Annotated in this window: 50 protein-coding genes, 1 tRNA gene and 1 pseudogene; 25 read left to right on the plus strand and 27 right to left on the minus strand. The window is 61.8% G+C overall.

Annotated features, from left to right (window positions below):
* Positions 1–108: pseudogene (locus HV711_RS27670) on the minus strand (carotenoid 1,2-hydratase); the annotation flags it as partial.
* A 215-nt stretch (positions 109–323) separates the two neighbouring features.
* On the opposite strand from HV711_RS27670, the gene imuA reads away from it, so the two are divergent.
* The 3 genes from imuA to HV711_RS27685 are packed head-to-tail and all read left to right on the plus strand — an operon-like array spanning position 324 to position 6,443.
* Positions 324–1,163 (plus strand): translesion DNA synthesis-associated protein ImuA, encoded by an 840-nt coding sequence (gene imuA / locus HV711_RS27675; RefSeq protein WP_028362322.1) that lies wholly within the window; start codon positions 324–326, stop codon positions 1,161–1,163.
* Positions 1,063–2,862, plus strand: a complete 1,800-nt coding sequence (locus HV711_RS27680; RefSeq protein WP_035486193.1) for a Y-family DNA polymerase — start codon at positions 1,063–1,065, stop codon at positions 2,860–2,862. The genes imuA and HV711_RS27680 overlap by 101 nt, the downstream gene beginning before the upstream one ends.
* A 5-nt stretch (positions 2,863–2,867) precedes the next feature.
* Positions 2,868–6,443, plus strand: coding sequence for an error-prone DNA polymerase (locus tag HV711_RS27685; RefSeq protein WP_028362320.1), 3,576 nt, complete (start codon positions 2,868–2,870; stop codon positions 6,441–6,443).
* 51 nt (positions 6,444–6,494) lie between these two features.
* On the opposite strand, the gene HV711_RS27690 is transcribed toward HV711_RS27685, so the two are convergent.
* Together HV711_RS27690 and HV711_RS27695 are read right to left on the minus strand one after the other, a co-directional pair.
* The gene (locus HV711_RS27690; protein ID WP_175145391.1) at positions 6,495–7,415 is read right to left on the minus strand and encodes a dTDP-4-dehydrorhamnose reductase family protein; all 921 of its coding nucleotides are present in this window, start codon (positions 7,413–7,415) and stop codon (positions 6,495–6,497) included.
* Positions 7,416–7,427: 12 nt separating this feature from the next.
* Positions 7,428–7,670: a heavy-metal-associated domain-containing protein gene (locus HV711_RS27695; protein WP_013587813.1), complete on the minus strand. Its 243-nt coding sequence runs from the start codon at positions 7,668–7,670 to the stop codon at positions 7,428–7,430.
* Between the two features lie 120 nt (positions 7,671–7,790).
* On the opposite strand from HV711_RS27695, the gene cueR reads away from it, so the two are divergent.
* The 4 genes from cueR to HV711_RS27715 all read left to right on the plus strand — a co-directional run bounded on the left by cueR (position 7,791) and on the right by HV711_RS27715 (position 10,468).
* A complete protein-coding gene (gene cueR / locus HV711_RS27700) occupies positions 7,791–8,225 on the plus strand; it encodes a Cu(I)-responsive transcriptional regulator (protein WP_013587814.1) in 435 nt (144 codons plus the stop codon).
* A 293-nt stretch (positions 8,226–8,518) separates the two neighbouring features.
* Complete coding sequence (locus HV711_RS27705) at positions 8,519–8,665, plus strand: DUF3563 family protein (RefSeq protein WP_006053111.1); 147 nt, start codon at positions 8,519–8,521, stop codon at positions 8,663–8,665.
* 230 nt (positions 8,666–8,895) lie between these two features.
* Positions 8,896–9,237 (plus strand): hypothetical protein, encoded by a 342-nt coding sequence (locus tag HV711_RS27710; protein WP_035479701.1) that lies wholly within the window; start codon positions 8,896–8,898, stop codon positions 9,235–9,237.
* A gap of 190 nt (positions 9,238–9,427) precedes the next feature.
* On the plus strand, positions 9,428–10,468 hold the full coding sequence (locus tag HV711_RS27715; RefSeq protein WP_035479699.1) for an ABC transporter substrate-binding protein: 1,041 nt from the start codon (positions 9,428–9,430) through the stop codon (positions 10,466–10,468).
* A 48-nt stretch (positions 10,469–10,516) separates the two neighbouring features.
* Here the strand turns inward: HV711_RS27715 and HV711_RS27720 are convergent, their stop codons facing one another.
* Both HV711_RS27720 and HV711_RS27725 read right to left on the minus strand, forming a co-directional pair.
* Positions 10,517–11,365: a 23S rRNA (adenine(2030)-N(6))-methyltransferase RlmJ gene (locus HV711_RS27720; protein ID WP_035479698.1), complete on the minus strand. Its 849-nt coding sequence runs from the start codon at positions 11,363–11,365 to the stop codon at positions 10,517–10,519.
* A 284-nt stretch (positions 11,366–11,649) separates the two neighbouring features.
* Positions 11,650–12,621 (minus strand): potassium channel beta subunit family protein, encoded by a 972-nt coding sequence (locus HV711_RS27725; protein ID WP_035479696.1) that lies wholly within the window; start codon positions 12,619–12,621, stop codon positions 11,650–11,652.
* 243 nt (positions 12,622–12,864) lie between these two features.
* Between HV711_RS27725 and HV711_RS27730 the strand changes: the two genes are divergently transcribed.
* Both HV711_RS27730 and HV711_RS27735 read left to right on the plus strand, forming a co-directional pair.
* Positions 12,865–13,662: a 3-hydroxybutyrate dehydrogenase gene (locus HV711_RS27730; protein ID WP_015002192.1), complete on the plus strand. Its 798-nt coding sequence runs from the start codon at positions 12,865–12,867 to the stop codon at positions 13,660–13,662.
* A gap of 10 nt (positions 13,663–13,672) precedes the next feature.
* On the plus strand, positions 13,673–14,911 hold the full coding sequence (locus tag HV711_RS27735; protein WP_013587821.1) for a DUF3734 domain-containing protein: 1,239 nt from the start codon (positions 13,673–13,675) through the stop codon (positions 14,909–14,911).
* Between the two features lie 108 nt (positions 14,912–15,019).
* Here HV711_RS27735 and HV711_RS27740 read toward each other — a convergent pair whose 3' ends face one another.
* On the minus strand, positions 15,020–16,219 hold the full coding sequence (locus HV711_RS27740) for an amino acid aminotransferase (RefSeq protein WP_013587822.1): 1,200 nt from the start codon (positions 16,217–16,219) through the stop codon (positions 15,020–15,022).
* Between the two features lie 347 nt (positions 16,220–16,566).
* Here HV711_RS27740 and uvrB point away from each other — a divergent pair, with 347 nt between their 5' ends.
* The 5 genes from uvrB (at position 16,567) to HV711_RS27765 (ending at position 22,292) form a co-directional block, all read left to right on the plus strand.
* Positions 16,567–18,660, plus strand: a complete 2,094-nt coding sequence (gene uvrB / locus HV711_RS27745) for an excinuclease ABC subunit UvrB (protein WP_013587823.1) — start codon at positions 16,567–16,569, stop codon at positions 18,658–18,660.
* 323 nt (positions 18,661–18,983) lie between these two features.
* Positions 18,984–19,532: an iron transporter gene (locus HV711_RS27750; RefSeq protein ID WP_013587824.1), complete on the plus strand. Its 549-nt coding sequence runs from the start codon at positions 18,984–18,986 to the stop codon at positions 19,530–19,532.
* A 100-nt stretch (positions 19,533–19,632) separates the two neighbouring features.
* Positions 19,633–19,965, plus strand: a complete 333-nt coding sequence (locus HV711_RS27755) for a cupredoxin domain-containing protein (RefSeq protein ID WP_013587825.1) — start codon at positions 19,633–19,635, stop codon at positions 19,963–19,965.
* Between the two features lie 78 nt (positions 19,966–20,043).
* Entirely contained in the window at positions 20,044–20,889 is an 846-nt protein-coding gene (locus HV711_RS27760; protein WP_035479693.1) for an FTR1 family iron permease, read from the plus strand.
* Positions 20,886–22,292, plus strand: coding sequence for a 4Fe-4S binding protein (locus HV711_RS27765; RefSeq protein WP_035479690.1), 1,407 nt, complete (start codon positions 20,886–20,888; stop codon positions 22,290–22,292). The genes HV711_RS27760 and HV711_RS27765 overlap by 4 nt, the downstream gene beginning before the upstream one ends.
* Positions 22,293–22,566: 274 nt before the next feature.
* Here the strand turns inward: HV711_RS27765 and hemP are convergent, their stop codons facing one another.
* The 4 genes from hemP to HV711_RS27785 form a co-directional block, all read right to left on the minus strand.
* A complete protein-coding gene (gene hemP, locus HV711_RS27770) occupies positions 22,567–22,830 on the minus strand; it encodes a hemin uptake protein HemP (protein WP_035479687.1) in 264 nt (87 codons plus the stop codon).
* A 243-nt stretch (positions 22,831–23,073) separates the two neighbouring features.
* On the minus strand, positions 23,074–23,556 hold the full coding sequence (locus tag HV711_RS27775; protein ID WP_015002198.1) for an SRPBCC family protein: 483 nt from the start codon (positions 23,554–23,556) through the stop codon (positions 23,074–23,076).
* 89 nt (positions 23,557–23,645) lie between these two features.
* Entirely contained in the window at positions 23,646–24,044 is a 399-nt protein-coding gene (locus HV711_RS27780) for an OsmC family protein (protein ID WP_013587830.1), read from the minus strand.
* A 275-nt stretch (positions 24,045–24,319) separates the two neighbouring features.
* Positions 24,320–25,198 (minus strand): pirin family protein, encoded by an 879-nt coding sequence (locus HV711_RS27785; RefSeq protein WP_035479685.1) that lies wholly within the window; start codon positions 25,196–25,198, stop codon positions 24,320–24,322.
* Between the two features lie 120 nt (positions 25,199–25,318).
* Here HV711_RS27785 and HV711_RS27790 point away from each other — a divergent pair, with 120 nt between their 5' ends.
* On the plus strand, positions 25,319–26,305 hold the full coding sequence (locus tag HV711_RS27790) for a LysR family transcriptional regulator (protein ID WP_015002201.1): 987 nt from the start codon (positions 25,319–25,321) through the stop codon (positions 26,303–26,305).
* 394 nt (positions 26,306–26,699) lie between these two features.
* On the opposite strand, the gene HV711_RS27795 is transcribed toward HV711_RS27790, so the two are convergent.
* From HV711_RS27795 to HV711_RS27830, 8 genes are all read right to left on the minus strand, one after another.
* Entirely contained in the window at positions 26,700–27,119 is a 420-nt protein-coding gene (locus HV711_RS27795) for an ExbD/TolR family protein (protein ID WP_035479683.1), read from the minus strand.
* A 28-nt stretch (positions 27,120–27,147) separates the two neighbouring features.
* A complete protein-coding gene (locus HV711_RS27800) occupies positions 27,148–27,876 on the minus strand; it encodes a MotA/TolQ/ExbB proton channel family protein (RefSeq protein WP_035479680.1) in 729 nt (242 codons plus the stop codon).
* Positions 27,877–27,903: 27 nt separating this feature from the next.
* Positions 27,904–28,638, minus strand: coding sequence for an energy transducer TonB (locus tag HV711_RS27805; RefSeq protein WP_035479679.1), 735 nt, complete (start codon positions 28,636–28,638; stop codon positions 27,904–27,906).
* Between the two features lie 271 nt (positions 28,639–28,909).
* A complete protein-coding gene (locus tag HV711_RS27810; protein WP_013587836.1) occupies positions 28,910–29,152 on the minus strand; it encodes a (2Fe-2S)-binding protein in 243 nt (80 codons plus the stop codon).
* 217 nt (positions 29,153–29,369) lie between these two features.
* A complete protein-coding gene (gene murI / locus HV711_RS27815; protein ID WP_035479677.1) occupies positions 29,370–30,257 on the minus strand; it encodes a glutamate racemase in 888 nt (295 codons plus the stop codon).
* Positions 30,258–30,466: 209 nt separating this feature from the next.
* The gene (gene bfr / locus HV711_RS27820) at positions 30,467–30,946 is read right to left on the minus strand and encodes a bacterioferritin (protein WP_013587838.1); all 480 of its coding nucleotides are present in this window, start codon (positions 30,944–30,946) and stop codon (positions 30,467–30,469) included.
* 183 nt (positions 30,947–31,129) lie between these two features.
* Positions 31,130–32,665 carry a fumarate hydratase gene (locus HV711_RS27825; RefSeq protein ID WP_013587839.1) on the minus strand — a complete coding sequence of 512 codons (1,536 nt, stop codon included), beginning with the start codon at positions 32,663–32,665 and terminating at the stop codon, positions 31,130–31,132.
* Between the two features lie 52 nt (positions 32,666–32,717).
* Positions 32,718–33,284: a TIGR00645 family protein gene (locus HV711_RS27830; RefSeq protein ID WP_035479675.1), complete on the minus strand. Its 567-nt coding sequence runs from the start codon at positions 33,282–33,284 to the stop codon at positions 32,718–32,720.
* 786 nt (positions 33,285–34,070) lie between these two features.
* Here HV711_RS27830 and acs point away from each other — a divergent pair.
* The 7 genes from acs to HV711_RS27865 all read left to right on the plus strand — a co-directional run bounded on the left by acs (position 34,071) and on the right by HV711_RS27865 (position 40,699).
* Positions 34,071–36,053, plus strand: coding sequence for an acetate--CoA ligase (gene acs / locus HV711_RS27835; protein ID WP_028362301.1), 1,983 nt, complete (start codon positions 34,071–34,073; stop codon positions 36,051–36,053).
* 134 nt (positions 36,054–36,187) lie between these two features.
* Positions 36,188–36,760 carry a DUF4212 domain-containing protein gene (locus tag HV711_RS34110; RefSeq protein WP_035479673.1) on the plus strand — a complete coding sequence of 191 codons (573 nt, stop codon included), beginning with the start codon at positions 36,188–36,190 and terminating at the stop codon, positions 36,758–36,760.
* Positions 36,761–36,764: 4 nt separating this feature from the next.
* Positions 36,765–38,783, plus strand: a complete 2,019-nt coding sequence (locus tag HV711_RS27845) for a sodium:solute symporter family protein (protein ID WP_028362299.1) — start codon at positions 36,765–36,767, stop codon at positions 38,781–38,783.
* 60 nt (positions 38,784–38,843) lie between these two features.
* A tRNA-Ser gene (locus tag HV711_RS27850) sits at positions 38,844–38,934 on the plus strand.
* A gap of 419 nt (positions 38,935–39,353) precedes the next feature.
* A complete protein-coding gene (locus HV711_RS27855) occupies positions 39,354–39,575 on the plus strand; it encodes a hypothetical protein (protein ID WP_035479670.1) in 222 nt (73 codons plus the stop codon).
* A 156-nt stretch (positions 39,576–39,731) separates the two neighbouring features.
* On the plus strand, positions 39,732–40,088 hold the full coding sequence (locus tag HV711_RS34010; RefSeq protein ID WP_082201429.1) for a phage protein NinX family protein: 357 nt from the start codon (positions 39,732–39,734) through the stop codon (positions 40,086–40,088).
* A 404-nt stretch (positions 40,089–40,492) separates the two neighbouring features.
* Entirely contained in the window at positions 40,493–40,699 is a 207-nt protein-coding gene (locus HV711_RS27865) for a hypothetical protein (protein ID WP_035479668.1), read from the plus strand.
* Here HV711_RS27865 and HV711_RS27870 read toward each other — a convergent pair.
* The 9 genes from HV711_RS27870 to HV711_RS27910 form a co-directional block, all read right to left on the minus strand.
* A complete protein-coding gene (locus HV711_RS27870) occupies positions 40,691–41,272 on the minus strand; it encodes a lipase family protein (RefSeq protein WP_035479667.1) in 582 nt (193 codons plus the stop codon). The two genes, HV711_RS27865 and HV711_RS27870, sit on opposite strands and share 9 nt — an antisense overlap.
* Positions 41,272–41,703, minus strand: a complete 432-nt coding sequence (locus HV711_RS27875; RefSeq protein WP_035479666.1) for a hypothetical protein — start codon at positions 41,701–41,703, stop codon at positions 41,272–41,274. The genes HV711_RS27870 and HV711_RS27875 overlap by 1 nt, the downstream gene beginning before the upstream one ends.
* 34 nt (positions 41,704–41,737) lie before the next feature.
* On the minus strand, positions 41,738–41,944 hold the full coding sequence (locus tag HV711_RS27880; RefSeq protein WP_035479665.1) for a hypothetical protein: 207 nt from the start codon (positions 41,942–41,944) through the stop codon (positions 41,738–41,740).
* Positions 41,945–41,946: 2 nt separating this feature from the next.
* Complete coding sequence (locus HV711_RS27885) at positions 41,947–42,507, minus strand: hypothetical protein (protein WP_035479664.1); 561 nt, start codon at positions 42,505–42,507, stop codon at positions 41,947–41,949.
* 48 nt (positions 42,508–42,555) lie between these two features.
* Positions 42,556–43,905, minus strand: a complete 1,350-nt coding sequence (locus HV711_RS27890) for an SGNH/GDSL hydrolase family protein (protein WP_082201428.1) — start codon at positions 43,903–43,905, stop codon at positions 42,556–42,558.
* An 8-nt stretch (positions 43,906–43,913) separates the two neighbouring features.
* The gene (locus HV711_RS27895) at positions 43,914–44,378 is read right to left on the minus strand and encodes a hypothetical protein (protein WP_035479662.1); all 465 of its coding nucleotides are present in this window, start codon (positions 44,376–44,378) and stop codon (positions 43,914–43,916) included.
* Complete coding sequence (locus HV711_RS27900; RefSeq protein ID WP_035479661.1) at positions 44,375–44,794, minus strand: hypothetical protein; 420 nt, start codon at positions 44,792–44,794, stop codon at positions 44,375–44,377. Before HV711_RS27900 ends, HV711_RS27895 begins: the two co-directional genes overlap by 4 nt.
* Before the next feature lie 84 nt (positions 44,795–44,878).
* On the minus strand, positions 44,879–45,328 hold the full coding sequence (locus tag HV711_RS27905; RefSeq protein WP_035479660.1) for a glycoside hydrolase family 73 protein: 450 nt from the start codon (positions 45,326–45,328) through the stop codon (positions 44,879–44,881).
* A 36-nt stretch (positions 45,329–45,364) separates the two neighbouring features.
* On the minus strand, positions 45,365–45,670 hold the full coding sequence (locus HV711_RS27910; protein ID WP_175145395.1) for a hypothetical protein: 306 nt from the start codon (positions 45,668–45,670) through the stop codon (positions 45,365–45,367).
* Positions 45,671–45,864: 194 nt separating this feature from the next.
* On the opposite strand from HV711_RS27910, the gene HV711_RS27915 reads away from it, so the two are divergent.
* From HV711_RS27915 to HV711_RS27925, 3 genes are all read left to right on the plus strand, one after another.
* Positions 45,865–46,161 (plus strand): hypothetical protein, encoded by a 297-nt coding sequence (locus tag HV711_RS27915; protein WP_035479658.1) that lies wholly within the window; start codon positions 45,865–45,867, stop codon positions 46,159–46,161.
* A gap of 140 nt (positions 46,162–46,301) precedes the next feature.
* Positions 46,302–46,961 (plus strand): SGNH/GDSL hydrolase family protein, encoded by a 660-nt coding sequence (locus HV711_RS27920; protein ID WP_244142750.1) that lies wholly within the window; start codon positions 46,302–46,304, stop codon positions 46,959–46,961.
* Positions 46,962–47,035: 74 nt separating this feature from the next.
* Positions 47,036–49,114: a glycosyltransferase gene (locus HV711_RS27925; protein ID WP_035479656.1), complete on the plus strand. Its 2,079-nt coding sequence runs from the start codon at positions 47,036–47,038 to the stop codon at positions 49,112–49,114.
* Positions 49,115–49,193: the final 79 nt, after the last annotated feature.

Here is a 49,193-nt window from a genome sequence, read left to right on the forward strand (position 1 = left end):
CGAGTCGAGCTCCTGATCGTCCATCAGCGGATCGAGCTTCCAGGTCAGCGGGCCGGCCCTGACCGTCATCGCGACCGGATACGCGGTGTTCGTGCGCGGTGAGCGCCACGTCTGTGCCATCCGCTTGAATCAAGCCGGTTACTGACACTAAAACTCAACGTCGGTTCTCACTTATCCGAACCATTCACTGCTGCTGCCTCTTCTCGCATTCCTCCTGCTTAACATCACCCTCAAAATACTGTATAAATATACAGTGAAACTTGTCGTCCTCGGTTGCTCGTGGTTGAGCAGGGCGGAACGTTCTCAATTGAACGAGTGTGTCTATGGCAGCAGCGATTCAGCTTGTGACAACTCCGCTGTCGTCGCAATTGCGGCGTCAAATGTGGCAGGGCAACGAACTTGCCGAGGTGGATACGCGTGTGGTGCCGAGCGGCTACACCGCGCTGGATCAGGTATTGCCCGGAAAAGGCTGGCCGGCGGGTAGTCTGACGGAGTTGCTGGTCGAACATTGGGGGGCGGGCGAGCTGCGTTTGCTGGCTCGCGCGCTTTGTCATCTGACGAAGCAAGCCGGACGGCATGTAATGCTCGTGGCGCCTCCTTATCAGCCATGCGCCGCGGCATTGAAGGCTTGGGGCGTCGACGTGGAACGGGTCCTCTGGGTGCGCTCGGACGAAGATAAGGCGCTTTGGGCCGCCACTCAGGCATTGAAGCAGGATGGCATCGGCGCGGTGTTGGTGTGGTTATCGAATGCGCGCGCCGATAAAGTCAGGCGCTTGCAGGTCGCGGCTCAGGAATCCACTGCACTAGCATTTCTGATGCGGCCCGTAGCGGCCGCCGCGCAATCGTCGCCAGCTCCATTGCGCATGATCTGTGAGCCGCTTTTGCCGGCTAATGCCGAGACGATCAACCGTCGTCAGTGGTTGCAGGACATTGGCTTGTCGATCGACATCTTCAAGCGCCGCGGGCCGCCACTCGCCGAGCCGCTTCGTCTCGTTCTGCCTGTGCAGGACGCTTTATTACCGGCGAACGGGGCAGAGAGCGGTCAAGGATTAGAGACTCAACATGTTGTGGATCGCCGTCGCATTGCCTCTCTTGTCGCTGGAAGCGGTAAAGCCGCTGACCTCGCTTCCGGATGGTTCGTCCGCGAAGCCGAATCGGTGTGAGCCGCCTCGCGACGCAAACCCGTCGTGCGATGCTGGAAACATCGCCGACGCGCACTGCTATGCGCTCGCCGACCACGCACACATTCTGCTGCCGGACGTCGATGCCTTGCGTGCCGGCGTGCAACCCGGCCACTCGCGTTCCTATGCACTGGCATTGGCGCCGGAGCTCAAGCTGCTGACTGCCGACGCCGGCCGCGAGATTCAGGCCTTCGAAGCCATCGCACTTGCGCTCCTGACGTACACGCCGAAGCTCTCGCTGGCCGACACGCACACCTTGCTGCTGGAAGTCGGCTCGGGCTTGAGGTTGTTCGGTGGCTTGCGAACCTTGTTGGCGCGCGTGTCGGCCACGGTTGCCGAATTTGGCTATACCGCGCGCGTCGCCTGCGCGCCGACGGCATGGGGCGCCTGGCTATTGGCGCAGGCACGTGCCAACCGGCAAGGGCGTCGCTGGCATGTGGTGAAAGAAGATTCGCTCGCGCGTGTACTCGACCGTTTGCCCGTGTCGCTGCTGCCGGTTGCGCCCACTTATCGCGATGCTTTCGCGCATCTCGGATGCGCGACCCTTGCCGAATTGCGGCAATTGCCCCGCGCGGGCGTAGTCCGGCGGTTTGGTAGCGGCATTCTGGATCTGCTGGCCCAGGCGTATGGCACGCGCCCCGATCCGCGCGAATCGTTTCGTGCGCCTGCGTCGTTTCATGCGCAGCTGGAATTGCCGTCGCGCGTCGATAACGCGGATGCACTCCTGTTCGCCGCACGCCGGCTGATCGTGCAACTGGCCGGTTGGCTGAGCGCGCATCATGCGGCGCTGAGCGGTTATACGTTGCTGCTCGAGCATGAGCTGGCGTCCCGCCATTCGCCGAAGACCTCTAGCCTGAAGGTCGCGTGGGCCGTACCGTCGCGTGATGCCGAGCATCTTATCTGGCTGCTGCGCGAGAAATTGAATCAGACGGTTCTCGCGGCGCCCGTCATCGAATTGAAGCTTGTCGCGGATCAGATCGCCGAGTATGCAGGCCAGTCGGACACCTTGTTTCCCATGCCGGAGTCGGACGGTGAGTCGATCGCACGGCTGCTCGAACGCCTGAGCGCTCGCTTGGGGCCGGAAAACGTATTGCAGATGTCGGTGCAGGACGATCATCGACCGGAACGTGCAATGCGTGTCGAGGCGTACCAGGCTCAGGCATTTTCGCGCAAGAAGCGTTCGCGGGCGTTGGCGCGGCCCAGAATCAAAGCGGATAAAACCTGGCTAACTGATGAATTGCGCAACGCAGCGGGCGAGGGCGCGTCGCCCGCCAGCGCGACCGACACGGAAGCGGACGCTGAGGCTCCGACCCAAGCCCAAGCCACCCCGAGCCCATTCACCTCGGCCGACGCAGAAACCACCACTACGTCCACCCTGCAACACGCACATCAACGACCCCAAGAAGCATCGCCAGATTTCCCCGACAGCATCTTGCCTTCACAGCCGCGTCCTGTCTGGATGCTCGACAAACCCCTGCGCCTGATGATGCGCGACCAGCGACCAATCTATCGCCGGCCGCTGAAAATGCTGACGCGTACCGAGCGGATCGAGGCCGGCTGGTGGGACGGCGATCTCGTCGAGCGCGATTACTACGTGGCCGCCGACGATCGCGGCCATATGTTCTGGGTTTATCGCGAGCGCATGACCGGCGAGTGGTATTTGCAGGGTCTGTTCGGTTGAACATCATGACGGCATCCGCATCAGGACTTTCTCCGCCGCAGCCGCCCGCCAGGAACCTACCGGCGTATGCGGAGTTGCATTGCCTGACTAATTTTTCGTTTCTGCGCGGCGCCTCGCATCCGCATGAACTCGTTGAACGGGCCATGCTGCACGGCTACAGCGCACTTGCCATTACCGACGAGTGTTCGCTGGCGGGCGTCGTGCGCGCTCATACGGCGCTCAAGGAAATGGAGGCAGAGCAGGATCGTTTGCGCAAGGAAATCGAGGAAAAGCTGAAGGCGGCCGAGGGGAGCGAAGCCGGCCGGCTCCCGCAAGAAGCGTTGGACGCAGCGCTGCAGCAGGAGGCGCTCGAAAACTGGATGTTGAAACCGCTGCCGCAACTGATCATCGGTAGCGAACTGAATCTCACGAGTGCAGATGGCGAGCCCTTCTGCACGCTGGTTGCGCTTGCAACGAATCGCAACGGTTACGGCAATCTTTCGGAACTCATCACGCTCGGCCGCTCGCGCGCGGAGAAGGGCAGCTACCGGCTCGGTCCGGCGGATTTCACCGATTCGTTGCCGCATCTGGAGCATCTGCGAAGCCTGCCTGATTGTGTGCTGATGCTCGTGCCGCAGCGCACGGCCACGCTGTCGCATACGCTGCATTGCGCACATTGGCTCGCCGCGTTTGCCGGAACCCGGGCGTGGATCGCGCTCGAGCTCTGGCAAACCGGCAGCGACGATCTTCAGATCGACGCCTTGCGGATGATTTCACAAGCGAGCGGTCTGCCGCTCGTCGCGGCGGGCGGCGTTCTGATGCACACGCGATCGCGCAAGCCTTTGCAGGACACCATGACGGCCATTGGCCTGAACACGCCGCTGCCGGCATGCGGCCACGCGCTCGAGGCGAATGCCGAACGGCATCTGCGCACGCGGGTGCGGTTGAGCAAGCTCTACCCGCGCGATACGCTCGAAGAAACGCTCAAGATTGCCGCACGGTGCCGCTTCTCGCTCGACGAACTCAAGTATGAGTATCCTGAGGAGCTGGTGCCCGCGGGCGAGTCGCCGTCGAGTTACCTGCGTAAGCTTGTCATGGCGGGCGCGGCGGAGCGCTGGCCGAACGGCATGGACCTGAAGCGCATCGATCAGATCGAAAAGGAACTGCATCTTATCGCCGATTTGAAATACGAAAAGTACTTTCTGACGGTGCACGATATCGTGCGCTTCGCGCGCTCGAAAAACATTCTTTGCCAGGGCCGCGGCTCGGCGGCCAATTCGATCGTCTGCTACTGCCTGCATGTGACGGAAATCGACCCTGTGCACATGAACATGCTGATCGAGCGCTTCATCTCTCGCGCGCGCAACGAACCGCCCGATATCGACGTCGACTTCGAGCATCAGCGCCGCGAGGAGGTGATCCAGTACATCTACGCGAAGTACGGACGCCATCGCGCGGCGCTGACCGCATCGCTCATTACCTATCATGTGCGCAGTGCATTGAAGGACGTCGGCAAGGCGCTCGGTCTCGAAGCGTCGCTGATCGAGCGCATCAGCAAATCGCAGCAATGGTGGGACGGCCCGGAGGCGGTGGCCGGATATCTGAAGGAAGCGGGCTTCGACGCCAACTCTCACATCACGAAGAATCTGATCCGTCTCACGAAGGAACTGCGTCTTTTTCCGCGTCACCTGTCGCAGCATGTCGGCGGCTTTGTGATCGCGAGGGACAAGCTCTCGCGGCTCGTGCCGATTGAAAACGCGACCATGAAAGACCGCAGCGTGATCGAATGGGACAAAGACGATATCGACGCGCTCAAGCTGCTGAAAGTGGACGTGCTGGCGCTCGGCATGTTGTCGGCCATTCGGCGCGCGCTGGAATTCGTCGCGCTAAGACGCGGTTTTCCGCGGTTCCGCGTGCAGGACATTCCGCGCGAAGACCGCGCCGTCTACGAAATGTGCGGCCATGCCGATACGGTCGGCGTGTTTCAGATCGAATCGCGAGCGCAGCAAAGCATGCTGCCGCGCCTCAAGCCGAACAAGTATTACGACCTCGTGATCGAAGTGGCGATCGTGCGGCCGGGGCCGATTCAGGGCGGCATGGTGCATCCGTATTTGCGTCGCAAGCAGGGCCTCGAGCCGATCGACTATGCGAAAGACGAGTTGCGGCCCGTGCTTGAGCGCACCCTCGGCGTGCCGATTTTCCAGGAACAGGTCATGCATCTGGCCATGGTCGCGGCGAAGTACACCGGCGAGCAGGCCGATCAGTTGCGACGTGCCATGGCGGCCTGGCGGCGCACCGGCAACCTCGCGAAGTACCAGAAGGATTTGAGCGACCGCATGTCGGCGCGCGGCTATGAGCCCGAATTTATCGAACGGATCTGCCAGCAGATCGAAGGTTTCGGCGAGTACGGTTTCCCGGAGAGCCACGCGGCGAGCTTTGCGCTGCTCGTCTATTTGAGCGCGTGGTTAAAGCGCTATGAGCCGGCGGCCTTTCTTGCCGGGTTGCTCAACAGCCAGCCCTTGGGTTTCTATTCGCCGTCGCAACTCGTGCAGGATGCAAAGCGCCACGGCGTCAAGGTCTTGCCGCCCGACGTGACACTGAGCGACTGGGAATCGACTTTCGAGAAGCGCGATCGCGAAGGGGAGCGCGTTCTGGCAAGCGAGACCTGCTTGCATCGTCAGCAGGCCGTCGTGTCCGCGCAGCAGTTGCGCGATCTGTCGCTGCGTCGCCTGAGCGTGAGCAGGACGATCCGGCGCGCCGCCCGGCGGTTGAGCGCGCGCGTGTTTCAACCGCCCGGCACCTATGGCGCGCGCGGTCCCGCCGTGCGCATCGGCATGCATCTCATCAAGGGACTCGCGCAGGCGGCTGCCGAGCGCATCGTGGCCGCGCGCCGCGATGCACCGTTCAGCAATGTCGACGATCTCGCGCGCCGCGCGGCGCTGACGCGGCGCGATCTCGAAGCGCTCGCGGCGGCGAATGCACTGGCGAGTATCGCGGGTCATCGGCGGGAAGCGTGGTGGGCTGTGACCGCGCAGCACATCGTTCCCAAACTGCTGCGCGACGCGCCGATTGCCGAAGCGCCGCTCCTGCTGCCGCAGGCCGACGAGGCGCGTGAAATCATCGACGATTACGCGAGTCTCGGGCTCACGTTCAATCGCCATCCGCTCGCGCTGTTGCGCGCGCGTCTTGCCAGGCAGCGTTTTCGCACGGCAGCGGACCTAGCGGCGTGTCAGCACGGCACGCTCGCGCGGGCATGCGGCATCGTCACCGTGCGGCAACGGCCGGGCACCGCGAACGGCACCATCTTTGTTTCCATCGAAGACGAAACCGGCTCGATCAATGTGATCGTCTGGCCGTCTCTGGTGGAAAAGCAGCGCAAGGCGCTGCTCGGTTCCTCGCTGCTCGCGGTCTACGGCGTCTTGCAGCGCGACGACGGCGTCGCGACCGGCGGCCATCCAGGCGAAGAGAGCGCGCTCGCGAATCAGTACGGCAAGACGAGACGAAAAAACAAGGGCGAGGTGGTGCATCTGGTGGCACACCGTCTGGAAGATCTCAGCGAGTGGCTCGGCGACCTGGCCACCGCGAGCCGCGATTTCCATTGATGCCCGCTCGGCCTTCGCTTGCGGCTCTTCACAACCTCGCTCTGTGCGCCGTCATGCCGGCGCCCCCCCGCGCCACGGAAAGGCGGCCAGCACCTCGCGGATCGCCGTGTCGAACGGCGTGCGCCGGCCGATGCCGAATTGCTCGAGCCGGTCCGACGCAAGGTGGCAATTATGCGGGCGGGGCGTCGCATCGGTCGGCGTATGTTGCGGGGTGAGCCGCGCGTCGAGTTGCAGCGCTTCGCCGAGGCGCACGGCGATTTCGTACTTGGTCATCGGCTCGTCGCCCGACCAATGCACGATGCCGGAGATCGCATTGCCCTTGGCGTGACGCTCGAGCATTTGCCGGATCACGAATGCAACGTCCGGCGTGAAGGTGGGATAGCGGATCGCCCACGCGTCCATGGGAGCCGCTTTGCCCCCGGCCGCGGCGGAGGCGGCAATCGCCGGCACGAGGCTCGTCACGGCGGATTCCGCCCAATCGACGATAGGCCCGTACAGCAGCGGCAAGCGCAGCACGCAGCCGAAGTCGGTTGCCGCGGCCAGCGCGCGCTCGCCGTCCAGCTTGCTGCGCCCGTACGCGTTGAGGGGCGCGGGCTCCGAATCCGGCCGATAGGGCGGACGCGTGCCGTCGAAAACGTAATCGGTGGAAATCGAGAGCGTCCACGCGCCGCGCCGATGTGCGGCGGCGGCGATTGCGCGCACCGCGTCGACATTGAGCGCGCGGGCCAGTTCCGGATGACGCTCGCACACGTCGGGGCGGCGCTCGGCGGCGGCGATCAGCAGCGCATCGGGTGCTTCCCGGTCGATAAACTGCTCGATTGCCCGCGCCTCGCGAACATCCAGCACCACAGTGTTCGGCGTCGGGCGGCTGAACGCGGTGCCGACGACCTGCCAGTCAGGCTGCCCGGCCAGTTCGTCGACAATAGCGCGGCCGAGCAGGCCCGACGCTCCCATCACGGCGACCTTGAACATGACCGACTCCGCCTAGCGCGGGGCGCCGTTGCTTATGCCGCGTGCAGCATCCGGCAAGACGCCTTTGACTGTGTAGCCGGCGTCATCGATGGCGGTCTTCAGGGCCTCGACAGATTGCGTCGATTCGACGACGACTCGGCCCGCCGCGAGGTCCACCTGCACCTGCGCCGCGTCGTCGTGCTCGCGGATAGCGTTCGTGACCGCGGCCACGCAATGCTGGCAGCTCATGCCTTCAACCTCGAATTCGGTTTTCATCGGAATTGCCCTGGGAAATGACGTTGCGACAGTTGAATTATGCCTGTCGGAGCGGATTTAAGTGGCTGACCTTCCCATCATGGGAAGGTGTACGATCTGCCCAATCAATCGGGAAACATGATGAACATTGGCGAAGCGGCCCGCGCGTCGGGCGTCACGGCGAAGATGATTCGCTACTACGAAAGTGTCGGTCTGCTGGCGGCAAAAGCTCGCACGAGCGCGGGCTATCGGGTTTACGGCCCGCAGGAAGTGCACTCGCTGCGGTTTATTCGGCAGGCGCGCCGGCTCGGTTTCCTGGTGGAGGATATTCGGCGGCTCCTCGCGCTGTGGCACGACCGCACGCGCGCGAGCGCGGAAGTCAAGGCGATCGCGCTCGATCATGTGGCGGAGCTTGATCGGCGCATCGCGGAACTCACGGAGATGCGCGACACTCTGGCGCATCTCGCCCACCACTGCCACGGCGACGACCGGCCGGATTGTCCGATTATCGAGAGACTCGCGCACGCGGACAGCGTTTCTGAAGCCGAGAGCGGGAACTGCGGGAGGCATGCGTAGGAGGCGGAGACTGGCTGGCAGGCAACGGAAGGTGCAACCACGCGCGATGCACTTTTATTGTGCACAATCCCGCGACGTGTACTTGTGCCTCTCGATGAAATATCGAAACAACGGAATGAAAACAAAGACTTGATTGCACCAGGATGGTGCGTCATTCCAAAATGGAATGCCCACCATGCGAGCATTTCACTGGCGCGGTTGCACCATCAGCCTATAATCCGGGTTAACCCTTTTACGGGAAATCCCTGATGCCCAATCCACCGGGGATTCATTTCTGATCCTTGGAGAACATCATGTTTGCATACATCCTCGAAAAGCTGAGCACCTGGTTTGAAACCGCTGAACGCGACCGCCGTGAAGCCTATCTGGCCTCGTCGTCGGACATCGTCCAGCTGGAACAGCGTATCCGCTCGCTGGAAACCAACGGCTACTCGCTGTGAGTTTCACCGGCTGCGCAGACCTCGCGGTCTGCGCAGCCAGGTTGCAGTACCGCGTAGTTCAGTGTCGAGCCCCGTTGTCGCGGGGCTTTGTCACATCTGGCGTCCTGAATTGTCCGCCGGCCTACCCGCCACTCGACATGGCGAATATCGACTAGCCTCTGCGCGCGCGTCGCGGTAAGGTAAGACGTTTTCCGCGCAATCCGGCCTCGCCGACTTAAACCGGTCCGCCCATGTCTTCAATCCACTCGTTCAAATCCGCGGCAGCGCTCATCGTCGTTTCATTGGCCATGGCCTGTGCCGGGTCGAACGTGTTCGCCGCTTCGAGCAATACCCGCAAGCCCGTGATTCTGGATACGCAGAGCGGGATCAGCGACGGCCAGAGCGGCACGGTCTTGCAGACAGCGCCGCTTTCGCGGCAGCCTATCGTCGAAGCGCAACCCATTGCGACACCTGTCGAACTGGCGCCGAACCCGTCGTTGCCGATCGTCGTCGCGCCTTATATCCAACTCCCAGTGGGTGGAACGCCGGCGCAGCCCCAAGGCCAGCCGGTGCTGGCGCCGCGCCATCAATAGCGCAGAGCGGCCTCGCCGTCGCCCGGTTGCATGCCGGCGCGCGCCGCGGCGCCGTCATTCGGGTTTGGGCGCATGGCGCGCCCCGCGGCGGGCGACGACAATCTTCAGGCGGTCCCTCTCATCCACCGTCCGGCCTGCACGGTAGCCGGTAGGCCACCGCATCGAACGACAATACAAAAGGAGACGACAAATGCCCTCTCACTGGATGCGGCGCGCCGCTGGCGTCTGTGCCGCGATTGTTGCCGTGGCCGCGCTGCATGGCGAAGCCTTTGCGAAAGACACTCCTGAAAAACCGACATTGACGATGGCCGTGGGCGGCCTGCCCGGTCTTTACTATTTGCCCGTGCTGACGGCGCAGCAACTGGGTTATTTCAAGGACGAAGGCCTCGAGGTCACGCTCGAAGATTTCGCGGGCGGCTCGAAAGCGCTCGAAGCGGTGGTAGGCGGCAGCGCGGATGTCGGCGCCGGTGCCTTCGAGCACACACTCTTCATGCAGGCCAAGGGTCAACGCTACCGGGCCTTCGTATTGATGGGCCGCGCGCCGCAGATCGTCGTCGCGGTATTGACTTCGAAGGCGGACAAGATCAAGACACTCTCAGACTTCAAGGGGGCGAAGGTGGGCGTGAGCGCGCCGGGTTCGTCGACCGATCTGGTGCTGACGGTCGCCTTGCGCAAGGCCGGCGTGCAGCGCAGCGACATTGCGGCGATCGGCGTGGGCAGCGGTGCAACGGTATTGGCGGCGGTCAGCAACGGACAGATCGACGCACTTTCCAATGTCGATCCGATGATGACGAAGCTCACGCGTAGCGGCGCAATCAAGGTGCTCGTCGACACGCGCACCGTGAAGGGAACGCAGGAGGTATTCGGCGGGACGATGCCCGCCGCCACGCTTTATGCGCCGGAAAGTTTCATCCAGAAATATCCGAAGACGACGCAGGCGCTCGCCAATGCAATCGTGCGCGCCGATCGTTGGCTGCAGACCGCAAGCGACGCCGACCTGCTGAAAATGGTCCCGCCCGCGTATCTGCTCAACGACTCCGCGCTATACGTGGAGGCCTTTCACAACGTGCGCGACGCCTATTCGCCCGACGGCCTGATGCCCGCCGACGGCCCGGCGACTTCGCTGCGCGCGCTGGCGTCGTTCGACAGCCGGCTCGATCCGAAGAAGATCGACCTCAACGCGACCTACACCAACGACTTCGCGCGCAAGGCCGCTGCAGAGCTGAAGTAAGTGCGCGGGTAAGTGTGCGCGGCCGGCCGCGCGTGCCCTCGGCGCGACTCAGTCGCCTCGGTACTCCACCTTGAACTGTGCAGCCTTGTCCTCGCCGAGCGTCTTCACGAGCCAGGGCATCTGCTCCTTCAGCATTTTTGGCAGCGTGTATGGTGGATTGAGAATGAACATGCCGCTGCCGAACAGGCCGAAGCCGTCTGCTGCCGGCGGATTGCTGACGGTCAGGCTGACATGCAGCCAGTTACGGTCCTGCAGCTTTTTCAGCTGTTCAGGAAAGCGCTGCGACTCCGGCCGCTTCACCTGCGGATACCACACCGCGTAGGTGCCGGTCGGAAACCGCTTCAGACTTTCTTCGACGCAGCGAAGCGTGCGCGCGTAGTCGCGCTTGTCCTCGTACGACGGATCGAGCAGCACCAGCGCCCGGCGCGGCGCCGGGGGGAGCAAAGCGAGAATGCCGTCGAAACCGTCGCCCGCGTACAGCATTGCGCGACGGCCCGCATCGCGGAAATTGTGGCGCAGCACATCGATCTCCGTGCTGTGCAGCTCGAAAAGACGCAGCCGGTCCTGCTCGCGCAACTGCCGCCAGGCGATATACGGCGAACCGGGGTAGAAGCGCAACCGGCCGTCGGGATTCAGTGCGGCGACTTCGTCGACATACTCGGCGAAGAGGGGAGGCAGGTCGTTGCGCTCCCACAGCTTTGCGATGCCGGTCTGGAATTCGCCCGTCTTCACTGCGTAGCCTTCCTTCAGCGAATACACGCCCGCACCGGCATGCGTGTCGATATACCAGTAGGCTTTGTCCTTCTGGCCGAGGTAGCGCAATAGCTGCAATACGACCGCGTGTTTGAGGACGTCGGCGTGATTGCCTGCATGAAAGGCGTGGCGGTAGCTGAGCATATGAGAAGACGCTGAAAGAGGGCGTGCCGTTCGGGCCCGAACCGGCGATGCGGATGCAACGCCGCTGCACGGCGGCACGAGCGCCGCAGCGAAGCGCGGTCGCGTATTGTACGCGACGTATACCGCGCGGGCGGCTGCCGCGTGCCATGACTTGCCACGCGGCGGCCTTCGCGCCGGCTCGTTGCGTCGTGCCGTGATCCGCCACGCGGAAGCCTTCGCGCCATGTTCATGCGCCACGCGAGCGCGATTCCGACGCGGTCCCGCCGCAGTGCACTGCAGCCCGGTCAGTCGTACGTGTCGCCGATCATGCCTTCGATCTTCTCCTTGATCGCCGGCGTGATCCGCTCGGCAACCTCGGCAGATTTCATGTTCTCGCCGATCTGCTCGACGCGCGACGCGCCCGTAATCACCGTGCTGACGTGCGGGTTCTTCAGAATCCATGCAATTGCAAGCTGGCCCACCGTGCAGCCGAGTTCGTCGGCCACTTCGCCGAGCTTGCCGACCACGTTGTTTTTGCTTTCGTCGGTGACGTGCTTGCGCAGCCAGTCATAGCCTTGCAACTGCGCGCGGCTGCCCGCCGGCACGCCGTTGCGATATTTGCCGGTCAGGAGGCCCGATGCGAGCGGACTCCACGTGGTCAGCCCGAGACCGATATCCTCGTAGAGGCGCCGGTATTCCTGCTCCACGCGCTTGCGATGAAACAGGTTGTATTGCGGCTGCTCCATGACCGGCTTGTGCAGATGGTGGCGCTCTGCGATCTCGTAAGCCGCTCGGATTTCGTCAGCGCTCCATTCGGACGTGCCCCAGTACAGCGCCTTGCCGCGCGCGATCATGTCGCTCATGGCCCATACCGTTTCCTCGACGGGCGTGTTCGGGTCCGGACGATGACAGAACACCAGATCGACATAATCGAGCTGCAGACGTTTGAGCGATGAGTCGATTGCGTTCAGCAGATATTTGCGGTTCAGCGTGTGGTATTGATTGGGCGCCTCCTCGAGTCCCCAGAAAAACTTGGTGGACACGACGTAGCTCACGCGCGGCCACGCGAGTTCCTTGAGCGCCTGACCCATGATTTCTTCGGATTTGCCGCCAGCATAGACTTCCGCGTTGTCGAAGAAGTTGACGCCCGCGTCGCGCGCGGCCGCGAGCGATTCGCGCGCCGCGCGATGATCGACCTGATTGCCGTACGTCACCCACGAGCCGATGGACAATTCACTGACCTGCAGGCCGGAGCGGCCTAGACGCCGATATTTCATGCAATTCTCCTGATAGTGAAGCGACCGGAACCCTGTCAGAACGCCTAGTTTAAATAGATAAGCCCTAGCGTGCTTTTTACCGATCCAACCCACACGGTTCATGCACAATAGCAGCATTGGCGGCAGTGCAACATTCGGCCGAACGGTATAGGACAGCGCCTAAGAGTGCCTATGTCATTCGGCCGACTTCACGCTGCGCGCGGCTCGTGGTCTCATTGCTCATCAACTGCATGGAGGTTCTGGATGTCGTCACTGAACACAAATCTGAATGGCAAGGTCGCGGTGGTTACCGGCGCCGCAAGCGGCATCGGCAAGCAGATTGCGTTGACCCTTTCAGCTGCGGGCGCGGCTGTCGCGATTGCCGACCTAAACCAGGGCGGGGCGAACGCCGTCGCTGAAGAAATCACGAAGGGCGGCGGCAAGGCGATCGGCATCGCAATGGACGTCACCAACGAAGACGCGGTCAATCAGGGCATTGACAAAGTGGCAGCGGAGCTCGGTTCGGTCGACATTCTCATTTCCAATGCCGGCATTCAGATCGTCAATCCAATCGAAAACTATTCGTTTTCCGACTGGAAGAAGATGCAGGCGATTCACGTGGACGGCGCCTTCCTGACGACCAAGGCGGCGCTCAAGCACATGTACAAGGACGACCGCGGCGGCATCGTCATCTACATGGGCTCGGTTCACTCGCATGAGGCGTCGCCGCTCAAGTCGGCCTACGTGACGGCCAAGCATGCGCTGCTCGGGCTCGCGCGCGTGCTCGCGAAGGAAGGCGCGAAACACAATGTGCGTTCACATGTCGTCTGTCCCGGCTTCGTACGGACGCCGCTTGTCGACAAGCAGATTCCCGAGCAGGCGAAGGAACTGAACATCAGCGAAGAAGAAGTGGTCAAGCGGGTCATGCTGGGCGGCACCGTAGACGGCATTTTCACCACCGTGGAGGACGTCGCGCAAACGGTGCTGTTCCTGTCCACCTTCCCGACGGCGGCACTGACCGGCCAATCCTTCATTGTCAGTCACGGCTGGTACATGCAATAAGGAGGCGCGCATGGCGCAACGCAATCTCAAGCAGGCGCGCCTCGGTGCGCCGGGCAATGAGGAGGGCGCGGGCGCTGGCGCGACGCCCGCCACGGCGGCTGGCAGGCGGGTTCAATTGCCGGACTACGAAACGATCGCGCTCACGCTGCAGGGCGGCGGCGCGCTTGGCGCCTACCAGGCTGGCGTTTTTCAGGGGCTCCACGAGGCCGGCATCGAGCCGAACTGGCTGGCGGGCATTTCTATTGGCGCTCTGAATACAGCGATCATCGCGGGTAATCCGCCGGAACAGCGGGTAGAGCGGCTGCTGCAATTCTGGGAGACTATCTGTCAGCCGGCGTTCGGTCCGCCCTTGCCGGCGTTTATCGAGCACGCGTTCTTCAACTCCAGCGACGCCGTGCGCAAAGCTTTCACTGCGACCCAGGCGATCGGCGCGCTTGTCGAGGGGCAAAAGGGCTTCTTTGTGCCGCGCTTTCCGCCACCTTTGCCGACCGTATCGGGGCCGCCGCAAGCCGCCAGTTACTACGACACGGCACCGCTCAAAGCGACGTTGGAAAGGTTATGCGACTTCGACCGCATCAACTCGCGGGAGATGCGCGTATCGGTAGGCGCGGTCAATTGCGGCACGGGCAATTTCGCGTACTTCGACAATACGCATACCGCACTGAGGCCCGAGCACTTCATGGCCTCCGGCGCATTGCCGCCGGGCTTTGCGGCGGTCGAAATCGACGGTCAGTATTACTGGGACGGCGGCTTGATGTCGAACACGCCGCTCTACGAGGTCGTGCAGACTACGCCGCGGCGCGATACGCTCGCGTTCCAGGTCGACCTGTGGAGCGCGATCGGGCCGGTGCCCGACAACATCACCGACGTGCAGGGGCGGATGAAAGATATTCAGTATTCAAGCCGCACGCGTCTCGTGACCGACATGCTGCAACGCTCGCAACGTTTTCGGCACGTATTGCGCGAGGTATTGGACCGCGTATCGCCGGATGAGCGCGACGACCCTTGGTGCCGGCTCGCCGAAGACCTGTCGTGCTCGAAGCGCTACAACGTGATTCATCTTATCTACCGGCAGAAGGAGTACGAAGGGCACTATAAAGACTTCCAGTTCGGCCTGTCGACCATGCGCGAGCATTGGCAAAGCGGCCTGGATGACATTCGCCATTCGCTTGCCCAGCCCGATTGGCTTGCCATGCCGGACAACGACGCTGGCTTCGTCACACACGACATTCACCGCGACTCGCGCTGACAGCCGCCTGAGCGAATTCCGAGCCGCAAAGAGAAACGGCGCCCTCGAAGGGGCGCCGTTTCTCCATCCAGCCTAAGTAAAGCGCGCGTGAACGCTTTGCAAAACGCTTTACTTCAACACATGTGCAATCGCGCTCGCGACCGCGTCGAGGTTGCGCGTGTTCAGCGCAGCCACGCAGATGCGGCCGGTGCTGACGGCATAAATGCCGAATTCTTCACGCAGACGGTCGACTTGCGGCGCCGTCAGGCCCGAGTACGAGAACATGCCGCGTTGTGCATTGACGAAGCTGAAGTCGCGGTCCACGCCGCTTGCCTTGAGGCGTTCAACGAGACCGTTGCGCATTGCGCGGATGCGGTCGCGCATTTCGCCCAGTTCCGTTTCCCACGTGGCGCGCAGTTCCGGCGAAGCGAGCACCGCGGCGACCACCGAGCCGCCATGCGTCGGCGGGTTGGAGTAGTTCGTGCGGATCACGCGCTTGAGTTGCGACAGCACGCGGGTCGCTTCTTCCTTGCTGCCGGTGATGATGGACAGCGCGCCGATACGCTCGCCGTACAACGAGAAGGACTTCGAGAACGACGACGAAACGAACACGTTCAGTTCCGAAGCGGCGAAGAGACGCACGGCTGCGGCGTCTGCGTCAATGTTGTCGCCGAAACCCTGGTAAGCGATGTCGAGGAACGGCACCAGATTGCGCGCCTTGACGACTTCGACGATCTGCTTCCATTGGTCGACGCTGAGGTCCACGCCCGTCGGGTTGTGGCAGCACGCGTGCAGCACGACGATCGTGCCCGCTGCGTAGCTGTTGAGCGCGCTCAGCATGCCGTCGAAATTCACGCCGTGCGTCGACGCGTCATAGTACGGGTACGAGACCACCTCGAAGCCCGCGGCCTCGAACAGCGCACGGTGGTTTTCCCAGCTCGGGTCGCTGATGGCGACCTTGGCGTTCGGCTCCAGGCGCTTCAGGAAGTCGGCGCCGATCTTCAGCGCGCCCGTACCGCCCAGTGCCTGCGCCGTCACGACGCGGCCCGCGGCGATCAGCGGCGAATCGTTGCCAAGCAGCAGCTTTTGCACGGCCGCATCATAGGCGGCGATCCCTTCGATCGGCAGATAGCCGCGCGGCAGCGCCGCTTCGACACGCGCCTTTTCCGCGTCGCGCACGGCGCGCAGCAGCGGAATCTTGCCTTCTTCATTGAAATATACGCCAACGCCGAGATTGACCTTGGTGGGACGCGTGTCGGCGTTGAAGGCTTCGTTCAGGCCCAGAATCGGGTCGCGGGGAGCAAGTTCGACGGCGGAGAACAGAGACATGGTGGGTGGCCAGCAGTAGTAAAAAGAGGGCGGCTACGAGCTTGCGCGACCGTGCCGGCTGCGTTTATGCAAAACGCAAGCGCCGGATGACGCAAAACGCGGAAGACTGCAAGCGAGCGCAACGTCGCATTGTAACGAATCTGCGACCGTTTTTAGGACGATAACGTCCATTCGGGGGACTTATTTGCTTGAAAAAGAGGCAGCGCGTCGCTAAATGGCTAAGGACCGGCGTATGGGACCGGCGTGTGCGCCGCTGCGATCCTACGCGGATCCGTTCAGTCCGTCCCCCGATCCGACTTTGCCCAACCCGTTAGAATAGTTTTTTGCCCAAGGCCGCTGCCGCCCCCATGTCCGAACAACATCTGACAGAAGCCGAAGATACGCTCGACGAATCCAAATTCGTCCGCTTCGAAGGCTCGCCGTTCCAGCTTTATCAGCCGTATCCGCCCGCCGGCGACCAGCCGACGGCGATCGAAACGCTCGTCGAAGGCGTCGAGGACGGTCTCTCGTTCCAGACGCTCCTCGGCGTCACCGGTTCGGGCAAGACCTTCACGATGGCCAACACCATCGCGCGGCTCGGCCGCCCGGCTATCGTGTTTGCGCCGAACAAGACGCTCGCGGCGCAGCTCTACTCGGAGTTCCGCGAATTCTTTCCGCGCAACGCGGTCGAGTACTTCGTTTCGTACTACGACTACTATCAGCCGGAAGCGTATGTGCCGCAGCGCGACCTTTTCATCGAGAAGGACTCGTCGATCAACGAGCACATCGAGCAGATGCGTCTGTCGGCCACCAAAAGCCTGATGGAGCGGCGCGACGTGGTGATCGTCGCGACCGTGTCGGCCATTTACGGTATCGGCAACCCGTCCGAATACCACCAGATGATCCTGACCCTGCGCACCGGCGACAAGCTCGGCCAGCGGGACATCATCGCGCGGCTGATCGCGATGCAGTACAACCGCAACGAAGCGGACTTCCAGCGCGGCTCGTTCCGCGTGCGCGGCGACACGATCGACATTTTTCCCGCCGAGCATGCGGAAATGGCGGTACGCGTCGAATTGTTCGACGACGAAGTCGAAACCCTGCAACTTTTCGACCCGCTCACCGGACGCGTGCGTCAGAAAATTCCGCGTTTCACGGTCTATCCGTCATCGCATTACGTGACGCCGCGCGACACCGTCGTGCGGGCGGTCGAAACCATCAAGGCCGAGTTGCGCGAGCGGCTGGAGTTCTTCTACAGCGAGGGCAAGCTGGTCGAGGCGCAGCGGCTCGAGCAGCGCACGCGTTTCGATCTGGAGATGCTGCAGGAACTCGGTTTCTGCAAAGGCATTGAAAACTACTCGCGGCACTTTTCCGGCGCGGCGCCCGGCGAGCCGCCGCCTACGCTCGTCGACTATTTGCCGTCCGACGCGATCATGCTGCTCGACGAGTCGCACGTGCTGATCGGCCAGCTGAACGGCATGTACAACGGCGACCGCGCGCGCAAGGAAAATCTGGTCGACTACGGCTTCCGTCTCCCGTCCGCGCTGGACAACCGGCCGCTGAAGTTCAACGAGTTCGAGCGGAAGATGCGTCAGGTCGTGTTCGTGTCGGCCACGCCGGCGGACTACGAAAAGAAGACCTCGGGGCAGGTGGCCGAGCAGCTCGTGCGTCCCACCGGACTCGTCGATCCGGAAATCGAGGTGCGCCCCGCGCGCACCCAGGTGGACGACGTGCTCGCCGAGATCAACGAGCGCGTCGCGGCAGGCGACCGCGTGCTGGTTACCGTGCTGACGAAGCGCATGGCAGAGCAATTGACGGAGTTTCTGGCCGACCACGGCATCAAGGTGCGCTACCTGCATAGCGACATCGATACGGTGGAGCGCGTCGAGATCATCCGCGACCTGCGGCTCGGCACATTTGACGTGCTCGTCGGGATCAATCTGCTGCGTGAGGGGCTTGATATTCCCGAAGTGTCGCTTGTCGCCATTCTCGATGCGGACAAGGAAGGCTTCCTGCGCGCCGAGCGCTCGCTGATCCAGACCATCGGCCGGGCGGCGCGTAACGTGAACGGCAAGGCGATTCTGTATGCGGACAAGGTGACGGATTCGATGCGCCGTGCCATCGACGAAACCGAGCGGCGGCGCGCGAAGCAGATCGCCTTCAACCTCGAACACGGCATCACGCCGCGCGGGGTGGTCAAGCGCATCCGCGACATTATCGACGGCGTGTACAACGTCGACGACGCGCGCGCCGAGTTGAAGGAGCAACAAACGCGCGCGAAATTCGAGGACATGTCCGAAAAGCAGCTTGCCAAGGAGCTGAAGCGTCTCGAAAAGCAGATGATGGAGCACGCGAAGAACCTCGAATTCGAGAAGGCCGCCCAGACGCGCGACCAGCTCGCGTTGCTGCGCCAGCGCGTGTTCGGGGCGAACGTCGGCGATCATGTGTCGGGCGTTGAATAGGCGCCCAGAGGGCGCGGCAATCCGCCGCGCCTTCCTGGCCCTTTATTTCTGAGCGCCCCAACAGCCGCCGCAACACCCGCCCCAACAGCCCCCACGTCACCCCGTTCCTCACCCACACCCCGTTCCTTAAGACACCCTTAAGACCCTGTTGCCATAAGGCCTGGCATGCGTTCGTATTTGTTCCGGCCGACGAACAATGATAAACTCGCCCAATATTGAGAATGGTTCGCATTAACGTTCAACTATGCGATCTGCTTCGGCTTGTCGCCTGGCACACTGTTCCAATCGAACCGAATCGAGTCAGATAAAAACAAGGAGTTTCAATGCGGATTTCTTCATTCGTGCGTGGCGGCGTCGCCGCGGCGGCTGCGGTTGCGGCGCTCTCGGCAACGGCCGCGGAATACCCGATCGGCAAGCAGCAGATTCAGGGCGGCATGGAAATCGGCGCGGTGTATCTGCAGCCGATCACGATGGAGCCGGAAGGCATGATGCGCAAGGCGTCGGACTCGGACATCCATCTGGAAGCGGACATCCACGCAGTCAAGAACAATCCCACCGGTTTCGCGGAAGGCGACTGGATGCCGTATCTGCAAGTGCGCTACGAGCTGACGAAAGCCGGTTCGAAAGACGCGCAAAAGGGCGACCTGATGGCGATGGTCGCGAACGACGGTCCGCACTATGGCGACAACGTCAAGCTGCAAGGCCCGGGCAAGTATCACCTGAAGCTGATCGTCGAACCGCCGATGCAAACCGGCCACATGGCCTTCGGCCGTCACGTCGACAAGGAAACCGGCGTGGGTCCGTGGTTCAAGCCGATCACGCTCGAATACGACTTCACGTTTGCCGGCATCGGCAAGAAGGGCGGGTACTGATCTCCGCGACTGCGCCGCGACCCGCGGCAGAGGAGCGACTGAGTGAATGAATCAGGCGGCGCGAACTTCATCCTTCGCGCCGCGTTTTCCGGAAACGCCAATGAGAATCAACCGAAAGATCGTGGCCCTCGCGTCGTCGATTGTGCTGGCGGGCGCGGCGCATGCAGCCGATCTGCCGACGTTCAAGCTAGAAATGAACGACGGCAAGCTGACGCCGACGCGCATCGAAGTGCCGGCCGGGCAGCGCATCAAGATTGAGGTGCGCAACACCGGCAAGGGCGCGGCCGAGTTTGAAAGCGTGCAGTTGCGCAAGGAAAAAGTTCTTGCGCCGGGCGCGGACTCGTTCGTGGTGATCGCTCCGCTTTCGCCGGGCGAATACAAGTTCTTCGACGATTTCCACCAGCAGGCGCAAGGCGTGATCGTCGCGAAATAGCAGGTATGCGAGGCGGCGCGGGGCCTCGAGCCCGCCGGCGCTGCGCGGCAGCAGTAGCAGAGCAGAAGGGAGTGCTTGATGGGTCAGATTCTATTCATCGTGTGGCGGGAAAGTGTCGAGGCGTTGCTGGTCGTCGGCATCCTGTACGCATGGCTGAAAAATGGCGACGACGATGCGCGCCGCGGTTTGCCATATCTGTGGAGCGGCGTCGCCGCCGGCCTGATCGCGGCGGTGGCGCTCGGCGCGGCGCTCGTCGGCTTCACGGAAGTGCTCTCCGGCGACGCGCAAGATTACTTCCAGACCGCGATGGTGCTGGTGGCCTGCGTGCTGATCGTGCAAATGGTGCTGTGGATGAAGCAGCACGGCCGCTCGCTCAAACGCGACATGGAACGCTCGCTGCAGCAAAGCCAGCGCGACTCGAACTGGTGGGGCGTGGCGCTGCTCGTCGCACTCGCCATCGCGCGCGAAGGCAGCGAGACGGTGATCTTCCTGTACGGCCTCGGGTTCGGCCAGTCGGGACACGTGGACAGCGCCCAGATGCTTGCCGTCGTGATCGGCCTCGCGCTCGCGCTCCTCACGTTCTACGTGCTGCAGCTCGGCGGCAAGTTCTTCTCGTGGCGGCTCTTTTTCCGCATCACCGAAATCATGCTGCTGTTCCTCGGCGCGGGTCTGTTCCAGACCGGCGTCGACAAGCTGATCGACAAGGAATTCCTGCCGACCCTCGTCGATCAGCTGTGGAATACGTCGGCGATCCTCGACGATTCGAGCACGTTCGGCTCGCTCGTCGCGACGCTCACCGGCTACCGCGCGCATCCCGCGCTGATGAACCTGCTGGCCTACGCGGTGTATTGGGTGGTCGTCTATCTGCTGCTGCGGCGCGCGAACCGCAAGCCGGCGCAACAGGCGGCAGGGCGCGCAGCATGAGTACAGTGATGACCCGTCCGGGGCGTCTCGCCGCGGCCGGGCAGTGGATGCAGCGTCACGGTTCGGTGATCCGCGGCATCCAGTGGGTCGTGGTCGCGGTGTACGCGCTGCTGATTATCGTGCCGGCGGTGATGCCGCTGCCGGACGACAGCGCGCATTTGTGGAACAACCTGACGCTTGCCGCGCAGTTCGTGTTCTGGGGCATCTGGTGGCCGTTCGTGCTGCTCTCGATGGTGATGCTCGGCCGCGTCTGGTGCGGCGTCCTGTGTCCCGAAGGCGCGCTCGCCGAATTCGCCAGCAAGCACGGCCGCGGCAAGGCGATCCCGCACTGGATGCGCTGGGGCGGCTGGCCGTTCGTCGCGTTCGGCATCACGACGATCTACGGTCAGATGGTGAGCGTGTACCAGTATCCGAAAGCGGTACTGCTTGTGCTCGGCGGCTCGACCGTGGCGGCGATCGTGATCGGTCTGCTTTACGGACGCGAGAAGCGCGTCTGGTGCAAGTACCTCTGCCCCGTGAACGGGGTGTTTTCGCTTCTGGCGCGCCTCGCGCCGTTCCACTACAAAGTCGACGAAGACGCGTGGCGCCGTTCGTACAAGAACGGCGAGCACGGCCATCGCGTCATTCCGATCAATTGCGCGCCGCTCGTGCCCTTGCGCAACATGAAAGGCGCCTCCGACTGCCATATGTGCGGCCGTTGCAGCGGCCACCGCGACGCAATTGCCCTGACGTGGCGCGCGCCGTCGTCAGAAGTCGTGGAGCTCGGCGACAAGCACGCGAGCGCATGGGACACCGCGCTCATCCTGTACGGCCTGCTCGGCATTGCGATCGGCGCGTTCCATTGGACCGCATCGCGCTGGTTCATCGACCTGAAGATGTTCTTCGCGACGTGGCTGGTCGACCACGACATCACCTGGCCGCTACAGACCAATGCGCCGTGGTTCCTGTTCACGCACTACCCGGAACAGAACGACGTGTTCTCGTGGCTCGACGGCACCATGGTGATCGGCTACATCCTCGCGACGGCACTCGTCTACGGCACTGCGCTGCTCCTGCTGCTGATGGGCGCGACGCGCATGCTGGGGCGGTTGAGCAGCGTGCGCCTGCATCATCTGACGCAAGCGCTGATTCCGCTTGCCGGCGCGGGCGTGTTCCTCGGCTTGTCGGCGACCACGCTGTCGCTGCTGCGGGCGGAGCATGTGCCGTTGTGGTGGGCGTCGGACGTGCGCATCGGCATTCTGGCAATCGCGAATCTGTGGAGCGCATGGCTTCTCTGGCTCGTCACGCGACGCTACAGCCAGCGCTTCGTGCGACGCGGCCTCGCAATGCTGTGGTTCGCCGCGGCGCTCGCGGTGGTCGACAGCGCATGGTGGCTGATGTTCTGGGGCTGGGCGTCGAAGTAAGAAAGGCGCGAATCCATTCGACGCAAAATTCGACGCAAAAAACAGAAGCCGTGGAGATGACATCCTCCACGGCTTTTTCATTGGCATGACGGCACACGGGGTTTCGCGTGGCGCATCGGCGGGAACCAAAAAAGCGGCCTGGCTGGCTGCGACGGCTGGCTTGGTGTCTGCACGAAGGGGTCTAGTTCTCGCGTGCAAGCCGTCGTGGCTGGCTAATGCCTAACACCTCTCAAGGGAGGTGGTCCCCACAATACCCGGTACTCCAGTTCGTTCGTTACTTCGTCAGGATCAGCTTGCCGAGACGCGTGGCGCGTAGCTGATACGTCTCGCCGTTATGCACGATGCTGACGTGGCTGTGGCCTTGCAGCAAAGTCTCGCTGCGCACCACCCGCGCGGCCGACTCCGCGGACCCGCTCGCACGGCTCACAGCAGGCTTTGCGGCGGGGGCGGCCGTGGCCGCTACCGGTTTCGGACGGCTGGTCAATGCCGCGGCCGGGCGGCGCAGGCTGAGCGTGGAAGTGCGAGCGGTATCTGTCATGCGGCTTGGCTGTTGCTTGATTCGATGGAAGAATTCTAAATGATAACCATTCCTATTTACAAGGGGGAGAAATTCATCGGATCAAACTTTCGATAGCCGCACAAGCCAAGGAGCGCGAGGAAGGCCAGCCCAAAGGGGCGCCGCGCAGGGGACGGATGACAGCGGCGCATTGCACGCGCAAGCACCCGGCTAGCGCCGCCCATTTGAACTTGCGGAGGCGGCGCGGGACATCGACTGCAACACTCAGTGCAGCGAACCGGGCTCCTGCTTTGCCTGCACATATTGACGGATCAGGCGCACGGTATCGATGTCGTTCTCGCGATACGCGGACTTCACGATCTCCTGCGTCTGCACCGCGTCCTGGTCGTTTGAAACCGGCAGCGTGGTCGCGTATTCGAAGCGCAGGAACAGCTGCAATTCGTCCGGCTGCTCAATAGTCATGGTCAGCGAGCCGCCGACGTAATCCGCCGTCGGCAGGATGTCGTAGCGCACGCTTTGGCTTTCGTGCAGCGTGACGCGGTCGCGGACCGTGGCCTGGCCGTAATGCAGTTCGCGCTCGAGCGTATTGCCCTCGCGCGAAAGGATCGTGCAGCTGTCGAGCCCCATCACGAACAGTTGCGGCTGCTCGGCGCGCAGCACGAGCCCTTCCCACAACTGCTCGCGGGTCATCGAGTCGACGAAGGGATTCAACGGGTCGTTGATCTGGATAAGGTGTTCGAAATTCAAGGCGACAGCATCCTATGAAAGCGTTGCAAGTGTGAGGCGACCCCCTCAGTTTCGCGCGCCTCGCCCGTCGGGCGCAAGTCAGACGGCGGTCAGACGGCGGTCAAGCCGGAGCGAATGGCGATCGAGCGCGTGAGGATCTTGTGAACTGGGCACGCATTCGCAATTTGCAAGAGCCGTTCCCGTTGCTCGTCGGACAGCCCGCCGTGCAGTGTGATCTTGCGGTCGATGGTCGAGCCTTCTTCGCCGGTCTCGATGTTGAGCGTGACGTGCACTTCATCGAGCGGCCAGCCTTTGCGCTGCGCGTACATTTTCAGCGTGACCGACGTGCAGGCGCCGAGGCTCGAGAGCAGCAACGAAACCGGCGTGGGACCGCGATCGCCGCCGCCGAGCGATTCAGGTTCGTCGGCGAGCCAGGTGTGCTTGCCGTCGTCGAAATGGACCTGGTAATTCGTCGAACCGATATGGGCGGTGACGGTGGCTTCTGCCATGCGCGCTCCTTCAGCAGGGATGGAAATTGCCGCGCAGCGGCTCTGCAGCAATGAAGCTTGAAAGAGGGGCGCGCGGCGAGAATCGCTATTGTGAACGAAGTCGGCGGCGTTTGTGTCCGGCGGCGCGGCGCGTGTGATGGCGGCGGTGCGGTTGGAGTCGCGTGCCGCTTATTGTCATGCGCGTAAGTGACTGCAGCGAGCGGCGATTCCCGACTCGCGAGCGGCGATCCGCCGCCCGCCCGCTGCTCAGCCAGTGCTTTCCCCCACACGCCCATTCAATGCGTGATCGCGCCCATGCGGCCGGCCTGATAATCGACGACCGCCTGGCGGATTTCGTCTTCGGTATTCATGACGAACGGGCCGTAGCGCACCACGGGCTCCTTCAAGGGCACGCCGCCAAGCAGCACGACCTCGAGCGGCTCCTCGCCGGCTGCGAGCGTGACCGCGTCGCCGTCATTCCGAAACACGACCATCTTGCGCGCGTCGATCTCCTGACGCGCGTCGCCTTCGCCGTAAAAGCCCTTGCCGGAGAGCCCATACGCGAACACACGATAGTCCGCGGGCACCGGCTGGCGGATCGTCGCGCCGGGCTGCAGCGAAAAATGCTGATACAGAATCGGCGTGCGCGTTTCCACCGCGGCTTTCACGCCGAGCGCCTCGCCGGCGATCACCTTCACGCGCACTTTGCCGTCCGCCGACGTCGCCAGCGGAATCTTCGCCGACGGCACTTCCTGGTAACGCGGCGCGATCATCTTGTCGCGGCGCGGCAGATTCACCCACACCTGCAAGCCGTGCACGCGTCCGCCCGTCCGCACGAACGACGGGTCGGGCATTTCGCTGTGCACGACGCCCGCGCCGGCCGTCATCCATTGCACATCGCCCGCGTGCAGCGTGCCGGAGTGACCGGCGGAGTCCTTGTGGCCGAACTGCCCCTCGAGCACATAGGTCACGGTCTCGAAACCGCGATGCGGATGGTCCGGCGCGCCCTTGGCCTCGCCGGGCGCGTAGTCGACCGGTCCCATTTCGTCGAGCAGCAGAAACGGATCGAAGTCCATCAGCATGCGGGTGGGAAACGGGCGGTGGACGACGAAGCCGCCGCCTTCAATCGTGCGAACGGCGGGATACGTGCGTTCGATCGTGCGTGTCGCGATCATCAATATCACCTCTAAAATTCGGGAATAGCGTTATTTTTGAAACATGGAGCTATTATAGGGACCGTTTTTCGGGGTGCCAGCCGCCATCAGCAATGGATTGTTCTATTACTGGAACGATGAATGAAGATCGATTCACACAACCTGAATGACCTGATGTATTTCTCGCAGGTCGTCGAACATGGCGGTTTCTCCGCCGCCGAGCGCGTGCTGGGTATTTCCAAGTCGCGTCTGTCGCGGCGCCTGACCGAACTCGAGGCGTCGCTCGGCGTGCGGCTGCTGCAGCGCTCCACGCGCAAGCTCGCGCTCACGGAGGCCGGCCAACTGTTCTACCAGCACTGCCAGGCGATGCTCGACGAGGCACAGGCGGCCGTCAACGTCGTGCAGCAGCTGCGCTCGTCACCACGCGGCACCGTGCGCGTGAGCGTGCCCGTCACGATTTCGCAGACCATTCTGTCGACGATCCTGCCGGAATTCATGCACCGCTATCCGGAAGTGCGCGTCGTCATGCGGGTGACGAATCGGGTGGTCGATCTGTTCGAAGATTCAATCGACGTCGCCTTGCGCGTGCGCTCGGATCCGCCGGAAAACGCCAACATTGTCGTGCGCCCGCTGTGGCGCACGCAGCAGATGCTGGTGGGCGCGCCAAGTCTGTTGCAGCAGAATGCGCCGCCGTTGCAGCCAGACGACCTGTCGCGCTTCGAAACGCTCGACGTCCCCACGAGCGACGGCCGGCACGTCTACAACCTGATTGCGCCCGACGGCAGCCGTCACGCGCACGAGCACGAACCGCGTCTCGTGACCGCGGATCTCTCGACGATTCGCGAAGCGGTACTCGCAGGCGTCGGCATCGCCGCCTTGCCGGAGATGATGTACGGCGCCGCCTTGCGCGCCGGGCAGTTGTCGCCCGTCATGCCCGGCTGGACCTTTCCGGCGCCGCAGTTGTACGCCGTCTTCGTGTCGCGGCAGGGCATGGTGCCGGCCGTGCGCGCGTTCGTCGACTATCTGGTCGAGATGCTCGATCCCAATGAAGGTAAGCACATCATGCGTGAATGCCCGGTGCGCGCGGAATCGGCTGTCTTGCGAACCTCGGTGGCAATCGCTTCCTAGCAGATCGCGCGCGTTGCGGCATCGCTTTTAGCATTGAAGCGCGGCCTGTCATGAGTACTTTCAATGAGCGTTTGCTTGAATGCGCGAGCTCGCGGCGCTATATTGAAATCCCTTCGCTAAGGAGTCTCTTATGCGAAAACTCATGGCCGCTATCATAGCGAGCCTGATAGGGCTGACCGCGCTGTCCGTGTCGAGCACGGCTGTCGCATGCGGTGATCCGAGCCAGCAGTCTTCGACCGATGGCAAATGATCCCGCCGCCCGAAGGCGCCGAGCGCGCACAAAAAAAGGCCTTCATCTGACGATGAAGGCCTTTTACTTTTCAGCCCCTGTTTCAAGGGCTTTTCTTCACTTCACGGAGCGGCGCGGCCCGCACTGGCGACCGCCGCGAAACACTCACTTGCCTTTGGGCTGCGTGACGAATCCGATCTTCGTCAGACCGCCTGCCTGCGCCGCCGACATGACTTGCGCGACTTTTTCGTAAGGCACTTTGCGGTCCGCATCGAGGTGCAGCTCCGGTTGCGGATTCGCCTGCGCGGTCTCTGCAATTTTCGCGCTCAACTGCGCTTCGTCAACTTTTTTGTCGTTCCACAGCACGTTGCCATCGGCGTCGACCGCGACGGTCACCTGTGCCGGCTTCGTGTCTTCCTTCTGACTGCTTGCATGCGGCAGGTCGATTTTCACTGCGTGGCGGATCACGGGAATCGTCACCATGAAAACGATCAGGAGAACCAACATGACGTCGACGAGCGGCGTCATGTTGATTTCGTTCATCAGGCCGTCGTCATCGTCGCCGGCGAAGGGGCTCATTGCCATCTCTGTGCCTCGTCGTTCAGTGGGCGCTTCAGTTGGCGCGCGTGGCGAGACGCAGCCCGTCGCGCTTGGTGGAGGACAGGCGCGCGCCTGTTACGAAGAAGGCGTGCAGGCCATGCGCGAAGCGGCTCAGCTTGGCGACGATCGCCTTGTTCGCACGCGTGAGAGCGTTATAGCCGAGCACGGCCGGAATCGCAACGAAGAGACCGAATGCGGTCATGATGAGCGCTTCGCCGACAGGACCGGCCACCTGATCGATCGACGACTGGCCGCTCGCGCCGATGGCAAGCAGCGCGTGATAAATGCCCCACACGGTGCCGAACAGACCCACGAAAGGCGCGGTGCTGCCGACCGAAGCGAGAATCGCCAGACCGCTCTGCATGCGCGCGACGCTTTCGTCCATGGTGTCCTTCAGGCAGCGCGTGACCCAGTCGGACACGTCCATGCGATCGTGCAGATGCGGCTGCGTCTGGTGATGATGATCGGCCGCTTCCTGACCCGACAGCGCAAGGGCGAGGAACGGGTTGTCATGCGGCGTGGACGAGCCGGCGCCGAGTTTCTTGACGCCGTCGGCGAGGTCGTCCGAATGCCAGAACGCCTGTTCCGCATTTTTCGTGAGGCGGTTCAGGCGCATCACGTTCCAGCCCTTGATGACGATCACGCTCCACGACATCACCGACATCACCAGCAAGGCGAGCGCGATGCCGCGCGTGACGAAATCCCCTTGCGCCCACACGTGCGCCAATCCGTAGTTTTGCATTGCCATTCCTTTATTTTGAAATCCGCTTCAATCTTCCAGATTGAAGTTGTAAGGCTGAGTGTAGGCGGCCCGCACGGGCTGGCCGTATTCGAGATAGGGCTTGCACGCGCTCGCATGCGCGGCGGCGAGCGCGGCGTCGTCGAGACGGCTGAAGCCGCTGCTCTTCTTCAATTCGATGTTCTCGAGCTTGCCGGTGAGACCGACCACGAACTTCACGTACGCGGTGCCGGTTTCGCCGCGACGGCGCGACAGCGCCGGGTAGTCGGGCTTCGCGATGTTGCAGTCGAGGTGCGAGACGTTTTTCGGCGCGGCGATGTCCATTGTCTGACGGCCGATGGCGGGCGCGGCGGGCGGCGTCGCCGGAGCGGCCGGCGCCGGCAGTGTCGGCGGAGCCGGTTGCGCGGCCGCGACGGGTGCAGGCGACGGCGCAGGCGCCTCGTGCAACGGAGCAGGAGCGGGCTTTTGCGCCAGCTTCGGCTGCACCTTCGGCTTGCTGCGAACCGGCGGCGCGGGCGTGGGCGGCGGCGGCGCGACCGACTGCACCACGGCCGGCGCGGCAAGAGGCGCGGGCGGCAGCAATTGAGCGGTCATCACGCGCGACTCGAGCGCCGGCTGCGCCGGCTCATGGCGCAGCGTCAGGATCACGGCGAGCAACACGACGTGAACCGCCGCAACTAGGGCGGTTGCAGTCAGCACGCGGGGATTCATTCGAGTGGACGAAGCCGGCGCGGCGCCGGCTGAAACGGTATGCGAAGCCTGCATGTTAGCGTGACAGCGCGCTGTGGATGCAGCATGCGCGACAAAACATGGTCATGTTCGGAAGATCAGCAGCGAGATACACAAGGTGGTCACGAAACCAATCAGCAATTCCATCTGAACTCCTTTGACGGACGAGCGGTAGCTGGCTGGTAGCGAACTGGCTTGCTGACGGCAGTGGATTAACTCACTGGCGGTGGCTCAGCCAGCAAGGCGGGGAGCGGAAGCGGCGCTGCAGGCGGATCATGCGGCCTTGGGCCGCATGCCGGAGCCGCGCTTACGCCGCTTTGCGTTCGTAAAACGTCACCGGCATAGCCGTGGGCTGCTGATGGTGCTCGAAGCCGCAGCGGCTTGCGCATACGCCGCTTTGCATCATCACGTCGCGCACCGAGTCCGCACATTTGCCGCAGCAGGTGGCTACGCCGAGTTCGAACTGCAACTCGTCGAACGAGTCGACGCCTTCCGCGATCGAGGCACGGATCTTTCGGTCAGACACAGACTTGCAGACACAGACAATCATGGTGAGGCGTCATAGCTAACGTTAATGCGAATTATTATCATTTTGTTTGAGCCGTTTGGCAAGCGCCATGGACGGATTTTTGTAACAAAACCAGACTCTTAGAAGGGTTTCGGCGCTTGAGCGGCGCCCCCCGGTGGGCGATGTGCAGCGCCGGCGAAGTGGTCAAACGGCATGAAACCGGGCGAAAACTCGCCCAGAAAACACGTCGCAGAGGCGCTCAGACGGGCTGCGAGGCCAGCGCCGCGGTGCGGCGCGAAGGAATCAGCACGCGTTCGACGTGCGCGTCGATGTCGAGCAGCGTCGCGACAAGTTGCCGCAGATGCGTGCCGTTGTCGGTGGAATAGAAGCGGGGCCGCGGGGCGCCCGCCGCTTGCGGTGCCGCGCGCATGCCGTGCTGCTCGAGCACGCGCTCGAGCTGACGGGCAATGGCCAGGCTCGTGTCGACGAGCGCCATCCGGTCGCCGACGATGTCGCGGATCGCCGCGTCGAGAAACGGATAATGCGTGCAGCCGAGCACGAGCGTATCGGCACCGGCCTCGAGCATCGGCTGAAGATAGCTGGCGAGCAACGCGCGCAGCTCCGCCGAACCGACGTCGCAGCGCTCGACCGCCTGCACGAGCCCGTGACCGGGCTGGCAGATAAAGCGGCAATCGGCGGCGTAGCGCGCGAGCAGTGCCTGGAAGCGGGCGCTGCGCAGCGTGACCTGGGTGGCCAACACGCCGGCCACCCGGGTTCTGGATTGCAGGGCGGCCGGCTTGACGCCCGGCTCGACGCCGACGAGCGGAATGGGCAGCTTTTCGCGGACGAGCGCGATGGATTGCGCCGTGGCCGTATTGCAGGCCACGACGAGCGCTTTGGCGCCCTGCTTGACGAGCCACTCGCCGATGGCGAGCGTGCGGTCGGCGATGAAATCGTCGTCGCGCTCGCCGTACGGCGCGTACAGCGAGTCCGCGACGTACAGCAGCGCCTCGTCAGGCGACTGCGCCCGAACCGCTCGCAACACCGACAAGCCGCCGAGACCCGAGTCGAAAATGCCGACCGGCGCGCGCGAAGCGGCGCCAGGAGAAGCGATTGATGCATTCGGAGTCGATGATTCTGCGGGCATAGGCGAGGGAGGCACTGCGGCGCGCGTTCAGGCAAAGCGTGGCAGGTCGGGTGTATCAGGGGGAAATCGTGACGAGTGAAGCCGGCAAGTATATCGTCACCCCGTCGCCAACCCGTCGGCACCAAGTCGGCACCAAGTCGCCAGCGCGGCGCATGCTATCCCGCAAGAGGAGCGTCATGCGCCGGCGCGGGCATTGGCCGGCTATCCGTTCAGGACTCCACCGAGCCCATGGCGCTTTGCTGGTAGTTCTGAATGCCGACCTTGTCGATCAGGTCGAGTTGGGTTTCGAGCCAGTCGATATGTTCTTCGGTGTCGTCGAGAATCTTCACGAAGATTTCACGCGAGATGAAATCGCGCACCGACTCGCAATAGGCAATGGCTTCCTTGCAGGTGCTTTGCGAAATCTGCTCCAGCTTCAGGTCGCATTCGAGAATTTCTTTGGTTTCCTCGCCGATCAGAAGCTTATGCAGGTCTTGCAGATTCGGCAGACCGTCAAGCATGAAAACCCGTTCGATCAGCCAGTCGGCGTGCTTCATTTCGCCGATCGACTCGTCATATTCATGCTTGCCGAGTTTCTCGAGACCCCAGTGCTTGTACATCCGCGCATGCAGGAAATACTGATTGATCGCGGTCAGTTCGTTCTTCAACTGCGCGTTGAGATACTCGATAACTTTCTTGTCGCCTTGCATGATCTTTCCTTTATGGGAACTTCAATTTTTCAACAACAATAAACGCCATACCTGAAAAAGCCAAGCGGACAGAACATCTTTTGACGTCGTTCCGGGCGTTGCACGCCATGCATGCCGTTCCATGAAAAAAGCCGGGACAGTGGCCCCGGCTTGTCATGACACGCTATGCGCGCGAGCAGCGAATCAGGCCGTGGCGACCGGAATCTTGCCGATTTTCGCCTGCCATTCCTTCGGGCCGGTCTGGTGCACGGACGTGCCGTTCGAATCGACCGCGACCGTGACCGGCATATCCTGCACGTCGAATTCGTAGATGGCTTCCATGCCGAGATCTTCGAATGCGAGCACCTTCGCGCTGCGAATGGCCTTCGACACGAGATACGCGGCGCCGCCCACGGCCATCAGATACGCGGCCTTGTGCTTCTTGATGGCCTCGATGGCGACCGGGCCGCGCTCGGCCTTGCCGATCATCGAAATGAGGCCGGTTTGCGCGAGCATGGTCTCGGTGAACTTGTCCATGCGCGTGGCGGTGGTGGGGCCTGCGGGGCCGACCGCTTCGTCGCGCACCGGATCGACCGGGCCGACGTAATAGATCACGCGGTTCGTGAAGTCGACCGGCAGCTTTTCGCCCTTGGCCAGCATGTCGGCGATGCGCTTATGCGCGGCGTCGCGGCCCGTCAGCATCTTGCCCGACAGCAGCAGCGTCTGGCCCGGCTTCCACGAAGCGACTTCTTCCGGCGTCAGCGTATTCAGGTCGACGCGCTGGCTGGTTTCCGTGTTCGGTTCCCACTGCACCTTTGGCCATGCGTCGAGCGAGGGCGCTTCGAGCTTGGCGACGCCCGAGCCGTCCAGTGTGAAGTGGGCGTGGCGCGTGGCCGCGCAGTTCGGGATGATCGCGATCGGCTTGGAGGCGGCGTGCGTGGGCGCAGCCATGATCTTCACGTCGAGCACGGTGGCAAGACCGCCGAGACCTTGCGCGCCGATACCGAGCGCGTTGACCTTCTCGTGCAGTTCCACGCGCAGTTCTTCGATCCAGTCTTTCGGGCCGCGTGCGATCACGTCCTGAATGTCGATCGGGTCCATCAGCGATTCCTTCGCCATGACCATCGCTTTCTCAGCCGTGCCGCCGATGCCGATGCCGAGCATGCCCGGCGGGCACCAGCCGGCGCCCATGGTCGGCACGGTCTTCAGAATCCAGTCGACGATCGAGTCCGACGGATTCAGCATCGCGAACTTCGACTTGTTCTCCGAGCCGCCGCCCTTGGCCGCGACCTGCACGTCGACCTTGTCGCCCGGCACGATCTCGTAGTGGATCACGGCCGGCGTGTTGTCCTTCGTATTCTTGCGGGCGCCTTCCGGCGGGCTCACGATCGATGCGCGCAGCACGTTGTCCGGATTCAGATAACCGCGGCGCACGCCTTCGTTGATCATGTCCGTGACGCTCATGGTCGCCGGACCGGACTCGCTCGCCCAGCGCACGTCCATGCCGACCTTCACGAATACGGTGACGATGCCCGTGTCCTGGCAAATCGGGCGCTTGCCTTCGGCGCACATGCGGCTGTTGGTGAGGATCTGCGCAATCGCATCTTTCGCGGCCGGGCTCTGTTCGAGTTCGTACGCGCGGCCCAAGGCCTGAATGTAATCGAGCGGATGGTAGTAGCTGATGTATTGCAGCGAATCAGCAATGCTCTGGATCAGATCTTCCTGTTTGATGACGGTCATGGCTAAGCTCGGTGGGGACGGTGGCGCATTGTTCTGTTCGCAGGCTGTGCGGTCAGTCGTGCGCTTTCAGGGGAGAGGAACTGGCGGAACCCAGCGGCTGCAAGTCCGCGGGTTCCTGAAAATGGCTGGGATGCGTGTGCGTGGTCAGGCGGTCGACAAAAGCCATCACGAGCGCGGAGACAAGGAACGCGACGTGGATGATGACCTGCCACATGATAGTGTGCGTGGTGTTCTGGTCCGGGCTGATAAACGTTTTCAGCAAATGGATCGACGAGATGCTGATGAGCGCCATGGAAAGCTTCACTTTCAGCACGCCGGCGTTGACGTGGTCGAGCCATTCCGGTTCGTCCGGATGACCCTCGACACCGAGCCGCGACACGAAGGTTTCATACCCGCCGATGATTACCATGATCAGCAGGTTCGATATCATGACCACGTCGATCAGGCCCAGCACGACGAGCATGATGTTGGTTTCGTTGAGCGTCATGGACGCCGTGACGAGATGCCAGACTTCCTTCAGAAACAGCACGACGTAGACAGCCTGGGCGACGATGAGGCCGAGGTAGAGCGGCACCTGCAGCCAGCGGCTCATGAAGATGATGACAGGCAGCGGGCGCATGGGGCGGCGCGGGCGCGCGGAGTCGGGTCGCGAAGCGGACATAGGCAGGAGTCGGATCTAACGCAGGTGACGGAACAGGGGCCAATGTGCTGGGTCCGCGTGCGGATCACGCGCGCGGATCGGCACGCAAAGCGAGGCGCGCACGAAGCGGCGCGGGCGGACGGCAGTGCAGCGAGCCGCCGGCGACGCTCGTGTCAGGCGCGCTATTGTACAGCGTCAGGCCGATTTGCTGCGGCGCGGCGGGCGGGGCGGGCGCGCGGCGGCGGGCTCTACACGCGGACGGCTCTGAGCTCAGCATCACTGTCCCGACGCTCGCGGGCAAGCTGCATCATCAGCGTAGCGATTCAAACTGGAATCAGAGCAGGTAGTTCAGTTAGCATTGTATTAGGCGCTTCAACGCAGCATTCGATCCGGCATGGAATGGCTGCATGATGCAGGCGCCTCCATACGCGGGTGCAGCAATAGCCGGCGAGCCTCGTCGAAAGCGTCGTACGAATCGCGTTAGGGTTTTTGCGGGCATGCCGGCGCGGCGCGCGTAAGTGGCTGGTAAGTTGCACCGCTTATGGTTGAACACGAGAGCGGACGTGGCCTCATTCACATTCATGCTGCATGGCCGCATGGATGAGATGGAGGCAGCGGGCCGCGGCGTGGCGATCCATCGCGGGTCGCTCGCGCGAGGGCGGGAGACAGCGCGCCGTGAATCGCAAGCCGGTTGCGGCGCTCAACATGACATGGCGCACCCCGTGTGCGCCGGCACAGGTTTTCATCTTCACCAAGGGGTTGTCGATGTCTGCGATTGAATCGGTTCTTCAGGAACGCCGTGTTTTCCCGCCCTCCGCTGAGACAGCGGCCGGCGCCACGATCTCCGGCATGGACGCTTACCATGCGCTGGCCGCCGAGGCCGAACGCGATTACGAGGGCTTCTGGGGGCGTCTTGCCCGCGAAACGCTCAGTTGGAACACGCCGTTCACGAAGGTGCTGGACGAATCCAACGCGCCGTTTTACACGTGGTTTGAAGACGGCCAGCTGAACGCGTCGTACAACAGCATCGACCGTCACGTGGAAGCGGGCAACGGCGGGCGCGTCGCGATCATCTTCGAGGCGGACGACGGCACCGTCACCAACGTCACCTATCAGGATCTGCTGCAACGCGTATCGCGCTTTGCGAACGCGCTGAAAAAACGCGGCGTGAAGAAGGGTGATCGCGTGGTCATCTACATGCCGATGTCGATCGAAGGCATTGTCGCGATGCAGGCCTGCGCGCGCATCGGCGCCACGCATTCGGTCGTGTTCGGCGGCTTCTCGTCGAAGTCGCTCAACGAGCGGCTCGTCGACGTGGGCGCGGTCGCACTCGTGACGTCCGACGAGCAGATGCGCGGCGGCAAGGCGCTGCCGCTGAAGAACATCGCCGACGAAGCGCTCGCCATGGGCGGCTGCGACGCGGTGAAGAGCGTGATCGTCTACAAACGCACGGGCGGCAAGATCGCATGGAACGAAGGCCGCGACCTGTGGATGCATGAACTGTCGCAAGCGGAGTCCGATCAATGCGCGCCCGAATGGGTCGGCGCGGAGCATCCGCTCTTCATCCTGTATACGTCGGGGTCGACGGGCAAGCCGAAGGGCGTTCAGCACAGCACCGGCGGCTATCTGCTGTGGGCCGCGCAGACGATGAAGTGGACCTTCGACTGGAAGCCCTCCGACGTATTCTGGTGTACGGCCGACATCGGCTGGATCACCGGCCATAGCTACATCACGTATGGTCCGCTCACGCTCGGCGGCACCCAGGTCGTGTTCGAAGGCGTGCCCACCTATCCGAACGCCGGCCGCTTCTGGGACATGATCGCGAAGCACAAGGTGTCGCTGTTCTATACGGCGCCCACGGCCATCCGCTCGCTGATCAAGGCGTCCGAGGCGGATCAGAAAGTGCATCCGAAGAGCTATGACCTGTCTACACTGCGCATCATCGGCACGGTAGGCGAGCCGATCAATCCGGAAGCGTGGGTCTGGTATCACGAGAATGTCGGCGGCGGACGTTGCCCGATTGTCGATACGTGGTGGCAAACCGAAACCGGCGGTCACATGATTACGCCGCTGCCGGGCGCCACGCCGCTCGTGCCGGGTTCGTGCACGCTGCCGCTGCCGGGCATCATGGCCGCGGTCGTCGACGAAACGGGCCAGGACGTGCCGAACGGGCAGGGCGGCATTCTCGTGGTGAAGCGGCCCTGGCCTTCCATGTTGCGCAACGTCTGGGGCGATCCGGACCGCTACAAGAAGAGCTATTTCCCCGAGGAGCTGGGCGGCAAGCTGTATCTCGCGGGCGACGGCGCCGTGCGCGACAAGGAAACCGGCTACTTCACGATCATGGGCCGCATCGACGACGTGCTGAACGTGTCCGGTCACCGTCTCGGCACGATGGAGATCGAGTCGGCGCTGGTGTCGAACCCGATCGTCGCCGAAGCCGCGGTGGTGGGCCGTCCGGATGCGACGACCGGTGAAGCGGTGTGCGCCTTCGTCGTGTTGAAGCGCGCGCGTCCGGAAGGCGAGGAGGCGGTCAAGCTCGCCAACGAACTGCGCAACTGGGTCGGCAAGGAAATCGGCCCGATCGCGAAGCCGAAGGACATTCGCTTCGGCGAGAATCTGCCGAAAACGCGCTCGGGCAAGATCATGCGCCGTCTGTTGCGTTCGCTCGCCAAGGGCGAGGCGATCACGCAGGACGTCTCCACGCTGGAGAATCCGGCCATTCTGGACCAGCTCGGCGAGTCGCTGTAAGGCTTGGTACGCGGTTGCGGCGCCTATGAAAGGGTGGGGCGTGTCGAGCGACGCGCCTGTCGCCCGGCGCCGCCATCCGGCATCGCGCGGACAATCCTAATTGCCTGTGCGGTGCCTTTTTGATACATAGGCGCATGGCCGCGCCGCACTCCATCCCTCACGCCACGCACAATCCTGCGCCCGAACCGCCCGCGGTCTCGGAGGCGTTGGCGCGCGCGCACCGGAAGTACTGGCGTTTCAATCTTGCGCTGATTGCCGCGTTGATGACGGTCGGCTTCGCGGTGTCGTTCCTGTTGCCGCTTGCCGCGCCCGCGCTCGCGGACGTGCGCTTTGCCGGCTTCAGCTTGCCGTTCTATTTCGGCGCCCAAGGCGCAATCCTGATCTATCTTGCGCTGATCGTCGTCTACATTGTGTCGATGCAGCGCGCCGACCGCCAGTTGCAACGCGCCTTCGAAGCCGACGCCGACGCGCTCGCGCAAGCTGTTGCCACTCACGTGGAGAATGGCGGCGCGAACGGTGCGAATGGTGCGAACGGTGCGAATCGTGCGAATGGTGCGAATGGTGCGAATGGTGCGAATGGTGCGAATGGTGCGAATGGTGCGAATGGTGCGAGTGGTGCCAGCCCCGCGAATGACACGAATGCCGCCCATGAAAGTTTAACGACGAAGCGCCAGGCCGCGGCGGATTCCGGCGCGCGCGGATCCTGAGCCGATGAAGCTCACGAACCGGCTCATCCGCTCGTACGCGTTCTATACGCTCGGCTTCCTGCTTTTCATCTACGTGATGTGGCGCATCGAGCGCACCACGGGTCCGGGCATGTGGATCGGCTATGTGTTCCTGTTCGTGCCGATTGCCGTGTACGCGGTGATCGGTTTGCTGTCGCGCACGTCAGATCTCGTCGAGTATTACGTGGCCGGGCGGCGCGTGCCGTCGGCGTTTAACGGCATGGCGACTGCGGCCGACTGGCTGTCGGCGGCATCGTTCATCGGCCTCGCCGGCTCCATTTACGCCACGGGCTACGACGGCCTTGCTTATCTGATGGGCTGGACGGGCGGCTATTGCCTCGTGGCGTTTTTGCTCGCGCCGTACGTGCGCAAGCTCGCGCGCTACACCATTCCGGATTTCCTCGGCACGCGTTTTTCGAGCAATGCGGTGCGTGCGCTCGCGGCCTTATCGGCGATTCTGTGTTCGTTCGTCTATCTCGTCGCGCAGATCCAGGGCGTCGGCCTCATTGCGACGCGCTTCATTGGCGTCGACTTCGCCGTCGGCATTTTCTGCGGGCTCGCGGGCATACTCGTGTGCTCGTTTCTGGGCGGCATGCGCGCGGTGACGTGGACGCAGGTCGCGCAGTACATCATTCTGATCGCCGCGATTCTGATTCCGGTTTCGATGATTGCGCATAAGGACGGTCTCGGCTGGGTGCCGCAGCTGAGTTACGGCCGCCTGATGGAGCGCATGGAGAGTCTCGAGAAACAGGTGCGCGACGAGCCGCTCGAGCAGACCGTGCGCGACGACTATCGCCGCCGGGCCGCGCTGATGCAGCAACGGCTCGACATGCTGCCGCATTCATTCGTCGAAGAAAAACTGCGGCTCACGCAGCAGGTCGCCGACCTGCGGCGCCGCAATGGTCCGCTGCGCGAGATCAAGGAGCGCGAGAAAGCGCTCGAGCAGTTTCCGCGCGATGCCGCCGCCGCGCAGGTGGTGTGGACCCAGCAGCGCGACGAAATGCTGCTGCGCGCGGCGCCGCCGCTGCCGATGCACGAGCCGTTTCCGGCTGCCGCCGATGACGACCGGCGCATGCATGAGCGCAATTTTCTTTCGCTGCTGCTGTGCCTGTCGCTCGGCACGGCGAGCCTGCCGCACATTCTGACGCGCTATAACACGACGACGTCGGTGGCGTCGGCGCGGCGCTCCGTCGGCTGGACGCTGTTTTTTGTGGCGATGTTCTACGTGACCGTGCCGGTGCTCGCGGTGCTGATCAAGTACGAGATTCTGACGAATCTGGTGGGACATCACTTCGCCGATTTGCCGCAGTGGCTCACGCAATGGCGCAGGGTCGAGCCGACCCTGATCAGTCTTGCGGATACGAACGGCGACGGCATCGTGCGATGGAGCGAGGTTCAGATGCAGCCCGACATGGTGGTGCTGGCCGCGCCGGAAATTGCGGGCCTGCCGTACGTGATGTCCGGGCTGATCGCGGCGGGCGCGCTGGCGGCGGCGCTGTCCACGGCCGATGGTTTGCTGCTCACGATCGCCAATGCTTTGTCGCACGACGTGTATTACCACATGGTCGACCCCGGCGCGTCGAGTCAGCGGCGCGTGACGATTTCGAAGATTCTGCTGCTGGGCGTGGCGCTGTTCGCGTCGTATGTGGCGTCGCTGAATACGGGCAATATTCTGTTTCTGGTGGGCGCGGCGTTTTCGCTCGCGGCGTCGAGCCTCTTTCCGGTGCTCGTGCTCGGTGTGTTCTGGAAGCGCACGACGCGCCTCGGCGCGGTGGCGGGCATGCTCGCGGGGCTGCTGGTGTGCATCTACTACATTGTCTCGACGTATCCCTTCTTCGCGCAGATGACGGGCTTTGCGGGACCCCGCTGGTTCGGCATCGAGCCGATCAGCTCGGGCGTGTTCGGCGTGCCGGCGGGCTTTCTGGTGGCGATCGGCGTGAGTCTGCTGGATCACAAGCCGGATGCTTATACGAAGGCGCTGGTGGACTACATTCGCCATCCATAGACACGTTTCTCATGAGGGTCTGGCGGACGGCGCGAAGTTTGCTATAATTCGGCTCCCCGCGGAGAGATGGATGAGCGGTTTAAGTCGCACGCCTGGAAAGCGTGTATAGGTTAATAGCCTATCGGGGGTTCGAATCCCCCTCTCTCCGCCACCTTACACAGCAAGGCTTTCAGCGATCTCGCAATGAGTCGCGTATACCATAGAAGCATAGGTATACTATTGGAACGGCCAGATTCCCATCGTTTATCGCTCGAATACCCCCATGAAAAACGGAGCAGTCTGCCTATCCGATGTGGCAGCTAGAGCGACGCATATCGAACTGGCTTGCACGCGTTGCGACCGGCACGGCAGGTATCGACTCGAAGGACTGATCCGGCAATTCGGACCTGACCTGGGGATTCCGGACCTTGCCGAACAAGTAGCGCCGTGTCCCAACAGAAACGCGAGCAACTTCAACGTGCGTTGCGATGTGTTTTATCCTGGGCTTGGCGCTCTGATGCGAGGCGAGAAGGACGAATAGACGAGGCGAAGGCCCGAATCATGCTGGTCGCAAGGCGAGGAGGTGACGCCATGTTCGAGTACAGCAACCCTGAAGCGATTCTGGAAGTCGTTCTGCCCGACCGGACCAAGCGGAACGAGCACGGGCATACGCTGGACGATGACTTTCAGCATTTTTGCGCGGTCACAGGCTGCCCGAAGGACGAAGCATGGGCGAAGCTGGCTCTGGCGTGGGGATGGAGGTCTGGCGAGACCAAGGACGGCCGGGATCTGGGGGAGGTAGCCAAACGATGAAAATTCGCCAACTTCAGCGACGCGCGAAGCGGCCTGATTTCCGCATGTCGCGGATGAGGGGAACGCTTGTAGTCGAAGTAAAAAGCGCAGCTGCTGTAGCACGGTTCTTCGGGACGACTGCCGAAGAAGATCGAAGGGCCGCCGAATTCTTTGGGGATGGGAAAGGGATTTGACGCGCTGCCGAACGGCAGGCCATGGGGAGGAAGTGTGAAGGTATCGGAACTGGAAGGACCTAGACTTGACTATCAGGTGAAGCGTGCGCTTCGATTTGAGGGCCGCGTGGGAATGACGAATCAACCCACGGTCGCAATCAGTTATTCGACGGATTGGGATGCAGCCGCGCCCATTATAAAAAACCATATCGCATACAGGTCAGGACCTGGAGATGGCGTTTATTCGGCTTTTTTGATCACGAAGAATGAAAACGAAGATACGCACCTGCAGATTGGACCGACACCCCTAATCGCAATGATGCGTTGCTATGTGGCCAGTGTTTATGGGGATGAAGTTTGATGCGCCGCAGAAAGCGGGTAAGTGATGTGCGCTCATGGGGCGGGAGGACTAATGGGAGTCGTAGAAATCGACCTATATAAGACGATCGCGCCGGAGCCCTACAGCTCGTCATGGTTCTGGCCAGTCCGAATGGATGATGAAACGCTGGACTTCTTAGCGCTCGGATGGCCCGGCTGCACGCCAATACGGGGCTATCACGCCGGCCCGAAGTCTTGCATCACGGTCTGGCATCGAGGCGAGATCAAGACATTCGAGATTGACTGGAATTCGATGGTTCCGCTTGGTGAGAGTAACGTCCGGGAAGTGCAGGACTTTCAGTTTCGGTGGGAATATTGATCGCCGCGAACGGGCGAATAGAGAGGGGTGTTTCAGCACTCTTTGGAAAAGTACTGAAAGGAGGGGGTGTGACGCTAGACGAACTGATGAACGATCCGACACCGCGCTTTGTGCGCATGGTGTCGCATGAGCCGAAGGACGGCTACTTCTGGAACGACTATTTCGAGCACTACGAGGAGGGCGACGCTCTGTTTCGCGCGAGGATCAAGGCTGCATATTCCGCCGAGGAATGGCGAGGGCCGACCCACGAAGGGCCGACCTGTGCATCAAGCTAGCGCGGCAATGACTCGCGCAATCGAGTGGTCACGCACATTGGGAAACGGCAGCACGGGTTTGCCGATATGCGTCAGCAACCCGGCGTGATGCCACCCTGGCGGGACGTCTGGAACCAAGTCCAGTCCATTCTTATAGAGATGAACCGGGACCTTCGCGAGTAGCGTCCGGATGGTTAGATCGGGGCTCACGCGCGGCGGCTCGAATCCGAACACGGCGGCCGGCGGATTGCCCGATACGGTCATGTCCATGGCGGCCATCAGCGCAATGGCCGCGCCTAGACTGTGTCCGACGAGCGTTACCGGCCGCCCAGCGACAGCGGCGAGCACCGAAACTGAGATAGCTCGCCATGCATCGAGAAACCCGCGGTGAACCTCGCCAGCTCCGGGCACCGCGACGGGCAGCACGTCGAAATCCGCGCCCCAGCAATCTGCATTGTCCGTTCCCGGAAAGGCGACGCAAAGCCCCGCCGATGTCTGCCTGACAATCGCTCGAGAGGCGCTATCCGGATCGCCAATGTCTGGCTTGGCGGTGTATGCCTCCTGTGCGAGCTTTGCGTAGTCCAGCGGCGACATTACTGGCTCGCCGCGACCGGAGCCGAGGCCGGAACAGCCGTCGCGATGAGCTGATCGACCAGCGCCTGAACCATCGGGCCGAACGTCTGGAGGCCGAGCAGGATTGCGGGCTGATTCGGCAACGCCGGGACGCCCTGAACAATCGCAATCGCGGCCGGCAGCAGCGAGTCATGAAACAACTTCAGATCGGTCACGTTCAGCGTGCCGCCTGCCTTGCAGATCGCCTGATTGGCGGGCAGGATGGTGTTCGTGATTGCGGACTGTTGCTCTGCGTTGAGCAGGGGCGAAGCAGCAATGATCGCGAGATCGCCGTTGACGATCGTGCAGCCGGTCTGGAATTGCTGTTGAACGGTCGGCAGCGAGTTGCAGGCAACGAGCATGGCAAAGCAAGCGGACAGGGCTAGGCCTGCCGCGATACGCAGCATCTTCATTTGGTGAGCCTTTACGGGAGTTGTAGCGGTAGGATTACTGCGCGGCGGGGACTTGCTTGGCTGCTGAACGGGCGGCCCATGCGTTATAGCCAGCATGGATAGCGGCCACGATCGCGCCGGCAATCAGGCCAGAGAGATTTGCCGGGACCGAGCCATGAAAGCCGTGCAGCGCCCAATCTACGGTCGGAATCAGGTCGGCAGCACTGACCGTCAGGCCGCCGCTAATCATTGCCTTGTACATGGTTACTCCTTGGTTTTGTGACGCGCTTCGAGCTCGTCAGGGCTGAACACAAAGCCGTCTACGAATGGGAAGGCTTGCAGTAAAAAGATCGGGCCAGTGATCGCGTGCACGCCGTGGTTCTTCTCGCGATGCAGGTGCTTGTGGAGTACCAGCATCGCCTGCGCGCTATCAACGAATGTTTCAGGGAAAGCGGGATCGAACGCTTCGAAGTCAAAGCCGCGCCACTTGAAGAACTCGACAATCCAGAAGATCAGGAAGCCTTCGACGGGCGCCATTTCGCCGGTCGGCTCCCAGGTGTATGGATCGAGAACGGGGAGTTCCTTAACCGTGCCGAGCGCAATGCCCTTCACGATGTCCCATCGCACAGCATTCTGAAATGCATATTCGAGCGTGGCGTGGTGATACTCGACATCTTCAGACTGCCCAGTAATGGCGCAACGCAGGCCAGCTTTCTTGCCGTCGCGCTTGGTCTTCAGGAAGGTCTTCGATTCCGTGCGCGCGTCGTGATCGGGATAGAAAATATCCTCGGATGCGACAGCCTTATGCTCGTGTTCGTTTTCCATAGGCGTAAAAAAACCGCCTCGCGGGCGGCTTGTCTGAAGTGCGTTTTGTTAAACAACCGGCCGCATCTGGAAGTCTGAGAAATACACATCCCCACTCGCCGATCCGCTGCTCGCATCGAACACCATGCGAACGTAACTGCTTATCGATGTCACGCCAGATTGCAGCGGGAATGGAGGGGTTCGTAGCCGACCAGACACCGCAATGGCGGGCATCTTGAAACTGGTTTGCCGCACCATATCGACCGCCTGATGAGGCGTTGCTGGGCCGATTTCGGCCATCTGCAATTCAAGGCCGATCAGGTTGACCGGAGCCGATACGAACTGGACTGCGCATGAAAGCTCGACCGTGGTTCCCGCGGCGACATACGCCGAAGGGTTGGTCGTCGGCTGAAGGATGTACGTTTCTGCGGACGATCCCACGCCAGTGATATTCACCGTGACGCGCTGACGCTCCCCCGAAGTTGGGCCATCGGTACGAGGGTTTTCCTTTGCGCCGGAGAACGTGAGCGACGTGGAGGTCCCCGCGCCGCGGTACAGCTTGAATCCCGTCGCGATCTGGCCGGTTGGTGTCACGCCCGTGTTTGCCACGAGCAGCCCGGCGGTACCGAGCAACGCCGGGTTGGCGTTCAGGATGCCGCGCGGGTTGTTGGTTGAGTCATAGAGATCGGCCGGGCTGCACGAAAAGCGGCGCGGCGGCCACAACTGTGTGATCACGTCCGAAATCGCCTTGCCCAGCCAGTACGCACCGATCATGCTCGGATGCGTACCGTCGTATAGACGATCGCTCAGCGCGCTGCCGGCCGCACCGGCGTAATCCTCCATGTAGTCCTGCGCGTCAATCAGGATGCAGCGCACGGACGAGGGGACTGCATGCTGAGCCTGCGCAAAGCGGCGGATGTAGTCGTTGAACTGATTCTTGACGCCCAACGCATAGGCCGTGATGCCGACGCGGGGATATTCAAGAAGGACAATCGGCTGAATACCGGCCCTCTGCAACGGAATGATGATCTGGTTCGTCCACTGGTCGATCATCGTCGCAATGGGTGTCACCGCCAGGTCGTTCGTTCCGATCAGCACGAAGCAGCGGCTCACGCCCGACGCAATGACGTTCGGCACGCGCGCTGCGCACTGCGCGATGGTGTCGCCCGATTTGCCGAAGTTCAGAGTATCGTCGAAGTGGAAGCGCTGGCCTGAGAGAAAGCGGGCCCAGTTCAGATAACCGTTGGCCGCAAACTGCGTGATTGTGGGCGCCGTCGAAATGAAGGCGTCCGAGACCATGTCAGTCCGGCTATCGCCGAGCGCTGCGACTGCATTCTCATGCAATCGGCTGACGGTCAGCGGCGCATATCGAGCATCTGCAACTGATTTACTCAGGCTCGGCGCGTCAAGAATCCCCATGTGTTACCTCAAGTGATGGTGATAGCGGGCTGAGCCGTAACGGCGCCGTTAGAGTCTCGAGTGACTGCCGGCTGAGTGACCGTGTGCGTCACGTTTCCGTTGACGTAGGTCGCATGCCATGCGTCGATGGCGCCCGGGAATGCCGTGCTGGCGGTGTCGGTCGTGAATGTTCCAGTTCCGCCATCCGGCCAGACGATGCTTGCTGTAACGATTGCCTCGTTGGCGTCGCGTGTCGCGGACACAAGCCGGAAGGCGCTCGAATACGCCCATTCCAGAAGGTTTTGAGGCAGCAATGCGGCTAGTGCCGTGCCCACGGTCGACGAGGCACTGGACGCGCTGGCCGCTGCGGCACTAGCGCTTGCAGCAGAAGCCGATACGGCCTGGGTGATCTGCTGATTGACCGCGGCACTCAACGTGCCGAGCTGCACAACCTGAATCGTCCCGCCATTCACGCTGATGGATAGCGAACTCATACGGTTGTCCTCGGATCAAGCGAAACGATGCCCTCGAGCAGATAGCCGACATTCCCGCTCGGGTCGGTGTATTTCAGGTCGTACAGACCGAGCCTGAAGACGGGGTAATTCGTCAACGTTGGAAGGGAGGGCAGGCCGGTCGACGTGAGTGAAGAGGTATCGGCGTCAGCGAGAATGACGTCGATAGTCCCCGCAGTTCCGCCCAGGACAATCCTGCTACCCGCTGATGCCGTGCTCGAGACAGTCAGCATCGGAGTGAGTCCGACACCGCGCGCAATAGACAGGGCCATTGAATAGCCCGTCAGGTTCATCGGCGCGCCATTGTCGTCAAGCCAGGTTAGCGACAGCGAGAAATCGCCGCCCTGCTTGATCGTGAAGCTGAAAGAGCCAACGCCCGAGTTTGTCGTGATGGCCATGAGAATCCTGTGAACAGCCTACTGGCTGTATTTGTCGTTTAGCCGGTATGCGGATAAATGCGGAATAGCTGTGGGGCGGATATTTCAGGCCATGTCGAGCGACGAGAGCCCGTACTTCTTGATGATCGAAACGATCTTCTGGGCGTAAAGCGGATCTGTCGCGTAACCGGCTGCTGCCACAGCTTGGGCAAAGAGAGCACCGGTCGTGTAAGCGAACGCAGGCTGATACCGCTTGTTCGTCAACAGGAACTGCGCGTGATCGTTGATCGAGCCCAGCCAGTCGTTGTACGCGCGGAATTTGGCCGTGATGGTGATCGTCTTGCCATTGACCACTTCATTTGTGATCTGCGACGTGACGGGCCCCTTCCATGATGGATCAGCCTTGATGCCGAACAGATTGAAGCCTGGGCAGTGCGCCCCCCATGCTGATTCAAGGGCCGCTTGTGCGACAGTGAAACTGGCGGGAATCTTGGTTGTCTTTGCGAAGGCTTTAGCGGCCGGCGAGATAGCGGCGATGAAGTCTTGAGGGGTCATGTGAGCGCCCAATAAAAAACCCGCCGAAGCGGGTTGTTACTTGTCGGCCTTGGAATCGAGGCGCCGGTCGAACTTCTCATCCATCGATTCCAACTTCTTGAAGACGGCATCGATTGACTTGCTGAAGCGGTCCATCGCCTTTTCCATTGCGGCGTTTGGTGCGTATGTTTCGGCGACGTGGAGCTTGTAATCGGAGATTTCCTTGCTCTGTGTTTTCAGCGCCTCGTCGTGCGATCGCATCTTTTCGTCCAGTTGCGCTATCGAGCGCTTAAGCACCCATCCGAAGACAGAGAAAACACCAGTGGCGACAGCGCCGCCTACGCCAGCGGAAAGGAAGTCCATCAAGGCCCCGATTCAGAAAAAGAAAAAGCCACAAATGTGGCCGGTCATGTTTATTTGGTGTTGACAACGTACCCTATGGGTACTAAGATTCGCCTCAATGAGCCGCGCACTTCGTGTGGTTCGACACTCCGACAAGGAACGACATCAAATGAAGAACTCTCTTCGTGCGCATTTCTGCGCCTCTGGAACCATCGATGACCTACAAGCCGCCACTCCCAGAAGACCTGGAAAGGCTGAAGAACGAACTGGGCAAGAGCAGCGGCGAAATGGCCGAACTGTTCGGGCTTGCGAGCGGACGGCAGTGGCGACGGTATCTATCAACGGACGAGAACAACAAGCGCGACATGGGCATGCACATGCTCTTCTTCGCGATGGCTCGTCTAGTGCTGCCCCCAGAAGACATCGAGCGCGTCTTGGCTCGAATGCGCAAAGTCGGCGGCATGGTGGATCTGTCGGAGACCACTGGAGAAGATGGCTCGTCGCAGGACTGACCGCATGTCTGGCAGCCTGCGGCGGCGAAAAGCCCGCTGACACGGCAGTTGTGAAGGCTGTTGCGCCTGCGCTGGTATCACCAACCACCCCATCCTCTGAGGCATCAGCTCCGGTTGCTGCATCTACACCCGCAGCATCAGTGCCTGTTGCTTCGGAGCCGGCCGCTTCTACGCCAGCAAGTGATCCGGCGGCCGCCAAAGCGGTCCTGATCGAGATTCATGGCGACGATGCGATGTATGGAGTTTCGCCGCCGTTCTATGCGCCCAACCCGCAGAGCGAGCCGTTTGATACACAGACGCTTCTGCAGGCGCAGTTTGGCAGTACGGTAACGGTCGACAACAGGGCATCGGGTGGGACGTCGAGCACGCTTCTGAACATGATGAATGGCCTCGACGGCGGTGGCCCTCCGTTCGCCCAGCGCATCAAGTCATCGCAAGCGCAGATCGTGCTGGACGCTCACGCGGTCAATGACGATCTGTCACAATCGCTTGGACCGTACACCGACGCGCTTATTGCATGGATTCAAGCCGTCAGAGCAGCAGGGAAGGTTGCTGTGCTGGAGGAGCCGGGCCCGGTTTGCGACGACAGCCGCCCGTATCTCGCGAACTACGTTTCTGTGATGAATAGCGTCGCCGCGCAGTACAACGTGCCGATCGTCAAGCAGTACGAATACCTGCAGACGATCCCGAATCTGTGCTCGCACTACACGGCAGGGATTTACCCAGACAACTTCGTGCTTCAAATCAAGGCTCAGCGCCAGGCTGCAGTGTTGGCGCCGCTCGTCAAAGACCTCATGTAAATAGCATAAACCGGTACGGCGCGGCTACTGATGTAGAATCCGCGCCGTATAAACTCGAACTGAGAGCCCTCACGATGCTGGTCAAAGATCTTATTCGCGACACCGTTTGGACGCCGGGGAAGGACTATGATCCGTCTCACAAGCCCAAAATCTCTGTATTGCTGCCTGCATATAGGCGCGCACAGAGTGGCATGTTTCGACGATGCGTCGAATCGATCCTGTCGCAGACACTCAAAGACATTGAGCTGATCATCATCGATGACGCGAGCACGGATGGAACCGCTGAACAGACCAAAGAGTTTCTGGGAAAAGACGGCCGCGTCAGCTCACTGCGCCACCCCAAGAATATCGGCCTGCCCGCGGTTTCAGAATATGAGGGCTATCTTAAGGCTCGGTCTGATCGAATTGCTTTTGCGTTCGATGACACCATGTTTAACGAAGATGCGCTTGAAAAGCTATTCGAAGCATCGACGAAGTCGCCATACGCCATGATTTATGGGCACGTCGAAATGTCTCTGCGCAACGACGCTACGGGCGATATCGTGACGACTCGGCTCGGCACCCCCCGCTCGCAAGGCATGCTGCGCATCGAAAACTTCATCCCGAACAATGGCGTACTGTTGAGCAAGGAAATCATTGAGGATGTCGGATTCTATGATCCTCACGTCCTCATTGCGCGTCTATGCGATTGGGATCTCTGGCGCCGCATTGCCGAGCGATACGAAGTTAAGGCCGTCGACGTGGCGGTTGGCATAGAGGAAGGTCCGATCACCAACGATAGCCTAGGTCACACCTATGTGCTTGATAACTGGGCAGTCAATGAATGGATGCACACCGCTCGAAACGAGCGTTTGCGACCGTCCAATATGCCCGACTATGAAGTCATGGCGTCGGACCCTTCCCACGGATCGACTACCCAAAGCGTGTCACATGGCCTTGCGGTGAAGCATGCGCAACCTCGCGGTTGGACGCTTCCTGGCGCCCCGGGCTCGACTCATGGCTTGGGTTACATTCTTGTCGTGACGCTGAACTACGACGCTTCGACGTATCTGTACTTCAACATGCTTCCGCCGGAAGTCGCCAAGCGGGTTCGCATTATTTCGGCAAATTCCGGATACGGCGTTGAGGAACTTGCGCGCGCTAGCTTTGTGATTTTCGTACGTCACATCAATGCGTTCAGCGCCTGGATAGCTGCAGCGCGCGCCATGAAAGTGCCGATGTATTACTTCCTGGACGACAACCTCACGTTGCTCGCGAAAACTGGGGAATTGCCTAGCGGCAATGAAAACTATCGTCCCGAGCAATATCGGAAAGATCTTGCTCGTTTCGATGGGGTGTTGTTATCCAGCAAAAATCTACTTGAATACTTCGAAGAAGAGATACTGCACGACAAACTCCACCTATTCCCCGTTGCTTGTCATGACCAGCGATCAATGTTCATCGACTATTACGAAGACAAGCGGCCGGGAGAGTTGGTCATTGCCTGTGCAACAGGATCTCATCGTGCAAAGGGGCTATGGGAGATCGTGTTTCCTGCTATCCAAAAACTGGCGAGCGACGGTCGGAACGTTCACCTTGTTGCGCCGGCCCCAAGCGAAGACGAGTACATGTCTCTGATCGAGAATACCCCAGCGAACTTAAGGGTAACACTCATCCCATTCGAATCTGACTATGTTTTCGCGATGCGCCGTTTCGCGAGGCATGCTCCCGATCTGCTAGTGCACGCGCCCAGTGCGACGGTCAACAATGCTTATAAGACCTTGCATCCGCTCATGTCCGCGCTAATCATGAACGCCGCTCCCGTGCTGCCCGATACAGAGCCATACGATCGCATTCTGGATCGCGGCAATGCAGTTTTTGTGCACGATTCCGCCAAACCCTTGTCCTGGTACAAAGCGCTCGTCAATATCCTGAAGGACAAGACGGTTCTTGACCTGGTTCGCGAAAAGAACGTCCAGTATTGCGCAGAGAACTTCTCGGGGAAAGAAAACGCTGCGGCGCTCGAGGCGATCCTCTCCAAAGTTGGTCACGAGACGACCTGGGAAACTCAAACCTTCCGCCTTCACAACCTTGCGCTGTGGTTCAGGCGCACAGGTGCCGCAGCAGGCGTAACGACATCCTTGGGCAATGTCCCAGGCGTAGTTGAAGGTTGAAGGCGGCGGTTCGCCAGTGGAATCCGAGAGAATCGGGTTTCCAGGACCAACCTCCCGAACAGGGAACCAAGGAGAACCG

The organism is Paraburkholderia phenoliruptrix (assembly GCF_902859825.1).
Lineage (GTDB): Bacteria > Pseudomonadota > Gammaproteobacteria > Burkholderiales > Burkholderiaceae > Paraburkholderia > Paraburkholderia phenoliruptrix.

Excerpts from the sequence above, each read along its gene's own strand:
- bfr (WP_013587838.1), bottom strand. The coding sequence starts at position 30,946 with ATGCAAGGCGACAAGAAAGTTATCGAGTATCTCAACGCGCAGTTGAAG.
- HV711_RS27760 (WP_035479693.1), top strand. The coding sequence starts at position 20,044 with ATGGGTCAGATTCTATTCATCGTGTGGCGGGAAAGTGTCGAGGCGTTG.
- HV711_RS34010 (WP_082201429.1), top strand. The coding sequence starts at position 39,732 with ATGGGAAAGGGATTTGACGCGCTGCCGAACGGCAGGCCATGGGGAGGA.
- HV711_RS27915 (WP_035479658.1), top strand. The coding sequence starts at position 45,865 with ATGACCTACAAGCCGCCACTCCCAGAAGACCTGGAAAGGCTGAAGAAC.
- HV711_RS27800 (WP_035479680.1), bottom strand. The coding sequence starts at position 27,876 with ATGCAAAACTACGGATTGGCGCACGTGTGGGCGCAAGGGGATTTCGTC.
- imuA (WP_028362322.1), top strand. The coding sequence starts at position 324 with ATGGCAGCAGCGATTCAGCTTGTGACAACTCCGCTGTCGTCGCAATTG.
- HV711_RS27795 (WP_035479683.1), bottom strand. The coding sequence starts at position 27,119 with ATGGCAATGAGCCCCTTCGCCGGCGACGATGACGACGGCCTGATGAAC.
- hemP (WP_035479687.1), bottom strand. The coding sequence starts at position 22,830 with ATGACAGATACCGCTCGCACTTCCACGCTCAGCCTGCGCCGCCCGGCC.
- HV711_RS27750 (WP_013587824.1), top strand. The coding sequence starts at position 18,984 with ATGCGGATTTCTTCATTCGTGCGTGGCGGCGTCGCCGCGGCGGCTGCG.
- HV711_RS27730 (WP_015002192.1), top strand. The coding sequence starts at position 12,865 with ATGTCGTCACTGAACACAAATCTGAATGGCAAGGTCGCGGTGGTTACC.
- HV711_RS27810 (WP_013587836.1), bottom strand. The coding sequence starts at position 29,152 with ATGATTGTCTGTGTCTGCAAGTCTGTGTCTGACCGAAAGATCCGTGCC.
- HV711_RS27720 (WP_035479698.1), bottom strand. The coding sequence starts at position 11,365 with ATGCTCAGCTACCGCCACGCCTTTCATGCAGGCAATCACGCCGACGTC.
- HV711_RS27830 (WP_035479675.1), bottom strand. The coding sequence starts at position 33,284 with ATGCGCCCGCTGCCTGTCATCATCTTCATGAGCCGCTGGCTGCAGGTG.
- HV711_RS27735 (WP_013587821.1), top strand. The coding sequence starts at position 13,673 with ATGGCGCAACGCAATCTCAAGCAGGCGCGCCTCGGTGCGCCGGGCAAT.
- murI (WP_035479677.1), bottom strand. The coding sequence starts at position 30,257 with ATGCCCGCAGAATCATCGACTCCGAATGCATCAATCGCTTCTCCTGGC.
- HV711_RS27685 (WP_028362320.1), top strand. The coding sequence starts at position 2,868 with ATGACGGCATCCGCATCAGGACTTTCTCCGCCGCAGCCGCCCGCCAGG.
- HV711_RS27790 (WP_015002201.1), top strand. The coding sequence starts at position 25,319 with ATGAAGATCGATTCACACAACCTGAATGACCTGATGTATTTCTCGCAG.
- HV711_RS27925 (WP_035479656.1), top strand. The coding sequence starts at position 47,036 with ATGCTGGTCAAAGATCTTATTCGCGACACCGTTTGGACGCCGGGGAAG.
- HV711_RS27875 (WP_035479666.1), bottom strand. The coding sequence starts at position 41,703 with ATGAAGATGCTGCGTATCGCGGCAGGCCTAGCCCTGTCCGCTTGCTTT.
- HV711_RS27880 (WP_035479665.1), bottom strand. The coding sequence starts at position 41,944 with ATGTACAAGGCAATGATTAGCGGCGGCCTGACGGTCAGTGCTGCCGAC.
- HV711_RS27905 (WP_035479660.1), bottom strand. The coding sequence starts at position 45,328 with ATGACCCCTCAAGACTTCATCGCCGCTATCTCGCCGGCCGCTAAAGCC.
- HV711_RS27825 (WP_013587839.1), bottom strand. The coding sequence starts at position 32,665 with ATGACCGTCATCAAACAGGAAGATCTGATCCAGAGCATTGCTGATTCG.
- acs (WP_028362301.1), top strand. The coding sequence starts at position 34,071 with ATGTCTGCGATTGAATCGGTTCTTCAGGAACGCCGTGTTTTCCCGCCC.
- HV711_RS27870 (WP_035479667.1), bottom strand. The coding sequence starts at position 41,272 with ATGTCGCCGCTGGACTACGCAAAGCTCGCACAGGAGGCATACACCGCC.
- HV711_RS27910 (WP_175145395.1), bottom strand. The coding sequence starts at position 45,670 with ATGGACTTCCTTTCCGCTGGCGTAGGCGGCGCTGTCGCCACTGGTGTT.
- HV711_RS27710 (WP_035479701.1), top strand. The coding sequence starts at position 8,896 with ATGTCTTCAATCCACTCGTTCAAATCCGCGGCAGCGCTCATCGTCGTT.
- HV711_RS27785 (WP_035479685.1), bottom strand. The coding sequence starts at position 25,198 with ATGATCGCGACACGCACGATCGAACGCACGTATCCCGCCGTTCGCACG.
- HV711_RS27885 (WP_035479664.1), bottom strand. The coding sequence starts at position 42,507 with ATGGAAAACGAACACGAGCATAAGGCTGTCGCATCCGAGGATATTTTC.
- HV711_RS27895 (WP_035479662.1), bottom strand. The coding sequence starts at position 44,378 with ATGAGTTCGCTATCCATCAGCGTGAATGGCGGGACGATTCAGGTTGTG.
- HV711_RS27690 (WP_175145391.1), bottom strand. The coding sequence starts at position 7,415 with ATGTTCAAGGTCGCCGTGATGGGAGCGTCGGGCCTGCTCGGCCGCGCT.
- HV711_RS27805 (WP_035479679.1), bottom strand. The coding sequence starts at position 28,638 with ATGCAGGCTTCGCATACCGTTTCAGCCGGCGCCGCGCCGGCTTCGTCC.
- HV711_RS27845 (WP_028362299.1), top strand. The coding sequence starts at position 36,765 with ATGAAGCTCACGAACCGGCTCATCCGCTCGTACGCGTTCTATACGCTC.
- uvrB (WP_013587823.1), top strand. The coding sequence starts at position 16,567 with ATGTCCGAACAACATCTGACAGAAGCCGAAGATACGCTCGACGAATCC.
- HV711_RS34110 (WP_035479673.1), top strand. The coding sequence starts at position 36,188 with ATGGCCGCGCCGCACTCCATCCCTCACGCCACGCACAATCCTGCGCCC.
- HV711_RS27705 (WP_006053111.1), top strand. The coding sequence starts at position 8,519 with ATGTTTGCATACATCCTCGAAAAGCTGAGCACCTGGTTTGAAACCGCT.
- HV711_RS27855 (WP_035479670.1), top strand. The coding sequence starts at position 39,354 with ATGTTCGAGTACAGCAACCCTGAAGCGATTCTGGAAGTCGTTCTGCCC.
- HV711_RS27755 (WP_013587825.1), top strand. The coding sequence starts at position 19,633 with ATGAGAATCAACCGAAAGATCGTGGCCCTCGCGTCGTCGATTGTGCTG.
- HV711_RS27900 (WP_035479661.1), bottom strand. The coding sequence starts at position 44,794 with ATGGCCATCACGACAAACTCGGGCGTTGGCTCTTTCAGCTTCACGATC.
- HV711_RS27890 (WP_082201428.1), bottom strand. The coding sequence starts at position 43,905 with ATGGGGATTCTTGACGCGCCGAGCCTGAGTAAATCAGTTGCAGATGCT.
- cueR (WP_013587814.1), top strand. The coding sequence starts at position 7,791 with ATGAACATTGGCGAAGCGGCCCGCGCGTCGGGCGTCACGGCGAAGATG.
- HV711_RS27725 (WP_035479696.1), bottom strand. The coding sequence starts at position 12,621 with ATGAAATATCGGCGTCTAGGCCGCTCCGGCCTGCAGGTCAGTGAATTG.
- HV711_RS27695 (WP_013587813.1), bottom strand. The coding sequence starts at position 7,670 with ATGAAAACCGAATTCGAGGTTGAAGGCATGAGCTGCCAGCATTGCGTG.
- HV711_RS27740 (WP_013587822.1), bottom strand. The coding sequence starts at position 16,219 with ATGTCTCTGTTCTCCGCCGTCGAACTTGCTCCCCGCGACCCGATTCTG.
- HV711_RS27765 (WP_035479690.1), top strand. The coding sequence starts at position 20,886 with ATGAGTACAGTGATGACCCGTCCGGGGCGTCTCGCCGCGGCCGGGCAG.
- HV711_RS27780 (WP_013587830.1), bottom strand. The coding sequence starts at position 24,044 with ATGGCAGAAGCCACCGTCACCGCCCATATCGGTTCGACGAATTACCAG.
- HV711_RS27680 (WP_035486193.1), top strand. The coding sequence starts at position 1,063 with ATGTTGTGGATCGCCGTCGCATTGCCTCTCTTGTCGCTGGAAGCGGTA.
- HV711_RS27715 (WP_035479699.1), top strand. The coding sequence starts at position 9,428 with ATGCCCTCTCACTGGATGCGGCGCGCCGCTGGCGTCTGTGCCGCGATT.